Genomic DNA, 56,253 nt, shown 5'->3' on the forward strand with positions numbered 1-56,253 from the left:
TCGCCGCATCCACCTCGTCGCCGCCCACGATCCGCGCGTCCTTCTGCTGCCGGCTGCCGCTCCTGGCTGAGAGGAACGCGCGAGAGGCCGGAACCGTGCCGCGCCCGGCCGACGCGCGGTGTCGTCCCCCGTGTCGTCCCCCCGTCATCCCCCGTGTCATCCCGGTGTCATCTACTTGTCGTAACCGCCCGGCCATCGGGCGGCCGGCGCTGGGTCTCTTCGGAAGATCGGCCGCAGGGCTCTGCCGCGGGCACGGGCCCGCCGGCGGGGCAGCGCAGGCTCTAGCCCGACGGCAACGGAGATTCCTTTGAGACCCTTCGCTTACGCGCTCGCCGTCGGCCTCGCGACGGTTCAGCTGGCGTCCGCGGCGCTCGCCGCCGATATCACCGGCGCCGGCGCCACCTTCCCGTTCCCGGTCTACTCGAAGTGGGCCGAGGCCTATCGCAAGGAGACCGGCTCGGGCCTCAACTACCAGTCGATCGGCTCCGGCGGCGGCATCAAGCAGATCCAGGCCAAGACGGTCGATTTCGGCGCCACCGACGCGCCCCTGAAGCCCGAGCAGCTGGCCAAGGACGGCCTCGTCCAGTTCCCGACCGTGATGGGCGGCGTCGTGCCGGTGGTGAACATCCCCGGGATCGAGCCCGGCAAGCTGAAGCTCACCGGCGACGTGCTGGCCGACATCTACGCCGGCAAGATCGCGAAGTGGAGCGATCCGCGCATCGCCAAGCTCAATGACGGGCTGAAGCTGCCCGACGCCAACATCACCCCGGTCTACCGCTCCGACGCGTCGGGCACGACCAACATCTTCACCACCTACCTGTCCCAGGTCTCCGAGCCCTGGAAGAAGGAGTACGGCGCGGCCACGACGATCTCCTGGCCGGTCGGTCAGGGCGGCAAGGGCAACGAGGGCGTGACCGCCACCGTCAAGCAGGTTCCGAACGCCATCGGCTACGTCGAGTCGGCCTACGCCAAGCAGAACAAGCTCTCCTACGCCCTGCTGCAGAACAAGGCCGGCCAGTACCCGCAGCCCGACGACAAGGCGTTCCAGGCCGCGGCGGCGAGCGCCGACTGGAAGGCGACCCCGGGCTTCGGCATCTCGCTGACCAATCAGCCGGGCGAGGCGGCGTGGCCGATCACGGCGGCGACCTTCATCTTGGTCCACAAGGACGCCGCCGATCCGGCCAAGTCCGCCGCCGTGCTCAAGTTCTTCGACTGGGCCTACAAGAACGGCGACACGCTCGCCACCGACCTCGACTACGTCCCGCTGCCGGACAACGTCGTCGAACTGATCCACCAGGAGTGGAAGGACGTGAAGGGCAAGGACGGCAAGCCTGTCCTCAACATGTGAGCGTGGCGGGGAGGGGGTGAGAACCTCCTCCCTCGCTTCCGGGAACGCACCGCGCTACCACGCCCCCCTTCGCAGAGAACCGCGGATGCCCGCTTTGACCGAATCGATCGCCCTCGGCCGAACCCGTTCCGCGACCGCGCGGAAGGCGCCGAGCCGGAGCCTCGACACGCTGTTCCGGACCTGCTCGTACGGCGCGGCCCTGCTGGTGCTGCTCGTGCTCGCCGGCATCCTCGGCTCGATCCTGTACGGCGGCTGGCCCGCCTTCCGCGAGTTCGGCTTCGGCTTCCTGACCTCCAGCGCCTGGAACGTCGGGACCGAGCAGTACGGCGCCCTGGTCGCGGTGATCGGGACTGTCGCCTCCGCCTTCCTGGCCCTGCTGATCGGCGTGCCCGTCTCGCTGGGCATCGCGGTCTACCTCACCCAGCTCTGTCCGGGCTGGGCCCGCAAGCCGGTCGCCATGACGATCGAGCTGCTCGCGGCCGTGCCGAGCATCATCTACGGCATGTGGGGCCTGTTCGTGTTCGCGCCGCTCCTGGCGCGCTACGTCCAGATCCCGGTCTCGAACCTCGTGGAGGGCATGCCGATCGTCGGCACGCTGTTCTACGCCCGGGTGCCGTCGGGCGTCGGCGTCTTCACCGCCGGGATCATCCTGGCGATCATGATCGTGCCGTTCATCGCCTCGATCGCCCGCGACATGCTCGACCAGATCCCGACCGTGCTGCGCGAGAGCGCCTACGGGATCGGCTGCACCACCTGGGAGGTCGTGCGCCACGTGCTGGTGCCGCAGGCGGCCGTCTCGATCATCGGCGCGATCATGCTCGGCCTCGGCCGGGCGCTCGGCGAGACGATGGCGGTGACCTTCGTGGTCGGCAACGCCAACCGGCTCTCGGCCTCGATCTTCGACCCCAGCTCGACCATCGCGTCGCGCATCGCCAACGAGTTCAACGAGGCGGACGGCCTCCAGCTGAACGCGCTGATGGCTCTGGGCTGCATCCTGTTCGTGATCACCTTCGTGGTGCTCATCATCGCCCGGCTGCTGACGCGCCGCGTCCAGGCCGCCTGAGGAGCACGCGCGATGGTTTCCTCCAGCACGATCGCCGCCACCGCCCAGCGCCGCCCCGGCCGGGTCCGCCAGGGGCGCCGCGTCGCCGACCGGACCCTGCGCGTCGCCTGCACCGGCGCCACCGTGGTGGGTGCCCTGGTCCTCGGCTCGATCCTGGTGATGCTGATCGTCCAGGGCGTGCGCGGCTTCACGCCGACCCTGTTCACCAACCCGACCCCGGGCCCGGGCTCGGAGGGCGGCGGCATCGCCAACGCCATCCTGGGCAGCCTCGTTCTGACCGGGATCGGCATCCTGATCGCGACGCCGGTCGGCGTCATGGCCGGGACCTTCCTGGCCGAGTACGGGCGCGGCTCGAAGCTGGCCGCCCTGATCCGCTTCCTCAACGACGTCCTGCTCTCGGCGCCGTCGATCCTGATCGGCCTGTTCGTCTACACGCTGATGGTGCGGCCGATGGGCACCTACTCGGGCTGGGCCGGCGGCGTGGCGCTGGCGATCATCGCCGTGCCGGTGATCGTGCGCACCACCGAGGACATGCTGCGCCTCGTGCCCGGCACCCTGCGGGAGGCCGGCGCGGCGCTCGGCGCGCCGCCCTCGACGGTGATCATGAGCGTGACCTGGCGGGCGGCCTCGGCCGGAATCGTCACCGGCATCATCCTGGCTCTCGCCCGCATCGCCGGCGAGACCGCGCCGCTGCTGTTCACCGCGCTCAACAACAATTCCTGGTTCTCGGCCAACCTGATGGGCGGCGTCGCGAACCTGCCGGTGATGATCTACCAGTTCGCCCTCTCGCCCTACCCGAACTGGCAGGGCCTGGCCTGGGCGGGCGCGCTCCTGATCACCACCACCATCCTGGCGCTGTCGATCATCGCGCGCCTCGTGATCAAGCCGCAGGCCTCGCGCTGAGCCCCCTTTCGAGGACACGACGATGAACGCCGCCTCCGCGATCCCCACGGTCGAGCTGAACCGCAACCGCGCCGAAGAGGGCGGCCCCGTGCGGATCGCCGTCAAGGACCTGAACTTCTACTACGGCAGCTTCCACGGGCTGAAGGACGTCAACCTCAACTTCCACGACCGGCAGGTGACGGCGCTGATCGGCCCCTCCGGCTGCGGCAAGTCCACCCTGCTGCGCTGCTTCAACCGGATCTACAGCCTCTACCCGGAGCAGCGCGCGGAGGGCGAGATCCTGCTCGACGGCGAGAACATCCTCAGCCCCTCCGTCGACCTGAACGAGCTGCGCTCGCGCATCGGCATGGTGTTCCAGAAGCCGACGCCGTTCCCGATGTCGATCTACGACAACGTGGCCTTCGGCCTGCGCCTCTACGAGAAGCTGCCGAAATCCGAGCTCGACGGCCGGATCGAGGAATCCCTGCGCAAGGCCGCCCTCTGGGACGAGGTGAAGGACAAGCTCCGGCAGCCCGGGACCGGCCTGTCGGGCGGCCAGCAGCAGCGCCTGTGCATCGCCCGGACGGTGGCGCAGAAGCCGGAGGTGATCCTGTTCGACGAGCCGACCTCGGCGCTCGACCCGATCTCCACCGGCCGCATCGAGGAGCTGATCGAGCAGCTGCGCGACGAGTTCACCATCGTGATCGTCACCCACAACATGCAGCAGGCGGCGCGCATCTCGCAGTTCACCGCCTTCATGTATCTGGGGCAGCTCGTCGAGTTCGGTCCGACCAACCGGATGTTCATGAACCCGACGGAACGCCGCACGCAGGACTACATCACCGGCCGCTTCGGCTAGTCTGCCGGGCCGCTCCGGTCCCGGGACCGCCGCTCGCGTCTCCGGCGCGCCGGCGGGTCCCGCAAGCCTCCCGGAGGGCCGTCCCCGGGACCCCATCGAAGGATCCGCCATGCCCGGCCATATCGTCACCTCCTACGACACCGACCTGGAGAACCTGCGTCGCTCGATCTCGGAGATGGGCGGCGTCGCCGAGAAGATGACCGCGGAGGCGACCGACGCCCTCGTGCGCCGGGACGACACGCTCGCCCAGGCGGTGATCCTCGCCGACAAGCGCCTCGACGCGCTGCAGCGGGACATCGAGGAGCGCGCCGTGCTGCTGATCGCCCGGCGCCAGCCCCTGGCGATCGACCTGCGCGAGACCATCTCGGCGATCCGCGTCTCCGGCGATCTGGAGCGGATCGGCGACCTCGCCAAGAACGTCGCCAAGCGCGTGGTGGCGATCTCCGACCAGGCGCCGGCCCAGAAGATCGTGCTCGGCGTGCGCCACATGAGCGACCTCGCCGAGGGTCAGCTCAAGGACGTGCTCGACGCCTACGGGAGCCGCGACGTCCAGGCGGCCCACGACGTCTGGGAGCGCGACGGCGAGATCGACGCCCTGTACAATTCCCTGTTCCGCGAGCTCCTGACCTACATGATGGAGGATCCGCGCAACATCTCGTTCTGCACGCATCTCCTGTTCTGCGCGAAGAACGTCGAGCGCATCGGCGACCACACCACCAACATCGCCGAGACGATCCACTACCTCGCCACGGGCGAGACGCTGGCGGGTGACCGGCCGAAGAACGACGCGTCGAACTACGCGACCGTGGACGGCGTGCAGGCGCCGTGAGGCGCCGACCCCGGCGCCTTCCTGTGGGCGCGGCCGGGGTCACTCTCCGTGCGGGTTGAGGCGGGGCGGCGCCTCCTGCACCATCCGGGGACCGCCCGCAGAACGAGTCTTCGAACGTGAGCATGCAAGTCCTGATCGTCGAGGACGAGGAGGCCCTGAGCACGCTGCTCCGCTACAACCTGGAGGCCGAGGGCTTCCTGGTGGATTCGGCGGCGCGCGGCGACGACGCCGAGCTGCTCCTGGCGGAGCGGATCCCGGACCTCGTCCTGCTCGACTGGATGCTGCCCGGCCTCTCGGGGATCGAGCTGTGCCGCCGGATCCGGGCGCGCCGGGAGACCGAGCGCCTGCCGGTGATTATGCTCACCGCCCGGGGCGAGGAGGGCGACCGCGTCCGCGGTCTCGGCACGGGCGCCGACGACTACATCGTCAAGCCGTTCTCGGTCCCGGAGCTGCTCGCCCGGATCCGCGCGCTCCTGCGCCGGGCCAAGCCCGCCCACGTCTCGGACCGGCTAGCGGCCGGCGACCTGGAACTCGACCGCACCGGCCACCGCGTCCGCCGCGGCGGCGAGGAGCTGCATCTGGGCCCCACGGAGTTCCGGCTCCTGGAATTCCTGATGCTGGCGCCGGGCCGGGTCTTCTCCCGCGAGCAGCTCCTCGACGGGGTGTGGGGCCACGACGTCTACATCGACGAGCGTACCGTCGACGTCCATGTCGGGCGGCTGCGCAAGGCGCTGAACGGCCCGCGCCAGACCGACCCGATCCGTACGGTCCGGGGCTCGGGCTACGCCTTCGACGAGACCTTCTCGCTGGAGGCCTGAGGCGGCCTCACTGGCCGTCCGGATAGGACTTCGCTCCGGCGCACCGTCATCGCGAGCGCAGCGAAGCGACCCAGGGCGGCGGGACGCCGATGCGCGCGGCGCTGCTGGGTTGCTTCGCTCCGCTCGCAAAGACGGTGGGACGGGCCCGCGAAGATCCGCGCGTCCCGGTCTCCAGGGATTCAGCGCGCCAGCGCCGCGCTCCGGCCCGAGGCGGCCGGCACCGCCTCCAGCGCCGCCAGGACCGTCCCCTCGGTGAGGATCTGCGGCAGCACCTGGGGCTCTCCCGTCCCGGTATAGAGCAGGTAGAGCGGGACGCCGCTGCGCCCGTGCTTCTCCAGGAGGCGGGTAATCTCGGGGTTCTGGTTGGTCCAGTCGCCCTTCATGTAGGTCACGCCGCGCTCGGCCATCGCGGCCCGCACGGCCTTGGTGTTGAGCGAGGTCGCCTCGTTGACCGCGCAGGTGATGCACCACGCGGCGGTCATGTCCACGAAGACGGGGCGGTGCGCGTCGACCAGGGCGTCGAGGCGCGCCTGCGTGAACGGCTCGATCCCGTCGGCGGCGGCCTGCGCGGCCGGCGCGGCGCGGTCCCGGGGCAGGGTGACGGCGAGGGCCCCGACGGCGATCAGCGCCAGCGCGGCGGCGGCCTGCGCGACCCGGCCGGCCCGCGGCGGGGCGGCGCGGCCGTGCTCCCAGGCCCAGGCGGCGAAGCCCACGAGGACGAGGCCGATCAGCGCCGCCAGCAGCCCGCGCGGGTCGACCTGCTGCGCCAGCACCCAGATCAGCCACGCCACGGTGGCGTAGACCGGGAAGGCCAGCACCTGCTTGAGGGTCTCCATCCAGGCGCCCGGCCGCGGCAGCGCCCGCAGGGCCGGCGGCCAGAGGGTCAGGAGCAGGAAGGGCAGGGCGAGGCCGAGGCCGAGGCTCGCGAAGACGGCGAGCGCCACGCCGGCGCTCTGGGTCAGCGCGAAGCCCACCGCCGAGCCCATGAACGGCGCCGTGCAGGGCGTCGCCACCAGGGTCGCGAGCACGCCGGTGAAGAACGAGCCGCTCAGGCCGCCGCGCCGGGTGAGGCCGTCGCCGAGGCCGGCGAGCCGGCCTCCGACATGGACCGCGCCCGAGAGGCTCAGGCCCATCGCGAACAGCAGGTAGGCGAGCCCCGCCACGATGGCGGGCGACTGGAGCTGGAACCCCCAGCCGATCGCGGCCCCGCCGCTCTTCAGGCCGATCAGCGCGGCGGCGAGCGCCAGGAAGCTCGCCAGGACGCCGGCCGTGTAGGCGAGGCCGTGGAGCCGCAGCCGAGCCGGCCCCTCGCCCGCGTGCCGCACGAGGCCGAGCACCTTGATCGACAGGACCGGGAAGACGCAGGGCATCAGATTGAGGATCAGGCCGCCGAGGAAGGCGAAGGCCGCGGCGGTCGCCAGCGTCAGCGCGTCGAAGTCGGCGGCGGCCGGCGCGGTCGCGGGCGGCGCGGTCGCGGCCGGCGCCGCGGCGGCCGGGAGGACCGGCTCGTCGCCGTACGCGAAGGCGAGCCGGCGGGTCCCGGCGGCGTCGACCGCCTCGACCGTCAGGACGCCGGGCAGCGCGGCGGGCACCGGGTTGGTCGGGCTGCTCCGGGCGAGGGTCAGGTGCAGGCCGGTCCCGTCGACGCTCATCACCTGCGCGGCGGCGTTGTCGATCGCCGTCTCGGCGTAGGGGAAGTACGCGGCGTTCCGGACCGCCTCGGGCTTGAGGCCGGCCGCGACGAAATCGAGGCGCAGGGTGTCGCCCTGGCTCGACAGGCTCAGGGGCCAGAGCGCCGGCACGGGGAGCGCGGCGCGGGCGCGCGCGAACAGCGCGGCGTTGGCCGGGTCCGGCTCGGCCTTGCCGACCGGCAGGGTCAGGGCGAGATCGGCCGAGCCGGGCACGCACTCGGTCTCGCAGACGAGGTAAGTCAGCTTGGCCTGGATCCGCACCGGGTCGGCCGGGTCGAGGCTCGGCGGCGGCGTCACCGGGACGAGGAGCGTGACCTCACCCTCGTAGCCGTAGTTCATGAGAGTCGCGATCGGGATGCGCTCCGGCGCCGGCCAGCGGATCGCGCTCGCGTTGAAGCCGGCCGGCAGAGTCCAGGTCACCTCCGGGGGCAAGCCGGAATCGCCCGGGTTGCGCCAGTAGACGTGCCAGCCGGGCTTGACCTGCATCCGCACCGCCAGCGTGAAGGGCTGCGCGCCGGCGACGGCGGCGGGCTCGGCCACGAGGCTCGCGCGCACGAGGTCCGCGGGCGTGCGGAACCCCTGTGCCGCGGCGGCCGAGAGGCTCGCGGCGACGGCCAGGATCAGGAGGGCGAGGCGGCGGATCATGCTGTCCCTTCGCGCGCGGGGCGGTCGCGGTTTCACGCGCGGCGTGTCGGGCTCGGCGCGGGCGTTTCCATGGCGTCCGGTCTTACCATGGCGTCGGGTCTTACCACGGACCGCGTTCGGGATCCCCTGCGGCCGGCTCACTCCTCGAGCGGCGCCGTCGCCCGCTCGAGCCAGTCGCGCGTCGCGGTGTCGAGCCCGGGCGCCAGGGTCTCGCGGACCCTCGCATGATAGGCGTCGATCCAGGCCCGCTCCCCGGGTTCGAGCAGGTCCGGCCGGATCAGCCGGCGGTCGTAGGGAGCGAGCGTCAGCGTCTCGAAGCCGAGCATCGGGCGCTCCCCGCCCGCGATCGCGCGGGCCTCGACCAGGACGAGGTTCTCGATCCGGATGCCGTAGGCGCCGCGGGCGTAGTAGCCCGGCTCGTTCGACAGGATCATGCCGGGCTCGAGCGCCACCGTGCCGGTCTTGGCGATCCGCTGCGGCCCCTCGTGCACCGACAGGAAGGCGCCGACGCCGTGACCGGTGCCGTGGTCGAAGTCGAGGCCCGCCTGCCAGAGCGGTGCCCGCGCGAAGGCGTCGATCTGGGCGCCGGTCGTGCCGACCGGGAACACCGCCCGGGCGATGGCGACGTGCCCCTTCAGCACCCGCGTGAACCGGTCGCGCATCTCCGGGCTCGGCGCGCCGACCGCGACCGTCCGGGTGATGTCGGTAGTGCCGTCCGGGTACTGCGCTCCCGAATCGATCAGGAACAGCTCGCCCGACTGGACCGCCCGGTCCGTGGCGCGGCTCACCCGGTAGTGGACGATCGCGCCGTTCGGTCCGGAACCCGAGATCGTGGGGAACGAGACCTCGCGCAGGTCGCCGCCGGCGGCCCGGAAATCTTCTAGGGCCTCGACGGCGGCGATCTCGGTGAGGCCGCCGGCCACGGCCGCACCGTCGAGCCAGGCGAGGAAGCGCGCGACGCTCGCCCCGTCCCGGACATGGGCGGCGCGGGCGCCCGCGATCTCGGCGGCGTTCTTGACCGCCTTCATGCCGGTTATCGGGTCCTTGCCGACATCGGCCGTGCCGCCGGCGGCCTCGATCTTCTCCTTCAGGGCGACGGCGCCGGTCGCGGCGTCGAGGCGGACGCGCACGCCCGCCAGGGATGCCAGCCCGTCGTCCAGGTCCGCTCGCGGCAGGATCTCGGCGATCGGCGCGAGCTCCGCCCGCAGGGCCGGATCGATGTTCGGAGAGACGAGGTACAGCCGGGCCCGTCCCTCGCGCGGCAGGATGGCGTAACCCAGCGCCAGGGGCGTGTGGGCGACGTCGGACCCGCGCAGGTTGAAGGCCCAGGCCAGGTTGTGCGGGTCGGAGATCACCAGGGCATCGCAGCCGCCCTCGGCGAGCGCCGCCCGGATTCGGCCGAGCTTGTCGGCGGCCCCCTCGCCGCACAGCGCGTCGGGATGGACCACCACCGGACCGGCCGGCGACCGCGGCCGACCGGCCCAGACCGCGTCGACGAGGTTCGGCACCGCCCGCACGGTCCCGCCGGCGCGGGTCACGGCCCGCTCGAGGCGCGCCAGACCGTCCGGGGTGTGCAGCCAGGGATCGTAGCCGAGCACCTGATCCCGCCGCAGGTTGGCCCCGACCCAGGCCTCCGGCGTCGATTCGGCGAGCGGCACCACCGTGACGAGGCCGGTATCGACCTGCTCGGGCGCCTGCAGGGTGTAGCGCCCGTCGACGACCAGCGCCGCGGACTCCATCAGGATCACGGCCGTGCCGGCCGAGCCGGTAAAGCCCGTGAGCCAGGCCAGCCGCTCGGCGTCGGCGGGAACGTATTCCGACTGGTGCTCGTCGGCCCGCGGCACGACGAAGCCGTCGAGCCCGGTCTCGCGCAAGGCGGCCCGCAGCGCCTCGATCCGCTCGGCACCCTTCCGGTGGCTCGGGTCGTCGAAGCTCTGGAAGCGTTGACGCTGTCGGGACGGACGGGTCTCGGTCATGCGGCGAGCCTAGCGCCCGCCGCTCCCGCGTCGCAACACCCTGTTGTCATGAGAAAGAGGTTGGTCGGAGGTCGGTTGCGGTGCTTAAAGATCGTTAGCAATCTTATCACGCCGCGGATTCTCGCTTATTACTCAGACATGCCACGCCGCGTTTACTACCGGATCAGCGACAGACCCGACGGCCGCTTCGACGCCGTCGTGACGATCGAGCCCGACACGGTCGTCCGCCGCGACGGCTTCGATTCGCTCGCCGAACTCGAAGAGTGGATCGACGGCCTGCGCACGCTGATGGCGGCGCTCGGCGCGCCGGTGTCGCAGGCGGACGCACCGGGGTCGCCGGCCGAGACCGCGGGCGCGCCGGACCGGCTGCGCACCGCGCGCTGATCAGCCGTTCGTGATCGGCAGGTCCGGCGCCCGGTCCGCGGGTGCCCCATCGTAGCCCTCGAGCCAGGCCCGGCGCGCGGGCGAGTCGGCCGGATAGGGGCAGGCATCCTTGGGCCGCCCCTGCGCCCGGGCGCGGGCGCCCTCGGCGATGGGGTCCGCGGGCGGATCGTGGAGCGACGTCTGGCTCATGGCCGGACAACACGCCGGCGCGCGGGGAGTTCGGGGCGATGCCGCGCGGGTCAGCGCCGCGGACGCTGCGCCGCACCGCCGCGCGTCAGGACCAGGGCGACCCACCCCTCGATCACGCCGCGCCGCACGAGGGAGAAGCCCTGGAGACGGTAGGCGGAGAGCACGCCCGGCACGTCGCGCTCGATCAGGCCGGACAGGACCAACACACCCTCGGTGGCGACGACCCGCGCCAGGGTCGGCGCCAGGAGCCTGAGTGGCCGGGCCAGGATGTTGGCGAAGACGAGATCGAAGTGGCGCGGCCGGTCGGCGAGGCGGTGGCGGACCCCGGGCCCCTCGTAGAGCTTGAGGTAGGGGCCGAGCCCGTTGGCGCGGGCGTTCTCGCGGGCCGTGCGCACGGCCTCCGCGTCGAGGTCGCCGGCCACCACGGGCTGCCGCAGGGCCTTGGCGGCCGCGAAGGCGAGGATCCCGGTTCCCGTGCCGACATCGAGGACGTGGACCGGGCGCCGGCGCTTGAGTTCCGAGACCAGGGCGCGGAGGCAGCCCAGCGTCGTTCCGTGATGCCCGGTCCCGAAGGCGAGGGCGGCCTCGATCTCGATGGCCAGATCGTTGCCCCGGACGGAGGCGCGGTCGTGCGAGCCGTGGACGAGGAACCGGCCCGCCCGGACCGGCTTCAGGCCCTCCAGCGACGCGCGCACCCAGTCCTGCTGGTCGATCGTGCGGAACTCCGCCGCGTCGGCCGCGTCGCCGATGACTGGGCGGATCAACTCGCGGACGTAATCCTCGTCGGGGGCGTCCGCGAAGTAGGCCTCAAGCCGCCACGTGCGCCCGTCCTCGTCCTCGAAGGCCGCCACCGCGGTCTCCGTGGGATCGAACATCTCTCCGAGGAGGTCGGTCATCGCGCGGGCCGAGCGTTCGTCGGTCAGCAGACGCAGGACGTGGGACGGGCGATGGGGCGGCAGGCCTTCGAGCATGGTGCCCGGCTGTAACGCCGGGGCGCGCCGCAGCCCAGGGGCTGGCGAGAAAAAATCCGGGCCCGGCAAGGGTGGGGCCGCGGGGCAGGGCGGCGGAGCGGACCGGCGGCCCCGCCCGTTGTTGCCGGACGGTCACAAGCGCCAATACTTATCTTCTGCGCGACTTAAACCAGTGTCCACAGCCATCGCGTGTGCTTAAACAATCTCGGCTTACCCAAGGCCGGACCCTCAACTCGGGCGCGCCGCACTTCCCGGAGCGGCGCGCCTGTTTTGACAGACGATCGTGCTGCCATGACCGCGCCTCTCCTCATCAGCGTCGCCTTCGCGGCCGTGACCGCGGGCGCCGCCACGCTCTGGGCCTTGCTGGTCGCGAACGGCATGAACGGCATGCCGGAGGCGCGCCCGACCGAGCGGCACGACATCCGGACCTGGTGACGGCGCGACACCGATTCGCGCGAGCGGGCGCCCAGGAATGAGGCAGGTTGTTCGCGCGTTAACCAAATGATGTACGGCAGCTGCGGAACTGGCCGACTTGCGCGGCGTTTTTGCCGGCTTTTTACGTGAATCACGATTGAGCAGGGTGCGTACAGCGTGACCAAGTCCCGGCGTTCCGGCCCCCGCGGGCCCGTGGTCGTCAACGGTGCGGCCGTGCCTGCCCGACCACGCGAGCGGATCTTCGGCGGTCCCGCACCGGACGGGCCGCTCCCGGGCCATCTCCTCGTCCTGCTGAGCCGCCTCCACCGGGCCGAGGCCGAGCCCAAGGACCGGCCGGAGGCCAAGCTCGGCTGACGCGCGGTCACCCGGGTCGGCCGGGCCTTGGCCGACCGCCCGCGCGCGCCTATGATCCCCGTCGTTCCCCGCCGTATATAGCGGGTCGCGACCGGAGAGATCTGCGTGATGCCCCTGACTCGACGGATCCTGGTCGCCTGCGCGCTCGCGGCGCTGGTCCTCGCGCCGACCGACGGAGCCGCGCGGGCGGACGAGCCGGTCGTCGTGTTCGCGGCCGCGAGCCTCAAGAACGCCCTCGACGACGCCGCGGCAGCCTGGACGAAGGCGACCGGCAAGACCGCGCGGATCTCCTACGCCGGCTCGAACGCCCTCGCGAAGCAGATCGAGGCGGGGGCGCCGGCGGACCTGTTCATCTCGGCCGACCTCGCGTGGATGGATTACGTCGACCGGGCCGGGCTGCTGAAGGCCGGCTCGCGGATCGACCTCCTGCGCAATGCCCTGGTGCTGATCGCCCCGGGGCCGAAGGACAGCGCCGCGGATCCGCAGGTGGCCCTGGCGCCGAACCTCGGCACCACGCTGACGCGGATCCTCGGCGGCGGGCGGCTGGCGATGGCGACGATCGACGCCGTTCCCGCCGGCAAGTACGGCAAGGCCGCCCTGGAGAAGCTCGGCGCCTGGGACGCCGTGAAGGGGCAGGTCGCCCAGGCCGAGAACGTGCGCGCCGCCCTCCTGCTGGTCGCCCGGGGCGAGGCGCCGCTCGGCATCGTCTACGCCACCGACGCGGCCGCGGACCCGAGCGTCCACGTTGTGGCGACCTTCCCGGCCGACAGCCACCCGCCGATCGTCTATCCGGCGGCGGTGACCCGGGAGTCGCGCAACCCGGATGCCGGGACGCTGCTCGGCTACCTGCGCGGCCCGGAGGCCCGGGGCTCCTTCGAGCGCCAGGGCTTCACGGTGGTCGCGCAGCCCGGCGCCAGCCAGTAGCGGCGCGCCGCCCCCTTGCTCGGGCTCACGCCGGACGAGTGGACCGCCGTCGGCCTGAGCCTGCGGGTGGCGACGGTGGCGACGCTCGCGAGCCTCGTGCCCGGCCTCGCCGTGGCGTGGCTGCTGGCGCGGCGCCGGTTCCCCGGCCGCGCCCTGCTGGACGGGCTGGTCCACCTGCCGCTGATCCTGCCCCCGGTCGTGACCGGCTACCTGCTGCTGCTGGCCTTCGGCCGGCGCGGCCCGCTCGGCGCGCCCCTCGCCGAGATCGGCGTGGTCTTCTCCTTCCGCTGGACCGGGGCGGCGCTGGCCTGCGCGGTGATGGGCTTCCCGCTCATGGTGCGGGCGATGCGGCTGTCGATCGAGGCCGTGGACCGGCGCCTGGAGCAGGCGGCCGGGACGCTGGGCGCGAACCCCTTCGCGGTGTTCCTGACGATCACGCTGCCGCTCAGCCTGCCCGGGTGCCTCGCGGGCGCCGTGCTGGCCTTCGCCAAGGCGATGGGGGAGTTCGGCGCGACCATCACGTTCGTCTCGAACATCCCGGGCGAGACCCAGACCCTGCCGTCGGCGATCTACACGCTGACGCAGGTTCCGGGCGGGGAGGGGCCGGCCCTGCGCCTCACCCTGATCTCGATCGCGCTGTCGGTCGCGGCGCTGCTGGTGTCGGAATTCCTGGCGCGGCGGGCCGGTCGGCGCCTGGGGGCGGGCTGAATGGCGATCGATCCGGGGCGGGACGCCCGCTCAGGCATACGCGTAGGGCCCGCCCTGCTGCAGCGCCCTCTGGTAGGCCGGACGGGCGTGGATGCGCGCGAGCCAGTCCGCGACGCGCGGGCCCGCGCCCGTGCCGCGCGCCGCGAAGGCCTCCAGCGGGAAGCTCATCAGGATGTCGGCCGCGGTGAAATCGGCGCCGCAGAAATACGGGCGGCCGGCGAGTTCCGTCTCCCAGAAGGCCGCGTGCCGGCGCAGGTCCGGATCGACGAAGCCCCGCAGCACCGTGTCGGCGATCCGGCGGACAAGGGGCCGCAGCGGCCAGGGACTGCCCGGCGCCAGCCGCCCGAAGACCAGCTTCAGCAGCAGCGGCGGCATCGCCGAGCCCTCGGCGTAGTGCGACCAGTAGACGTAGCGCCGCCGCTCCTCCGTCCCGGGTACGGGCACCAGCCGCGCGCCGGCCAGATCCGTCAGGTAGGCGACGATCGCGCCGGTCTCGGCGACCACCGTCCCGCCGTCGGTGATCACCGGCGCCTTGCCCAGCGGGTGGACGGCCAGGAGTTCGGCGGGCGCGCGCAGGGTCCGCGGGTCGCGGGCGTGGCGGATCACGCGGTAGGGCAGCTCCAGTTCCTCCAGCAGCCAGAGCACGCGCTGCGAGCGGCTGTTCTCGAGGTGGTGGACCGTGATCATCGCGGGCAAGTCCGGGCCGGCGTCGGGACGCGCCGGGGCTCCTGTTACGCGAGTCTGTCCGCGTGAGCATCCAGGTCGACGTCCAGCTCCGGCGCGGCGCCTTCGCGCTCGCGGCCGCCTTCGAGGCCGGTCCGGGGCTGACCGCCCTGTTCGGGCGCTCGGGCTCGGGGAAGACCACGCTGATCGACCTGATCGCCGGCCTCGCGCGGCCGGACCGGGGCCGGATCGTCGTCGGCGGCACCCCGTGGGTCGACACCGCGTCCGGCCTGGTGCTGCCGTCGCACCGGCGCCACGTCGGCGTGGTGTTCCAGGACGCGCGGCTGTTCCCGCATCTCAGCGTCCGGACCAATCTCGGCTACGGCCGGGTCTTCGCGCGGCGCCGCGCCGACCCGGCGGCCTTCGCGGCCGTGACCGACATGCTCGGCATCGACCATCTCCTCGACCGGCGGCCCGCCGGTCTCTCGGGCGGCGAGCGCCAGCGGGTGGCGATCGGCCGAGCGTTGCTGGCGAGGCCGCGCCTCCTGCTGATGGACGAGCCCCTCGCGGCCCTGGACGAGGCCCGCAAGGCCGAGATCCTTCCCTACATCGAGCGCCTGCGCGACGAGGCCGGCGTGCCGATCCTCTACGTCAGCCACGCCGTCTCCGAGGTGGCCCGGCTCGCCAACACGGTGATCGTGCTGGAGGCCGGGCGGGTGGCCGCCGCCGGCCCCGCGGAGACGATCCTGCGCCGCGCCGATCTCGTGCCGATCCACGAGGCCGAGGCCGGCGCGCTCCTCGACATGGTCGTCGAGGCCCTCGACGCCGCCACCGGGCTCACGCGCCTGACGGGCGCCGCCGGGAGCCTGCTGGTGCCGGGCCTGTCGCGCCCGGCCGGGACGCGGCTGCGGGTGCGCATCCCCGCCCGCGACGTGCTCGTCGCCACCGAGCCTCCCCGCGGCCTCAGCGCCCGCAACGTGCTGGCCGGCCGGATCTGCGGCCTGACGGCCGCGGGCGCCGAGACGGCGGTGGAGATCGACTGCAACGGCGCCCGTCTCGTGGCGCGCGTGACCGGCGCGGCCGTCCGCGAACTCGGCCTCGCCCCGGGGCGCGAGGTCCACGCCATCGTCAAGAGCGCGTCCTTCGATCCGGCGGGGATCGGCCTGCTGCGGCCTCCGCGGGCGATCTGAGACCGCGACACGGCTCGGCGCGACGAGCCGGTCGAGCCCGGGAGGCGCACCCGGGACGCGAACCACTCGCTTTGGTTGTAAAATTGAGCATTAAAACAACCATTAGTTAGAACATCGCCGCCACGATGGATCGTGCAGTGGTCGTGCTGCGCGAGTCGCGGAGGGCGATGCGATGGGCATGCGGCGCTTGCGCCGGCGGAGCGCGCCGAACGGGTGGACCTGCCGGCGCGGCAGTTCCGCGGTGGAGTTCGCCCTCGTGGCACCCGTGCTGTTCCTGCTCTTCGCCGGGATCGCGGTGTTCGGGATCTGCCTCGGCGCCGCCCACAACCTCCGCCAGATCGCCGCCGAGGCGGCCCGCGCCTCCGTGGCCGGCGTCACGGATGCCGAGCGCGCGAATCTCGCCCAGTCCATGGTGAACCGGAGCCTGAGCGCCGGCGCGATGTTCCGGCCGGGCAGCATCGTCGTGCAGGTCGGGCCGGATCCCAGCGACGCGACGGTGTACACGGTCACCGTCACCCTCGACGCCAACACGCTCGGCATCAACGCCTTCGCGCGCCTGCTGCCGATGCTCCCGACCGTGCTGCGCAGCACCGTCAGCGTCCGGAAGGGCGGCCTGTGATCGGCCGGGGCGGGCGCCTGCGCCGCTTCGGGGCCGCGCGCGGCGGCAACGTCGCGATCCTGGTGGCGCTCGGCAGCGCGATGCTGATGGGGGCGGGCGCGGTCGGGATCGATCTCGGCCTGGTCTTCCAGGCGCGGCGCAAGGCGCAGGGGGCGGTGGACATCGCCGCCATGCTGGCGGCCGTCGATCCGAGCCAGGCCGACACGGTCGCCCGCCGCTCCCTCGGCGACAACGGCTACGGCGCGGCGACCGCCACGGTCGCGCCCGGCAGCTACGACGCGAGCACCAAGGGCGTCGCCCCGGGCGGCCGGTTCAGCGCCGGCGGCAGCCCGGCGAACGCGGTGCGGGTCGGCCTCGCGACCTCGGTCCCGGTGACCTTCGGCCGGGCGATCGGCCTGCCCGCCGCGGTGCCGCTGCGGGTGACCGGCACCGCCGCGAGCGCGCAATTCGCCGCCTTCACGATCGGGTCCGGCACGCTGAAGCTCGACGGCGGCATCGCCAACGCCCTGCTCGGCGCGCTGCTCGGCGCCAAGCTGTCGCTCAGCGTCAGCGACTACGATGCCCTGGCCAGCGCCCGCGTCGACGGGCTGCGCGTCCTCGACGCCCTCGGGGCGAGCCTCAACATGCAGGCCGCGAACTACACCGACATCGTTCAGGCGAATGCCAGCGTCGGTCAGATGCTGATGGCGCTCCGGGTCGCCGCGGCGGACAACGGCAGCGCGGTGTCGGCCCTGTCGGGGATCCTCAACGCCCTGCCGAATGCCGGAAACCTCGTCGCGATCGGCCAGGTGGACGGGCTCGGCGACGCCGCCGCGCTGGCGCCGCCGCGGGGCTTCGCCGGCCCCTCGCTCAACGTGCTGAACCTGCTGGGCGCGGCCGCCTCCCTGGCGAACGGCCAGAATCAGGTGGCGATCGATCTCGGAGCCACGGTGCCCGGCCTGCTCTCGACCCGCCTGACCCTGGCGATCGGAGAGCGCAAGCGCAGCTCCGGCTGGGTCCGGCCGGGCAGCCGGAACGCCACCGTGCAGACGGCGCAGACCCGGCTGCTGATCGAGACCACCGTCACGGCGCTCGGGCTCGGAACCATCACCCTGCCGGTCTACGCGGAGGTGGCACCGGCGCAGGCGACCCTGCGGTCGCTCAGCTGCGCCGGGTCCGGCGGACGCAAGGTCACCCTCGACGCGCAGACGGGACTGGCGACGCTGGCGATCGCGCAGGTGCCGCGCACCGCCATCAACGGGGGCAGCGCGAGCCCCGACCTGTCGCAGCCCGCGCCCCTGGTCACGGTGCTCGGGATCACCGTCTCCGGGCGCGCCCTGGCGACGCTCGGCAGCGGGTCGCAGACCCTCGTGTTCTCGGACGCGGACATCGCCAACCACACGGTTCGCACGGTCGCCTCGGGCAACCTGACCCAGTCGCTCACCGGCAGCCTGCTGCGCAATCTCGTGCTGAGCGTCGGCGACGTCGGCGTGCCGCCGCTGATCCAGTCGACCCTGACGACCGCCCTGGGCACCGTGACGCCGGGTGTCGACCTCGTGCTCGACACCGTCCTGCGCAGCCTCGGCCTGCGTCTGGGCTACGCCGACCTCGAGGTCGACGGCACCCTCTGCAACCAGGCCGTGCTGGTGCAGTGAGCCGGGCCGGACGGCCCGGCAGAGCCCCGACAGGACGCGGCAGCCCCGCTCAGTGGCCGCCGCGGCGCGCACCGGTCGTGGAGGCCTTGGCGATGCGCCGTCCGAGGTGCAGCAGCAGCATGTCGATCAGGAGTTGAAGCTCGGAATCCGCCACCCCCTCCAGGGCGTCGCGGCATTCGAGAGCGCGGTCGACCGCCTGGGTGAGCGCGTCCGCGGGCTCGGGCATCGCGCGTGTCGCCGACGGCTCGTCGGTCACGTCGATGATGACACCGTGCCCGAGGCGCCGGCTCGACGCGCCCGGCGGGATCCGGCCGCGATCGAGGATCCGGCGGACCTGCCCCGAGGGCGACAGCGTCCGGTACTCGGCCACGAATAGGCCGCCGCGCTCGCGCAGAGCCTTGAACTGCCGCACCACGGCCGGCCGATCCTCGGGATGGACGCAGGCCTTGGCGACCGAGAGCGGGAGGGGGCGCCCGGCGAGCCCGGCATCCCCGGCCAGCACCTCGGCGGCGCCGGCATCGAGGACGCACCGCTCGGCGCGCGGCGACCACGACCACGCGCCGATGATCCCGGAGGCGTCGAGGGCGGCCGAGAGGTCGACCGGCCGAGGGCGGGGGCCCTGGATTGCGTCGGCCATCATGGGCGAACTCCGGTTCCAGCGCGCACCGTGCCCGCCTTCGTCGGAGATATACAACCGCTGATGGAATTAATGAGCAGTTAACTCAACTCGATAGCCCGTGAAGCATCAACGGCATTCCCCTGCGCGGACGGCGGAATCCAGATCGTCGGGCCGCCGGGCCGCGCCGATCGGGGCCGGGATCGACCCGCTCAGGTTGCAATCGCGGTCGCGCCTCAGCCGAGCTGCGTGAGCAGCGTGAAGGCGCCGAAAATCAGGACCGCCCCCACCGAGGCGGCGAGCAGGATGAGCGCCGCGCGCGATTCCCGCATCTCCGGTGACATGGCGCCCTCCCTTCGCGGCCCGCGTTGGCTCGCGGGCGAGTTCCGTCAGGATTCGCACCGGCCGGCCGCGCTGTCGACGGCCGGACGGGCTCGCGCGGCGACATCGCCCGCCATCCGGAAAGTCCCGGAGGGCGGGGACGGCGCCCGGCGTCAGGCCGCGGTGCGGCGCTCGACCATCCGCGCCAGGAAGGCGCTGCCGATCGGGATGATCGAGTCGTCGAAGTTGTAGCCGGCATTGTGCAGGCCGGGCCCCGGATTGGCGCCGAGCCAGACATAGGCGCCGGGGACCGCCATGGTCATGTCGGCGAAGTCCTCGCTGCCCATCTTGGGCACGACGTTCGACTCGACCTTGTCGGCGCCCAGGAGCTCGGTGGCGACCTCCGTGGCGGCGGCCGCCTGCGCGGGGGCGTTCTCCAGGACGGAGAACACGTCCTGCAGGTCGACCGTGACCTCGGCGCCGTAGGCGGCGCCGAAGCCGGCCGCCAGCTCGCGCATGCGGGTTCCGGCGAGCGCCCGGATCTCCTTGTCGAAGGTGCGGATCGTGCCGGCGAGATGGGCCGTCTCGGGGATCACGTTGTAGGCGGAGCCCGCCTCGATCCGGGTGATCGACAGGACGATGGACTTCAGCGGGTCGGCGTTGCGCGACACGATCGACTGGAGCGCCTGGGCGAGGCCGGTGGCGATGATGATCGGGTCGACGCCCCGGTGCGGCTGGGCGGCGTGGATGCCCTTGCCGCGGATGTGGATGTCGAAGAAGTCCGCCGCCGCCATGATCGGCCCCGGCCGCAGCTTGATCATGCCGTGGCCGCCGCCGGGCTGGTTGTGCAGGCCGTAGATCTCGTCGCAGGGGAAGCGCTCGAACAGGCCGTCCTTCAGCATGGCCCGGGCGCCGCCACGGCCCTCCTCGGCCGGCTGGAACACGAACACCGCGGTGCCTTCGAAATCGCGGGTCTCGGCGAGGTAGCGCGCCGCCCCCAGCAGCATCGTGGTGTGCCCGTCATGGCCGCAGGCGTGCATCTTGCCCGCGTAGGTCGAGCGATAGGGGAGGTTGGTCTCCTCCTCGATGGGCAGGGCGTCCATGTCGGCGCGCAGGCCGATGCGCTTTCCGTTGTCGGTGCGGCCCTTGAGCAGCCCGACCACGCCGGTGCCGCCGACGCCGCGATGGACCTCGCAGCCGAGCTTCTCCAGCATGTCGGCCACGATGCCGGCGGTGCGCACCTCCTCGAAGCCGAGCTCCGGATGGGCGTGCAGGTCGCGGCGCAGGGCCGTCAGCTCGTCGGCGTAGGTCTTGATGCGGTCGATCGGGCTCATGACTCGGAACTCTCGGGGGGGGAGGTGTTGGGGGACGAGGCGTCGGGGGGCGTCGCGCAGGCGTCGCCCGCGTCCGCGCGCCGGAACGGCGTCAGCGTGTCGAGAACGTCGACCGCCTCGGCGACGTGGGCGCGCTCCCGCTGCAAGTAATCGGCCACCGCGCGGCGCAGCGCCGGGTCGGCGATGTCGTGGGCCGAGTGCATCAGGACCGGCCGGTAGCCGCGGGCGAGCTTGTGCTCGCCCTGGGCACCCGCCTCGACCCGCTTCAGGCCCCGGGCAATCGCGAAGTCGATCGCCTGATAGTAGCAGATCTCGAAATGCAGGAAGGGGTGGTCCTCGATGCAGCCCCAGTTGCGCCCGTAGAGCGCGGTATCGCCGATGAGGTTGATCGCCCCCGCGATGTAGGCGTCCCCGCGCTTCGCCATCACGAGGAGCACCCGGTCGGCCATGCGCTCGGACAGGAGCGAGAAGAACCGGCGGTTGAGGTAGGGCCGCCCCCACTTCCGCGAGCCCGTGTCCATGTAGAAGGCGTAGAACGCGTCCCAGTGGGCCTCGGTGATGGCCGCGCCGGTCAGGTGCTCCACGGTGATGCCCGGCGCCAGGGCGTCGCGGCGCTCCTTGCGGATGGTCTTGCGCTTGCGCGAGGCGAGGGCGGACAGGAAGTCGTCGAAGGTCGCGTAGCCGTCGTTCTGCCAGTGGAACTGCTGGTCGGTGCGCTGCAGGAAGCCGGCCGCGCCGGCCCGCTCCCACTCCGGCTCGCGCATGAAGGTGACGTGGATCGAGGAGGCCTTGGTCTCGCCCCGCAGGGCCCGCAGGCCCGCGACGAGGCCGGCCGTGGCCTCGTCGGGATCGGCCCCCGGCGCGATCAGGAAGCGCGGCCCGGTCACCGGCGTGAACGGCACGCTGACCTGGAGCTTGGGGTAGTAGGCGCCGCCGGCCCGCTCGTAGGCGTCGGCCCAGCCGTGGTCGAAGACGTACTCGCCCTGGCTGTGCGATTTCAGGTAGCAGGGCGCGACGCCGAGGCGGACGCCGTCGCGCTCGACCGAGACGTGGAGCGGCAGCCAGCCGGTCCTGCGCGAGACGCAGCCCGAATCCTCCAGCGCCGACAGGAAAGCGTGCGAGAGGAAGGGGTTGTGGGTCTCGTCGCCCGCCGCCAGGGTCTCGGGCGAGAAGGCGCAGGCATCCCATTCCGCCGCGCCGATCTCCTTCAATCCGGGAAGCGCCCGCACGGTCAGTGCGGCGGTCTCCGGCGTCGGCCCGGGTGCTTGCTTCATGGGCCGGACTCTAGCTCCTGACCGGCCGGGGGCAAGCGGGCGGATGCGCGCGGCGACCATGGCAGCGTTGTCAGACGGCCGCCGACGTCACCCGCCCCGCGCTTTCGCGCGGCCTCCAGGACGGCGCGCGGCGACGCGCGCGCGCTCCGAACCGGACGGCGCCGTCGCGGCCCGCGCTCACTCGCCGAGGCGGCCGACGCACGACACGTCGTCCGCCTTGCAGTCGAGGTATCCCTTCAGGACCTTGATCCGCGCGTCGGTCAGCCCCTTCAGGCAGCCGTTGTACTCCATCGCGTAGGCCGAGCCCCCGTCGAGGCCCATGGTCTCGAGGAAGCAGGTCGCGTCCCGGTACGACAGCCAGGCCTTCTGGGCGCCCCGCAGGGCGTCCTTCGTCTTCGGGCCGATCTTCTTCATCAGCTGCCCGTAGACGGCGTTCAGCGCCGTGTCGGCGGCCCGGTAATCGGCAGCCGCGCAAGCGTTGAGATCCGCCTGGGTCGTGCCCGCGCACGGGTCGGCCGCCGAAGCGGGCGCCGGGGAGAGCAGGGTCGCGGCGAGGGCGAGGCCCCCGCAGAGCCGCGCGAATCGGGCGCGCGCGTCACTCGAAGCGGTCATGGCGATCTTGGTCGGACAGAATCGGACAGGGCGTAGGAAAATTCACGGGACGAAGCCCTCGAACACCATCTGGTCCGCGTGCGCGGCCGCGCGGGCGCGCTGCTCCGCATTCCGGACCGTCCAGGTCATGACGGGGATCTGACCGAGCAGTCGGCAGAGGTAGGTCGGGGCGCAGGGCAGGTCGTCCACCCGCCAGGACAGGAAGTCGGGCCGCGTCTCGGCGAGGTGCAGCAGGTCGGAGAGGGACCGGCGGAGCGAGGGCGTCAGGGCCGCGTAGACCGGGTCGTCCTGCGTCGTCTCCGCCACGATGCCCCGCGGGATCGCGGCGGGGCAGAGGTCGCGCAGGGCCGCGACCACCTGCGGGTCGAAGGATTTCAGCGCCACCGGCCCGTCATAGGCGGCGGCCACTTCGGCGGTGCGGGTCGCGAGCCGCAGGTCGCCGTCGTAGCGGGACTTCACCTCGATCACCACCGGCACCGCCCCGGCCACCGCCGCCAGGAAGGCCGGCAGCGTCGGGATCGTCTCCGCGGACCCGGCGACGGCGAGCGTCCCGAGTTCGGCGGCCGACCGGTCGGCCAGAGCCGCACTCGCCCCGGTCAGGCGCCCGAGCGCGGCGTCGTGGAAGACCATCGCCTCGCCGTCGGCGCTGAGCTGGACGTCGCACTCGATGGCGAAGCCGCCCGCGACGGCCGCCCGGGCCGCCGCCAGCGTGTTCTCCGGCCGGCCCGCCGCGCGGTCGTGCAGGCCGCGATGGGCGATCGGCCGCGCGGTGAGCCAGTCGGGGGCGGCCACCGTCAGCGGACCTCGAACATCGCCTCGACCTCGACGGCGGCGTCGAGGGGCAGCTCGGCCACGCCGACGGTGGAGCGCGCGTGGCGCCCGCGGTCGGCGAGGAGCTCGACCATCAGGTCGGAGGCGCCGTTCATCACCCCGGCCACGGCCGAGAAGCCCGGCGCCGCGTTGATGAAGCCGCCGAGCCGCACGCACTGGACCACCGCGCGGTCGAGGTCGCCCACCGCGGCCTCGAGCTGGGCGAGCACGTTGAGGGCGCAGAGGCGCGCGGCCGCCTTGCCGGCCTCGGCCGAGACGTTGCCGCCGACCTTGCCCTTGTGCTCGGCCGCGATGGCGCCGTCCGCGCCGAAGCAGACCTGGCCGGAGATCACCACGAGGTTGCCGGCGCGCACGAACGGCACGTAGTTGGCGACCGGCGCCGCCGCCTTCGGCAGCGTCAGGCCCAGCGCCGCCAGGCGTTCCTTGATCGAGCTCATCGGGTTCTCCCTGGTTCCTGCGAATCCGCGGGAGCAGGAGCACGGCCGCCCCCCGCGGCGCAAGGGCCGCCGCCGCGAAGGCCGGGATCGCGGCCCCGCGATTCTCCGGTGATCCGGGACGGGCCCGCCGCAGATTCGCCGTCAGGATCGGCTCTATCGGTGCCGCGCGCAGGGCTGCCCGTCGGGCCCGCCGGGCACTGAAACGTTGACAGGCGCCGGCTCTTTCATAGTAATCGCGCGCGTGCCGCCCAGGACTGAGGCGGCACTTTCATTTGGAGCCGGCTCAACGCTCGCTCCGGGATCCTGCGTGAAACGGAGATGGGACCCGTGACGTCAGCCCTTCTGCCGACCTACGTCCGCGCGCCGCTCGCTTTCGAGCGCGGCGAGGGCGCCTGGCTCGTGACGGAGGGTGGGGAGCGATATCTCGACTTCGGCGCCGGCATCGCGGTGAACGGCCTCGGCCACGCGCACCCGCACCTCGTCGGCGCGCTGACCGAGCAGGCGGGTAAGATCTGGCACACCTCGAACCTGTTCCAGATCCCGGGCGGCGAGCGCCTCGGGCAGCGCCTCGTCGACGCGACCTTCGCGGACGTGGTGTTCTTCTGCAACTCGGGCGCGGAGGCGAACGAGGCGGCGATCAAGATCGCCCGCAAGTACCACGCGGCCGGCGGGCAGCCGGAGCGCTACCGGATCGTCACCTTCGCGGGCGCCTTCCACGGGCGGACGCTGGCGACGCTCGCGGCCGGCGGCCAGCAGAAGTACATCGAGGGTTTCGGTCCGAAGGTCGAGGGCTTCGACCAGGTCCCGGCCGGCGACTGGGCCGCGCTGGAGGCGGTGATCGGGCCGGAGACGGCGGCGCTGATGATCGAGCCGATCCAGGGCGAAGGCGGCGTGCGGGAGATCCCCCACGCGGACCTGCGCCGGCTGCGCGAGATCTGCGACGCCAACGGCCTCCTGCTGATCATGGACGAGGTCCAGACCGGCGTCGGCCGCACCGGGCGGCTGTTCGCGCACGAATGGTCCGGCATCACCCCGGACATCATGAGCGTCGCCAAGGGCATCGGCGGCGGCTTCCCGCTGGGCGCCTGCCTCGCGACCCGCGAGGCCGCGCGCGGCATGACCGCCGGCACGCACGGCACCACCTTCGGCGGCAACCCGCTCGCCATGGCGGTGGGCAACGCCGTGCTGGACGTCGTGCTGGAGGAGGGCTTCCTCGCGCGCGTCGCCCGCTCCGGCCTGCTGCTCAAGCAGAAGCTCGCGGCCCTGCGCGACCGCCACCCGCACGTCATCCAGGAGATCCGCGGCGAGGGGCTGATGCTCGGCCTCAAGCTCGGCGTGCCGAACACCGACTTCGCCGCCGCCGCGCGGGACGCGCATCTGCTGGTGATCCCGGCGGGCGACAACATCGTCCGCCTGCTGCCGCCGCTGACCATCGGCGAGGCCGAGATCGACGAGGCGGTCCGCCGCCTGGACGCGGCGGCGTCCGGCTTCGAGGCCGTGCGCGGCGCGGCCGAGTAGGATCGATCCGCGCGATTGAGAACACCGCCCCCCGGACCCCGGAGGGCGGCCCGAAGCATTTCCGGGCGCGGTCGATCCCGCCGCGCGTGACGGAGATGCCCCTGCCAGGAGGTAGAGTGCGGTTCATGATCAGGTGATCGGTGAGCAGACTCTAGTGATTGTGACGCGATGAAAGCCCAGATTGACGGCCGGGCACAGGCCCCGGCCAGGCACCTGAACGGTGCCGGCCCTCGTCATTTCCTCGACCTCAAGGATTTCTCCGGTGCGGAGCTGCGCCGGGTCCTCGATGCCAGCGCCGCCATCAAGGCGCGCCGCCGCAAGGGCGAGCTGGCGGCCGAGCGCCCGCTCACCGGCAAGACCCTCGCTATGGTGTTCGACCGGCCCTCGACCCGCACCCGTGTCTCCTTCGACGTGGCGATGCGCGAACTCGGCGGCGAGACCCTGATGCTCACCGGCTCCGAGATGCAGCTCGGCCGCGGCGAGACCATCGGCGACACCGCGCAGGTGCTCTCGCGCTTCGTCGACGCGATCATGATCCGTATCCTCGACCACGGTCAGATGCTGGAGCTGGCCGAGTACGCCACCGTCCCGGTGATCAACGCCCTGACCAAGGTCTCCCACCCGTGCCAGATCATGGCCGACGTGCTGACCTTCGAGGAGCATCGCGGGCCGATCCGCGGCCGCAAGGTCGCGTGGTCGGGCGATTCGAACAACGTGCTGGCGAGCTGGGTCCACGCCGCCGCCCGGTTCGACTTCACGCTCAACGTCGCGAGCCCGCCGGAGCTCGCGCCGCCGCCGGCGCTCCTCGCCTGGGCGCAGCAGGAGGGCGCCGACGTCCACGTCACCACCGACGCCTTCGCGGCCGTCGACGGCGTCGATGCCGTGGTCACCGATTGCTGGGTGTCCATGGGCGACGACGACGAGGCGCACCGCCACAACCTGCTCAGCCCCTATCAGGTCAACGACAAGCTGATGGCGGCGGCGAATCCGGGCGCGATCTTCATGCACTGCCTCCCGGCTCATCGCGGCGAGGAGGTGACGGCCGAGGTGATGGACGGCCCGCGCTCCGTGGTGTTCGACGAGGCCGAGAACCGCCTGCACGCGCAGAAGGGCATCCTGGCCTGGTGCCTCGGCGCCAGCGGGCTCTGATCCCGCACTCATACTGTCCGGCCTCGCGCTCGCGGGGTCGGCGCACCATATAGGCGTGAGCGGGCGGCCCGTGCTGCCCGTCTCCCCATCACGGCCGCCGGAAGGCGGCATCCCGGCGACGAACGGAGCGCGCTGCGCCGCCGCTCCCGCTCCGGGCTGGACGGGGTGAGGGATCCGATCGCTCCGCCAAGGTCATCGCCTCACGCCGCCCGGCCCCCGGGAGGACGGATCCCCGCTTTGCCGGCACGCGCCGCCGGACGCATCGATCGGAGAGGGCATGACCTCAGGAACGCAGTCGCACCCCCAGTCGCCATCCCAGCCGCAGGCCCCGAATGCCGGCAACGGCCATGCCGGCGCCGACGACGCCGTGCTGCCCTTCGCCGTCGAGGCGCTGGACGTGCGCGGCCGCGTCGTCCGCCTCGGCCCGGCCGTCGACACAATCCTGCGCCGCCACGGCTACCCGGACCCGGTGGCGCGCCTGCTCGGCGAGGCCGCGGCGCTGACGGTGCTGCTCGGCTCCTCCCTCAAGTTCGAGGGCCGGTTCCAGCTCCAGACCAAGACGGACGGTCCGGTCGCGATGATCGTGGTCGATTTCGAGGCCCCGGACCGGCTGCGCGCCACCGCGCGGTTCGAGCCGGAGCGGGTCGCGGCCCTCGGGACCGGCCCGCTCAAGGATGCCGAGCTGATCGGCACCGGGCATCTCGCCATGACCATCGACCAGGGCACCGCCGCGAGCCGCTACCAGGGCGTCGTCGCCCTCGAGGGCCAGAGCCTGGAGGAGGCCGCGCACCAGTATTTCCGCCAGTCGGAGCAGATCCCGACGCAGGTGCGCCTCGCCGTGGCCGAGGCCGTGGAGGAGGGGGCCGGGCGCTGGCGGGCCGGAGGGCTGCTCGTGCAGTTCCTGCCCCAGTCGGTGGATCGGGCGCGCCTCGCCGACCTGCCCCCGGGCGATATCCCGGAGGGGCACGCGCACCTCTCGGGGGAGGCGCCGGAGGACGATGCCTGGGTCGAGGCCCGCTCGCTGGTCGCGACCATCGAGGATCACGAGCTGGTCGACCCGAACGTGTCGAGCGAGCGGCTGCTCTACCGGCTGTTCCACGAGAGCGGGGTGCGGGTGTTCGACCGCCAGCCGGTTCAGGAGACCTGCCGCTGCTCGCGGGAGCGCGTGATGGGCATGATCCGCTCGTTCACGCCGCAGGAGCGGCACGAGATGGTGGCGGATGACGGGCGCATCGTCATCACCTGCGAGTTCTGCTCCCGGCGCTACGACCTCGATCCCCAGGAGGTCGAGGCCGAGATCGCCGGACAGCCCGGCCAGTAGAGCGCAGGACAGCGGGCCTGCGGACCAGCATGCCCGCGTCTACGGCCAAGCTTTTCCGCGCGAAACGCACGAAGATCGGTATTCGTTGCGTAAATTTTTGATCCCTCCAGGCTGAACCGTTTCGCGACCTTTGACGTTGCGTCGCAGATTCAACATTGGAGGGTACGCCATGCGGAAATTATCGATCGGATTGGCCGCGCTGCTGATCAGCACCTCGGCCTACGCCCAGCAGGGTGGCGCCGATCGCGGCGCCGGGATGGGCGGTCGCGGCGGTCAGGGTAACGCCGAGTCCGGCATGAAGGCCGGCGGCGGCGAGCGCGGCGGCATGCAGGGCGGCGCCCAGGGTGGCATGCAGGGTGACATGAAGGGCGGCCGCCAGGCGGCGTCCGAGCGCTCCGGTGCCGAGGCAGGCCGGTCCGCGCAGGGCCGCGAGGCCGGCGGCGAGGGCCGCACGGGTCAGGATCGCATGGCTCAGGACAAGGACCGGGCCGGCACCGAGCGGGGCGACCGCCGCGGTGATCGCGCCGACCGCGACGAGCGCGGGGATCGCGACGGCGCGCGTGCCGATCGCGGTGACCGTCGCGGTGACCGCCGCGCCGACCGCGCCGATTTCCGGGGCCGGACCGACGTGAGCCGGACGGATGTCCGGTCCGAGCGGGTCGAGGGCGGCTTCCGCCGCGAGGGCCGCTACGTGTTCATCGGCGGCCGCCGGGTCGTGTACGGCTCGCCGGAGTATCGCCGCCTGATCGTCACCGAGAATCGCGGCCCGCGCGCGCGTTACGTCGTGATCCGCGGCCAGCGCGTGCTCTACGGTTCGCCCGAGTACCGCCGCTTGGTCAGCGTCCGCGAGACCGGCCCGCGCGAGCGCTACGTCGTCATCCGCGGCCAGCGCGTGGTGTACGGCTCCCCCGAGTACCGCCGCCTCGTCTCCGTCCAGGAGGACCGCTTCGTGACGATCCGCGGCCAGCGGGTGCGCTACGGCTCCGCCGAGTACCGGCGCCTGAGCGGCGGCGGTGCGGTCAGCGCGAGCTTCCGCTCCGAGCAGCGCGCCGGCGCGCGCTTCGACAACCGCGGCGAGCGCGACGGCATCCGCAACGCGTCGCGGAACGAGGGCCGCAACGAAGGCCGGATGGACCGGAACGACCGCGGCCAGGATCGGGGGATGGACAAGGCCTCCCGTCAGCAGGAAGGCAAGAACGACGGTATGCGCAACAGCGACATGCGCGGCGGTCAGCAGGACGGCATCCGCAACGCGTCCGATCGCGGCGGCCAGCAGGGCGGAATGAAGTCCGGCGCCGAGGGCGGCCGGACGGGCGGCGCGGAGCGCGGCGGCATGAGCGGCGGCAGCGCGGGCGGCAACGGCGCCATGGGCGGCGCCCAAGGTGCCGGCCGGGCCGGCGGCCAGACGGGCGGTGCCGGCCGCAACTGAGCGGCGTGAGCGCGGGGGCGGGGCCGACGGGCTCCGCCCCCGCGTCGTTTCAAGCTCGTCCGTCGCCCGTCGGCGGCGGACGAGACCCGGTTCAGACCTTCAGGACGGGCTCGGCGATGTCGCCGCCTCCGCCGCGGGCCCTCAGGTAGTCCGGCTGGAACAGGCACATCCGCACGGCGTCGCGGTAGCGCCCGTTCACGAAGAACTCGTCCTTCAGCACGCCCTCGGGGTGGAAGCCGCAGCGCTCGTAGATCCGCACGGCCCGGGCGTTGTCCCGGTCGACGTGCAGGTAGAGCTTGTGGATGTTGAGCACGCTGAACGCGTAATCCATGGCGATCCGGGTGGCCTGCCACGCGTAGCCGCGGCCCTGGAAGCTCGGGTGGATCGCGATCTGGAACTCGCAGCGCCGGTGCAGGTGGTTGATCTCGACGAGCTCGATCAGCCCGGCCGGCTCCCCGCTCGGATCGGCCACGATGAAGCGCCGCTCGGTCTGGTTGTGGATGTTGCGCTCGTAGAGCTGCTGCAGTTCGGCGAAGGACTCGTAGGCCTCCTCGAACCAGTAGCGCATGATGCTGTCGTTGTTGTTGAGCTGGTGGACGAAGCGCAGGTCCTCCCGCTCCAGCGGACGCAGCTTGATGGTGATACCGGTCGCCGCATTCATGACGCACTGGCCTCGATCAGCTCGCGCAGGAAGTGCTCACCCTGGCCCAGGGCATCCAGGGTGATGAACTCGTCGGGCTGGTGCGCCTGGGCGATGTCGCCGGGGCCGCAGACCACCGTCGGGAGACCGGCCGCCTGGAAGCGCCCGGCCTCGGTGGCGTAGGGGACCGCGACGGTGTGGTTGCGTCCGGCGAGGCGCAGGCAGAGGCGCTCGGCCGCCGAGCCCGGCTCCGGGGCGAGGCCGGGGATGTCGACCTCCTCCAGCGTCTCGATCCGCCCGAACGCGCCGTAGCGGTTGAGGCGCTCGCGGGTGACCCGCTCGACCTCGGCCGCGAAGAGCCGCGGGATCTCGGCCGGGTCGAGATCCGGCAGGCCGCGATACTCCCAGAGGAAGCGGCACTCCTTGGCGAGGATGTTGCGGGCGGTGCCGCCCTGGATCGTCCCGACATGGACCGTGGTCGAGGCCGGGTCGAACCGCCCGGACGGGTCGCCGCGCTCGATCATCAGGTCGGCGATCCGGTTGAGGCCGGCGACGAGGTCGCAGGCGGCCGATACGGCGTTCGCGCCGAGGGCGGGGCGGGCGGAATGGGCCTCGTGGCCGTGGACCGTGGTGAGGCAGGTGACGATGCTCTTGTGGGCGTCCGCCACCTCCATGCCGGTGGGCTCGCCGACGATCACCGCGGCCGGTCGGGGCAGGCCGTCGCCGAACCGCGCGATCCCATCCATCGAGCCGAGGCAGGTCGTCTCCTCGTCGTAGGAGAGCAGGATGTGGATCGGCCGCTTCAGACCGGCGGCGAGCATGTCGGGCACGAGCGCCAGGGCCAGCGCGTCGAAGCCCTTCATGTCGACCGCGCCCCGTCCGTAGGCCCGGCCGTCGGCGACGCGCAGGGTGAACGGGTCGCCGGTCCAGGCTTGGCCCGCCACCGGCACCACGTCGGTGTGGCCGGACAGGATGGTGCCGCCGTCGACCATCGGGCCGACCGTGGCGAGGATGGCGGCCTTGTCGCCCGCCGCGTTCGGGAGGCGCAGGTACGGGACGTCCCAGCCGTCGAGATAGGCGCAGACGGCGTCGATCAGGGCGAGGTTGGACTTGTCGCTCTCCGTGTCGAAGGACACGAGGCGGGCGAGCATGTCGAGCGGGCTCAGCCGCTCGCCGGTCGCGGACATGGATTCCTCCGGGGCGAGGCCCCGGGCCGGGACCTCAGTGCAGGCTGCGGCGGACGTGCGGGCTGTCGAGGGAGAAGGCGGGGATCTCGGCCTCGAAGCTCTCGCCGGCCACCGTCGCCATGGTGTAGCTGCCGGCCATCAACCCGTCGGGCGTGTTGAGCGGACAGCCGCTGGTGTAGCAGAAGGACTCGCCCGGCTCCAGCACCGGCTGCTTGCCGACCACACCGGTGCCGCGCACTTCCTGGCAGGCCCCGTGGCCGTCGATGATCCGCCAGTGGCGCGAGCGCAGCTGGACCTGCTCGCTGCCGTTGTTCACGATCTCGACCGTGTAGGCGAAGAAGTACCGGCTCTCGGTCGGCGAGGACTCCTCCTCGACGAAACGAGACTGGACCGTCACACTTATTCCCCGCGTCTCGGCCTTGTACATCGCCCTATTTGGCCCTTCTTCGGACGGTACGACTCGCGGAAGCCGAATGGAACGCGCTTCCCGGCCGGTGGTAGTGGGCGGCGGAATCGCCGTCAATTGCGGCGGACTACCTCGCGCGGCGCGGCGGGCCGCCGGTCGCGGCGCCGGCCTCACGAGGCCTCCGGACGCGGTTAAGCCCGCGTTAGCGGGTCCCGGCGGACAACGCTGCTCGGCGTGACGCGGACCGGCCGGGGCGCGCGAGGGAGTCAGGGGCGCGATGAACGCGGGCGCAGCCACGGGAGCCGCCGAGACGAGCGCGGACGGCCGATCCGGCATCCTGCCGGCCCAGGCGATCGCCGCCCTCGCGCGGGCGGGCGGCATCCGGAATGCGAGCCCCTTCGCGGCCGATCAGATCCAGCCCGCGAGCCTCGACCTGCGCCTGGGCGCCAGGGCCTACCGGGTGCGGACGAGCTTCCTGCCCGGCTCGGGACGGACGGTCCAGGCCTGCGTCGACCGGCTGTCGCTGCACGCCGTCGACCTGCGCCCGGGCGCCGTCCTGGAGACGGGCTGCGTCTACATCGCGGAGCTTCAGGAGAGCCTCGCCCTGCCGGCCGATCTCGCGGCGGCCGCGAACCCGAAGAGCTCGACCGGGCGCATCGACGTCTTCACCCGCGTCATCACCGACCGGGGCGAGGCCTTCGACCAGGTCGAGCCCGGCTACGACGGGCCGCTCTACGCGGAGATCTCGCCGCGCACCTTCCCGGTCCTCGTGCGCAGCGGCTCGCGGCTGTCGCAGATCCGCTTCCGCCGCGGGGCGCCGCGGCTGACCGAGGCCGAGCTCGGCCTGCTGCACGCCCGCTCGGCCCTGGTCGACGCCGGCAGCCCGTCCTTCCAGGGCGGCGTGGCGGTCTCGGTCGACCTCGCCGGCTTCGACGGCCTCGTCGGCTACCGGGCGAAGCGCCACACCGGCCTCGTCGACGTCGACGCCCCCGGTCGCCACCGGGCGGCGGATTTCTGGGAACCCCTCGCCGCCGACGGATCGGGCAGCCTGATCCTCGATCCCGGCCAGTTCTACATCCTGGCCTCCAAGGAGGCGGTGCAGGTCCCGCCGGACCACGCCGCCGAGATGGTGCCGTTCGATCCCCTCGTGGGCGAGTTCCGCGTCCACTACGCGGGCTTCTTCGACCCGGGCTTCGGCTATGCCGGGGCCGGCGGGGCGGGCGCGCGGGCCGTGCTGGAGGTCCGCTCCCGCGACGTGCCCTTCCTTCTGGAGGACGGGCAGATCGTCGGCCGCCTCGTCTACGAGCGGATGCTCGACCTGCCGGAGACGCTCTACGGGGCGGGGGCCGGCTCGAACTACCAGGCCCAGGGGCTCAAGCTCTCGAAGCACTTCGCCCTGTAGTCCGGCCCGGACGCGCCGACGGGAGCATCGATCGCATGGACGCCGTGGACCGGAAGATCCTCGATCTCCTCCAGCAGGACGCGACGCTCCCGGTGGCCGAACTCGCCGAGCAGGTCGGCATCAGCGCGGCGCCGTGCTGGCGGCGGGTGAAGAAGCTGGAGGCGTCCGGGGTGATCCGCCGCCGGGTCGCCCTGGTGGACCGCCGCAAGGTCAACGTCCCCACCACGGTGTTCGTGGCCGTGAAGGCACCGCGCCACGCCGCAGACTGGTCGGACGCGTTCCGGCGGGTGGTCGCCGGCTTCCCGGAGATCGTCGAGGCGTGGCGCCTGACCGGCGAGATCGACTACCTGCTGCGGATCGTGGTGCCCGATATCGAGGCCTACGACGCGGTCTACCAGCGCCTCATCGCCAAGCTCGACTTCTCGAACCTGTCCTCCTCCATCGCCATGGAGGAGATGAAGTACACGACTGCCGTCCCGACGATCTACGTGGCGTGACGCGGCCGCGCCGCGGCGGGGCTCAGCCCGCCGCCACCGCGTAGGTCCGGTGGATCGACGAGTCCTGCGCCCGGTGGTCGTAGCCGTAGACGTGGATCGAGACGGCCGCCTCCGGCCCGTCATTGGCGATCCGGTGCAGGTTCGGCCCCGTTGGCATCATGCAGGCGACGAAGCCGGGCATGCGGACGGCGTCCATGGTCGCCACCGCGTGGGTCTCGCTGATCGGACGGTACCACGTCTCCCGCAGGCTGCCGCGCAGCAGGCCGAAGCAGCACGAGCAGTGGTGGTCGTGGACCGGCGTGACCGTGCCGGGCGCCCAGACCATCGCCCAGACGCTGATCGCCTCGGTGCCGAACAGGAGGTTCCGGCTCAGGCCGGGCCCCCGGCCGACCAGCCGCGACGGGTCGAGCAGATCCGGCTGGGCCAGCAGGCGCACCAGGGTCGCCCGGGCCGAGGCCAGATAGGCCTCCGGCGAGCGGCTCGCGGAGCGCGCGAGGTTCGCCAGCATCGCCTCGACGTCGGTCGGGGTGGTGGTCTGCGGCATCGGCAGGTCTCCTTCGGTGCCCTTTCACGAGGCTGCACGAAGGATACCCAGAGGCTGGCGATGACGGGTTGCGTTCTCGAACGTCATCACGTGCGACGTGGCAATGCCATTGCCCGGTGACGCCCGAGTAGGAAATGGTGTTGCGCGCGCCCGATCATTCCCGCGCGGCTGACGCCGGCGCGGCGGGTTCAGCCGGCCGCGGCCTCGTCGAGCAGCCACGCCACGGCGCCCGCGCTGGTTACGCGGCCGGCCGGCAGGGTCTCGCCGGCGGCCAGCCGGGCCAGCGGGACCCGCTTGCCGGCCCCGGTGACGAGGAACAGCACGTGCCGGGAGGACGCGAGCGCCGGCAGCGTCAGGCTGATCCGCGGAACGAACGGCTCCAGGCCGGCCTCGGGCACGGCGACGACGAGCCGCCGGGTCTCGTCGACGGCGGGCTTGCCGGGAAACAGCGAGGCGGTGTGCCCGTCCTCACCGAGGCCGAGGAGCACGAGGTCGAACAGCGGGCGGGCCGGATCGAGGCGCTCGGCCCCGTAGAAGTCGAGGAGCGTCCGCTCGTAGGCGCGGGCGCCCGCCTCCGGACCCTCGTCCGAGGGGATGAAGTGGAGATGCGTCGGCGGGATCTGGGAACCGTGCCCGAAGGCCTCCCGAACCATCCGGACATTGCTGCGCGGATCGTCCCACGGCACGGCGCGGTCATCGCCGAAGAACCAGTGGATCCGCTCCCACGGCACCCGGGCCGCGTAGTCCGGCCCGGCGAGCAGGCCGTACAGCACCTTGGGCGTCGAGCCGCCCGAGAGGCAGAGCGCGATCCGGTCGGACCGGCTCTCGCCGCAGGCCACGATGATCCGCTCGGCCGCCTCGCGGGCAACCGCCTCCGGATCCTTCAGGACGTGGGTTCCGACGGGAAGGCTCATGGGTTCGGGCCCTGCGGCTTCGGGGGTCGGACAGGTCGGCCTGCGGGCGTCCCGCTCAGCCCTTCGGCTCCTGGTGGCCGCCGAAGCCCTTGCGCATCGCCGAGAGCAGCTTGTCGGCGTAGCTCGCGTGCTCGCGGGAGCGGAAGCGGCGGTAGAGCGCGGCGGAGAGCACCGTCGCCGGGACGCCCTCCTCGACGGCGGCGTTGATGGTCCAGCGGCCCTCGCCCGAATCCTCGACGTAGCCGGAGAAGTCGGTGAGCTGCTCGTCGCCCGCGAGTGCCTGGGCGGTCAGGTCGAGCAGCCAGGACGAGACGACGCTGCCGCGGCGCCAGACCTCGGCGATGTCGCCCATGTTGAGATCGAAGCGGCGCTCGGCCGGCAGGTCGGACGCGTTGGCGTGGCGGAGGATGTCGAAGCCCTCCGCGTAGGCCTGCATCAGGCCGTACTCGATGCCGTTATGGACCATCTTGACGAAGTGGCCGGCGCCGGTCGGGCCCGCGTGAATGTAGCCCTGCTCGGCGCGGGGGTCGCGCCCCTCGCGGTTCGGCGTCTTCGGGATGTCGCCGATGCCGGGCGCCAGGGTCTTGAAGATCGGGTCGAGGCGGTCGACGGCTTCCTTGTCCCCGCCGATCATCATGCAGTAGCCGCGCTCCAGGCCCCAGACGCCGCCCGAAGTGCCGACATCCACGTAGTGCAGGCCCTTCTCCTTCAGGGCGGCCCCGCGGCGGACATCGTCGCCGTAGAAGGAGTTGCCGCCGTCGATGATGCAGTCGTCCGCCTGCATCAGCCCCGAGAGCGCCTGGACGGTCTGCTCGGTGATCGCCCCGGCCGGCAGCATCACCCAGGCCGCGCGCGGCACCTCGAGCTTCGAGACCAGGTCCTCCAGGCTCGACGCGCCGACCGCACCGGCCTCGACCAGGGCGGCGACGGCCGCCGGATTCTGGTCGAACACCACGGCTGTGTGCCCGTCGCGCAGGAGACGCCGGACGATGTTGCCGCCCATCCGGCCGAGGCCGATCATGCCGAGTTGCATTGCTGCCCTTCCTTACCGATTGCCCCCGCGCGGCGAGGGTCAGGCCCCTACGGCTTCACCGACGTCACAGGCGATCCGCCGCGGCGGACCGGCGGCGGGCCGGGAAGCCCCCCGCCGGCGGTCCGGGACGGCTAGACGACAGCCATCTTCAGCGCCGCCGCGACCCGCACGAGGCCGGCCTTCGTGTCGCCGCCCTTGAGGTGGACGCGCAGCGCCCGCCGGCCGCGCTCGGCGAGGACGGCGAAGTCGCCCCGCGCCTGCGCCGCGACGACGGTGCTGAACCCGAGCTTCCGGCCCGGGATCGGCAGGTCCTCGGCAGCGTCCGCAGTGATCTGCAGGAACACGCCGGTGTCCGGGCCGCCCTTGTAGGCCTGGCCGGTCGAGTGGAGGAACCGCGGCCCGAACTCCAGGCAGGTCGCGACTTTGCGGGCGTCGCGCACGGCGATCCGCGGCTCCTGCAGGATCGCGGCGGCCTCGGCGTCGCGCGGGACGTAGGCCAGGAGCCCCAGGTAATCGCCGTCCTTCAGGCGGCCGATCTGCGCCTTCATCGCGGCCTCGAGCCCCTCGGCGGCCGGCTTGAGGGCGTCGGCGTTCCGCGGATCGGCGTAGAGCGCGACCCAGTCGTCCTCGTAGAGCGGCGTCTCGGCGGGGAGGGCGCCCTTCGCCTCGGCCTCGGCGAACAGCTTCTTCGTCTCGACCTTGCTGGCCTCGACGTCGGGCTGGTCGAACGGGTTGATCCCGATCACTGCACCGGCCACCGCGGTCGCCATCTCCAGGCGGTAGAATTCCTGCGGCAGCTGCTCGATCGAGTCGAGGGTGATGCGGGCGATCGGGTGGCCGTCCCGCTCCAGGGCGCGCAGGGCCTCGTCCTGCGCGGCCTCGGCGTTGCCGTCGAGGCGCAGGTAGACGAAGAACCGGTCGTGGCCGTAGACGGCCGGGACGCCGACCGGCTCGCCGTCCACCGGCACGAGGCCCTTGCCCTGCTTGCCGGTCGATTCCGCGATCAGCTGCTCGGCCCAGGCGCCGAAGCTCGCGATCGCCGGGGAGGCGACGATCGTCACCTTGTCGCGCCCGGCGAGCGCCGCGGCGCCGATGGCCGTGCCGAGCAGGACGCCCGGGTTCACGGCCGGCGGCACGGCCGGGCCGCAGGAGCGGACCATGATGCGGGCGGTCTCGAGGAGCGCCTTCACGTCGAGGCCCATGGCGGCGGCCGGCACGAGGCCGAAGGCCGAGAGCACCGAGTAGCGCCCGCCGATCTGCTTCACGCCGTAGAAGATCTTTTTGAACCCATCCGCCTTCGCGGCGCGCTCCATGTCGGAGCCCGGATCGGTCACGGCCACGAAGTGGTCGCCGGCCTTCTCGCCGAGCACGTCCTTGGCGCGGGCCAGGAAGTAGTCGCGGAAGACGTTCGGCTCCAGGGTCGAGCCGGACTTGGACGCGACGATGAACAGCGTCTTGGCCAGGTCGATGCTCGCCTCCAGGGCGCGCACCTGATCCGGGTGGGTCGAGTCGAGGATCTGGAGCTTCGGGAACCCCTCGCGCTGGCCGTAGGTCAGGCTCAGGACCTCCGGGCCGAGGCTCGACCCGCCCATGCCGAGCACGACCGCGTCGGTGAAGCCCTGCGCCTTCACCCAGTCGGAGAAGGCGGCGTAGTCGGCGGCCTTCTCGAGCTCTTCCTCGACGATGTGCAGCCAGCCGAGCCAGTTCGCCTCGTCGTGGCCGGACCAGACCGAGGCGTCGCCCGCCCAGAGCCGGCGGATCGACCCGCTGGCGCGCCAGGATTCGACGGCCTTCTTGGCCTCGGCCGCCAGGGTGTCGTCCATGGCGAGGCTCTGCCCGTCCAGACGGTGCCCCAGCAGCGCGACGCGCTTGCCGGCGACGGCGCCCAGCAGGTTGTCGGCGGCGTCGATGAAGAGCTGCACGCCCTCCTTCACCAGCTGCTCGGCCACCGCCTCGATGTCGATCCCGGCCCGGGCGAGGCGGTTCATCACCGCCTCGGCGCCGGGCACGTCCTCCTCGATCGTGGCCCGCACCACGCCGTGGTCGCGGAACGCGTCCATGGTGGCCGGCGGCATCGTGTTGACGGTGTTCGGTCCGATCAGCTCCTCGACGTAGAGGACGTCGGAATAGGCCTTGTTCTTCACGCCCGTGGAGGCCCAGAGCAGCCGCTGCGCCTTGGCGCCCTTCTCGGCCAGGGCGGTCCACTTGGATTCGGCGAAGATCGTCTTGTAGCGCTGGTAGGCGAGCTTGGCGTTGGCGATCGCCACCTTGCCCTTCAGCTGCTCGAGGGCGAACTTCTCGTCCGGATCGTTGGCCTGCGCGATCTTCTCGTCGAGGAGCTTGTCGACCAGGACGTCGATGCGGCTGATGAAGAAGCTCGCCACGCTGGCGATCCGCGAGACGTCGTGGCCGGCCTTCGCGCGCGCGTCGAGACCGTCGATGAAGGCGCGCGCCACGGCCTCGTAGGCCTCCTGCGAGAACAGCAGGGTGACGTTGATCGAGATGCCCTCGCTCGTCAGCTGCCGGATCGCCGGGATCCCCTCCGGGGTGGCCGGCACCTTGACCATCAGGTTGTCGCGGGAGACCGCCTTGTGCAGGCGGCGCGCCTCGGCCAGCGTCGCCTCGGTGTCGAGGGCGAGGTAGGGCGAGACCTCCAGGCTGACGTAGCCGTCGGCGCCGTCGCTCGCCTCGTAGACCGGGCGGAGCACGTCGGCGGCCGCCTGGATGTCGGCGATGGCGAGCCCCTCGTAGAGGTCGATGACGCGGCTGTCGCCGGTCGCCTGCACGGCCTTCAGGCTGTCGTCGTACTCGTCCGAGTGGCCGATCGCCTTCTCGAAGATCGACGGGTTGGAGGTGACGCCCCGCAGGCCGTCGCGCTCCACGAGCTGCTTCAGCTCGCCCTTCTCGATGAATCCGCGGGCCACGAAGTCGAGCCAGACCGCTTGATCCTGTTCGTCGTGCAGGGCCTTGAGCGCGTTCATGTCGGTTCCTCGCCTCGCGTACCGCGTACTCTCGCCCGAACGCACCCTCCCGCCCGGACCGGGCGGGAGAGCAGGCCCCCGGGCTACTTCTTGTGCTTGGCCACCTGCGCCTTCGCGGCGTCCAGGACCTTCTCGGGGGTAAAACCGAACTTGGTCTGGAGATCCTTGATCGGCGCCGAGGCGCCGAAGGTGTGCATGCCGATGATCGCGCCCTCGGAACCGGCGTAGCGGTCCCAGCCGATGACGCTGCCCTGCTCGACGGCCACCCGGGCCTTGACGGCGGGGGGCAGCACCGAGTCGCGGTAGGCCTCGTCCTGGCGCTCGAACAGGTCCCAGGACGGCATCGACACGACCCGGGCCTTCACCCCCTCGGCCTTCAGGGCCTCGTAGGCACCGACGCAGAGCTGCACCTCGGAGCCCGAGGCGAGCAGGATCACGTCGGGCGTGCCCTCGCTGTCGGCCAGCACGTAGCCGCCCTTGGCGGTGCCGGAGGCGGCCCCGTACTTCGCGCGGTCGAGGGTCGGCAGCGGCTGGCGCGAGAGGGCGAGAACCGCCGGCTGGTTCTTCAGCGTGAAGATCACCCGGTAGGCCTCGGCGACCTCGTTGGCGTCGGCCGGGCGCAGGGTCACGAGGCCCGGGATGCAGCGCAGCGACAGGAGCTGCTCCACCGGCTGGTGGGTCGGCCCGTCCTCGCCCACGCCGATCGAGTCGTGGGTGAAGATGTGGAAGACCGGCAGCTCCATGAGCGAGGCGAGCCGGATCGGCGGGCGCATGTAGTCGGCGAAGACCAGGAAGGTCGCGCCGTAGGCCCGCAGCCCGGAGAGGCCGAGCCCGTTCACGATCGAGCCCATGGCGTGCTCGCGGACGCCGAAATGCAGGTTGCGGCCGCCCGGCGAGAACGGGCCGAACGAGCCCGCGCCCTCGAAGGTCAGGTTCGACTTGTTGGACGGCGCCAGATCGGCCGAGCCGCCGAGCAGGAACGGCACGTGCTGGGCGATGGCGTTCAGCACCTTGCCGGAGGATTCGCGGGTGGCGAGGCCCTTGGCGTCCGGCTCGAAGACGGGGATGTCCTTGTCCCAGCCCTCCGGCAGGCGGCCTTCCAGGAAGGCGTTCAGGTCCTCGGCGTGGGCGGCGTCCGCCTCCTTCGCCTTGGCGAGCAGGCCCTGCCACGAATCGTAGAGGCCGGCGCCGCGCTTGCCGATGCCGTTGCGGAAGTTCTCCTGCACGCCGTCCGGCACGAGGAACTGCGCGTCCTCCGGCCATCCGTAGGCGCGCTTGGCGCCCTTCACCTCGTCCTCGCCGAGCGCGTCCGAGTGGGCCTTGGAGGTGCCCTGCTTCTTCGGGGCGCCGTAGCCGATCACCGACTTGACGATGATGAGCGTCGGGCGGTCGTTGGTGGCCAGGAAGGTCTCGATCGAGCCCGCCAGCGCGTGCACGTCGTTGGCGTCGGCGACGCGCAGCACCTGCCAGCCGTAGGCCAGGAAGCGGGTCGCGACCTCCTCGCCGAAGGCCAGCTCCGTGTGGCCCTCGATGGTGACGGTGTTGTCGTCGTAGATCCAGCAGAGGTTGGCGAGCCGCAGGTGGCCGGCGAGCGAGGCGGCCTCGGAGGCGACGCCCTCCATCAGGTCGCCGTCCGAGCAGACGGCGTAGACGTTGTAGTCGAACAGCGGCAGGTTCGGCCGGTTCAGGTGCTGGCCGAGGAAGCGGCTGCCCATGGCCATGCCGACCGAGTTGGCGACGCCCTGGCCGAGCGGGCCCGTGGTGGTCTCGACGCCGGTGGTGAAGTGGTATTCCGGGTGGCCCGGGGTCCGGCTGTCGAGCTGCCGGAACTTCTTGATGTCCTCCAGCGACACCGCCGGGGCATTGCCGCCGTCGCTCTCGGCGACGCCCGCGAGGTGCAGCAGCCCGTAGAGCAGCATCGAGGCGTGGCCGCAGGACAGCACGAACCGGTCGCGGTTCGGCCAGTGCGGGTGCGCCGGGTCGTAGCGCAGGTAGCGGTTCCACAGCGTGTAGGCGACCGGCGCCAGCGCCATGGGCGCGCCGGCATGGCCCGAATTGGCCTTCTGCACCGCGTCGATCGCGAGCGTCCGGATCGTGTTGATGCTGAGCGTATCGATCTCAGCGAGGGCCGCCTTGGCGGGAGTGTCAGCACCGCTCATGATGTCGCGTCTTCCAGTTCGCCTCGCGCGGTCCGCTTCGCGGCTTCGCGCTGCCGTAGGACGGCGGGAGGAGCTCCGTTGGCCTTACCACCCTGCCGATCCGCCGGCCCTTCGCCGCGCGTATAGCTGAGGAGCGTGTTGACGAGGGCGACGTGGGTGAACGCCTGAGGGAAGTTACCCACAAGACGCTTGGCTTGCACGTCGTATTCCTCGCTGACGAGGCCGAGATCGGTGCAGATGCCGATCAGGCGCTCGATCAGTGCCCCGGCCTCGTCGCGCCGCCCCAGGCCGATGAGGTTGTCCACGTACCAGAAGGTGCAGGGCAGGAAAGCCCCCTCGGAGCCGGTCAGCCCGTCGGTGGTCTGGCCCTCGGTCTCGTAGCGGAGGATGAAGCCGTCCCGCATCAGCCCCTTGCCGATCGCCTCCACGGTGCCGACCACCCGGGGATCGTCCTGCGGGAGGAAGCCCGTATGGGCGATGAGCAGGAGGCTCGCGTCCAGGGCCTTCGCGCCGTAGGACTGGACGAAGCTGTTGAGAGCGGGATCGAAGCCCTTCTCGCAGACTTCGGCGTGGATCTCGTCCTTGACGGCGCGCCAGCGCTCGGCCTGCTCCTGCGTGGCGCCGTTCTCGTGCATCTCGTGCATGCGCAGCGCCCGGTCGAACGCCACCCAGGCCATGACCTTCGAGTGCGTGAAGTGGCGACGCCCGCCGCGCACCTCCCAGATCCCCTCGTCGGGCTCGCGCCACGCGGTCTCCAGGTGGTTCAGGATCGCGAGGCCGACCCGCAGGCCGTCCTTGCTCACCGGCAGGCCGCGGGCATGGGCCTGGTAGAGCGCGTCGAACAGCTCGCCGTAGACGTCGAGCTGGAACTGGCTGGCGGCGGCGTTGCCGATGCGGACGGGCCGCGAGTTCTCGTAGCCCGGCAGCCAGTCCAGCTCGATCTCGGGCAGCAGCCGCTCGCCGGCGATGCCGTAGAGGATGTGCGCCTGCTCGGGATTGCCCGCCACGGCCCGCAGCAGCCAGCCCAGCCAGTCGCGCGCCTCGTCGATGTAGCCGCCGTCCATCAGGGCGATCAGCGTCAGGGTCGAGTCGCGCAGCCAGCAGAACCGGTAATCCCAGTTCCGGATCCCGCCGAGCCCCTCCGGCAGGGAGGCCGTGGGCGCCGCCACGATGCCGCCGGTGGGCTCGTAGATCAGCGCCTTGAGGGTCAGGAGGGAGCGCTGGAGCATCCGGTCCCAGCCCGTGCCGCCGGCGCAGCGCGACGACCATTCGCGCCAGTGCTGGTCGGTGGCCTCGAGGACCTTGCGCGGCTCGATCGGGGGCGGGTCCTCCTCGTGGGAGGGACCGTAGCTCAGGACGAACCGGTGCTTGTCACCGGCATGGACGGTGAACTCGGACACCGTCGTCTGCGCGTCCGATCCCTTGAGATGGACGTCGGTGCGCAGCACGACCTTGTGAGGGCCCGAGACGGCGCGCAGGTCGCCCAGCTCCGAGCGGGAGACCCAGGGCACGGCCGAGCCGTAATCGAACCGGACCGCCATCTCCATCCGCATGGCGACGCGCCCGTGCACGCCCTCGACGAGCCGCACCAGATGGGACCCGTCGCCGACCGGCATGAAATCCGTGACCAGGACCTCGCCCTGCCGCGTGGTGTGGCGGGTTTCCAGCACGAGGCTGCCCGGCCGGTAGGACCAGCGCGTCTCGACGTGCTCGGCCTCGGGGAAGATCTTCCAGAAGCCGTGCGCCTCGGTTCCCAGGAGGCTGGTGAACAGGGCGGCCGCGTCGAAGCGCGGCCAGCACAACCAGTCGACGCTGCCCTGACGGCTGATCAGCGCCGCGCTCCGGCAATCCCCGACGAGCGCGTAATCCTCGATGCGTGCAGCCATCCGGCCCCGGCCCCGGTCCGCGGCCGGCAGTCCGGGCCGTCCGCTGCGACGCACCTAGGACGTCCGGTCACGAGATCCAGAGGTCGGGGTGCCCGCTGCCCGACGCGGTCAGCGCAGGCAGTCGGCCACCGCCAGGGCCACCGTGCCCTGGACCGCCCTCGCGCTGCTGCGCACGAGATTCGCCGCGTCGCCGACGGCCCGCGCGGCCGGAACCAGGGTCTCCACCACCGAGGCCGCGAAGGGCATGGCCTGCGACGGGAGCAGGGCGTCCTCGGCCTCATCGGCCGCCCCGCGGGCGGGCGCCATGGGATCGGTGTTGCTGCGGGGCGTCTCGGGGCAGCGCCGGCCGGGGCAGGCGCGCCGGCCCGCGGCCGCGACGTGGGCGTTCGCCCGTGCGGCCACGGCCGGACGGGCGGGCAGGGACCCCGTCCGCGCGATCACGGCGTCGAGCGGGTACTGCTCGGCGAACGCGATCACGGCGGGCGGGCGGCCCGGCGCCGCGACGGCGGCGATCGGCGCGAAATCCGTGGGTCCGGGAGCGGCGGACACGCCCGCTTCGACCCGGGCGCCGGGCTGTCCGGGCTTCGAGGTCGGGCAGTAGAGCGAGGCCACGCCCAGGATTGCCACGACGGCCAGCGTCGGCAGGAAGGGCATGGACACGCGGCCGTGGGCGGCGGCCGTCAGGGCGGGCTGATCTGGCCTGCGCATCCGAATCACCGATCTCCTTGACCGCCGCGAGGCCTGTACAGTGCGGCCAGCATTGCGGCGGAAGCTGGACCGTTTCTTTGCGCAGCGGTTACTGGTGCCGCAAGGTGGGATTCCGCGGAAACGGGCGCCGCGGGCCCAGCACGGGCACGGGCCTTGCTTAGCTCGCGGCGGCCCGCGCCGGGCCGGCCTCGAGAAGAAGACCCGCCCCGTACCGGGCCACGATGACTGAAACCAATCTCACCGTCGCCGTGATCGACCCGAGCCGCGCCCGCGCGGCCATCCTGGAAGAGGGCCTGCGCGCCGCCGGGATCGGGCGCGTGGTCGTGATTCCCGACACCGCCGACCTCATGGAGCGCGTCGCCGCGCTCAAGCCCGACGTGGTGGTGATCCATCTGGAGAGCCCGAGCCGGGACATCCTGGAGCAGATGTCGGGTGTCTCCCGGCAGGTCGAGCGGCCCGTGGCGATGTTCGTCGACCGCTCGGACTCGACCATGATGCAGGCCGCCGTCGATGCCGGGATCTCCGCCTACGTGGTGGACGGGCTGCGGGCGGAACGGATCAAGTCGATCCTCGACATCGCGATCCTGCGCTTCAACGCCTTCGCGCGCCTCCAGCGCGAGCTGACGGAGGCGCGGGGCGAACTCGCCGACCGCAAGCTGATCGAGCGGGCGAAGGGCATCCTGATGACCATGAAGGGCCTCTCCGAGGACGAGGCGTACAAGCAGCTGCGCCGCAAGGCCATGAACGAGAAGCGCAAGATCGCCGACATCGCCCGGGCGATCGTCACCACCGCGGACCTGCTCGGATGAGGCTCCAGCTCGGCTACGTTCCGCTCTGCGACGCGGCGCCCCTGATCGCGGCCCACGAACTCGGCTTCGCCCGGGCCGAGGGGCTCGACCTCGACCTCACCGCCGAGCCCTCGTGGGCGACGCTGCGCGACCGGCTGGCGCTGGGCCATCTCGACGGCGCGCACATGCTGGCGCCGCTGGCGCTGGCGAGCCGGCTCGCCCTGTCGGGGCCGCCCTCAGACCTGATCGTGCCGCTCCAGCTCAGCACCGACGGCAACGCCGTCACGCTGTCCAACACCCTCTGGGCCGCGATGGACCCGGCCAGCGAGGCCCTGGCGGATGTCGCCCGCGCCTTCGCGGGCGTGGCGGAGGCCCGGCACCGCGCCGGCAGCCCGCTGACCCTCGGCACGGTGCATCCCTTCTCGTGCCACAGCTACCAAGTGCGGCTGTTCGCCGAGGCCGGCGGCCTCGACGCGGCGGCGTTCCGCACCGTCGTGGTCCCGCCGCAGCACTGCGTGGAGGCGCTGGCGCGCGGCCTGGTCGACGGGTTCTGCGCGGGCGCGCCCTGGAACGACGTGGCGGTCGCGGCCGGCCACGGGCGTGTGGCGGTCCACGGCAGCGCCCTCGCGCCGAACGCGCCCGAGAAGGTGCTGGCCGTCTCCGCGCGGCTCGACGGCGCGATCCTGCCGCTGGTGCGGGCGGTCGCCCGGGCCGGACGCTGGTGCGCGGATCCGGAGAACCGGACCGAACTGATCCATCGCCTCGCCCGCCGGACCTATCTCGATCTCGATCCCGCCCTGGTCGGCCGGGCCTTCGGCGATCCGGACCTGTCCGCCGAGCCCGGCACGCGCATCCGCTTCGGCGCGTCGGTCGAGGAGCCGCGCGCCGCGCAGGCCCGGTGGCTGCTGGAGCAGATGCGGGCGTCGCAGCAGGTGCCCGCGCAGTTCGACATCGCGGCGGCGATCGCGACCGTCTACAGGGCGGATCTGTACCGGGCGGCGATGGCGGATCTCTGACGACGGCGACACTTCGCGCGGTTCGTCATCGGCGCGCGGAATCGCGGCGAACAGCGGCGGAACGCGGGGCACGCTCGCCCGTTGTGCTTGAGCCATGCCCGGATGCCGCAAACTCGAAACTGGATCGTTGATCTCGCATCCGCGCGGGCGGGTCGAGCTTCGACGCTACGTCACGCGGGGCGGCCGCGTGCCCCGCGCCTGCAACGACAACCGTCGGGCGGGATCGCACCACGCCTGGTACTGGGTCCTGGCCGCCGGCGCGATGCCGACGCTGGGGCTCCTGGCGATGCTGTCGACACTCCTGTAACGGACCGCGACGTCGATGCGGGCGCGTTCCAGGCGCCGGCATTGCGCGCCTGCGATTCTACAACTCGAGAATCGGTCCGACTCGCGGCGTTATAGTCGCGAGAACTGACGTAATACGTTCATCATAATCCGAAGCTGCGCGTTGCCGGTCAGCCCATCGGGGCCGACGCGGCGATCGCGTGCGCGCGGTAGCCCCCCGTCGACGCGCCTCCGGAAATTTCCCGACCTTCCTGTCGCTGCCGGAAAGCCCGGTCCGCCCGTGATCGCTTTTGCGACGGGTCGCACAGTTTTTGTGCAGTGCCGAAGCCGCCGCCTCGACGGCCGAAACGTCCCGGCCGCCCCACCGATCCTGCGGGTCCGCGCGGCGCTCGCGGACCGCGCGGCGTCTGGCACGGAACCTGCAAACCTCCCCCCGTCCGTCAACGGCGACGGACAGCGCCGTCAGCGAGGCCGCTGATCCGGTTCTCCCTGGGGCTGAAGCCTGCCGGGAGACGACCGGCAGCGGCTTTTTCGTGGGCGGTCCGCCAACGACCCTGCACTCGAGGTTCCAGACGCGATCGAGCGATGGCGACATCCCCCATGGACACACGCGGACACGACGCGGGCGCCGGGAACGGCCCGCCGCGCGAGAGGCTGGTCGTCGTCGGCAACGGCATGGCCTCGCTGCGCTTCCTGGAGCGGCTGACCGAGGCCGCGCCCGGCCGCTACGACATCACCTGCATCGGGGCCGAGCCCACGGCCGCCTACAACCGGGTCCTGCTCTCCTCGCTGCTCGGCGGCGAGGTCGACGAGGCGGCCTGCGCCTTCCGGGGCCTCGACTGGTACGCGGATCACGGCATCCGCCTGATCACCGGCGCGCCGGCGACGCGGATCGACCGGGAGAACGGGCTCGTCATCGTGGGCGAGACCCACGTCCTGCCCTTCGACAGGCTGGTCCTCGCGGTCGGCTCCCTGCCGATCCGCCTGCCGAAGCCCGGCATGGACCTTCCGGGCGTCATCACCTTCCGCGACCTCGCCGACGTGGCGGCGATCCGCCGTGCCGCCGTGCAGCACGCGAAGGCGATCGTCATCGGCGGCGGCCTCCTGGGCCTCGAGGCGGCGGTCGGGCTCGCGCGCCTCGGCGTCGAGACCACGCTGCTCCACGTCATGGACCGGCTGATGGAGCGCCAGCTCGATCACCACGCCGCCGGGCTGGTGAAGCGCGCCATGGAGGCGCGGGGCGTGCGCGTCATCCTCAAGGCCGACACCGCCCGGATCGAGGGCGCGTCCCGGGTCGAGCGCCTCGTGCTGGCGGACGGCACCGCGCTCCCGGCCGACCTCGTGGTGATGTCGGTGGGCGTGCGCCCCTCGGTGGCGCTGGCGCAGGAAGCGGGGCTGGCGATCGGCCGGGGCATCACGGTCGACGACCGGATGACCACTTCGGACCCGCGGATCTTCGCGCTGGGCGAGTGCGCCGAGCACCGCGGCCAGATCTACGGTTTGGTCGAGCCCGCCTACGAGCACGCCGACACGCTCGCCCGCCACCTCTCGGGCGAGCCGGCCGAGTACCGGGGCACGGCCCTGTCCACGAGCCTGAAGGTTTCGGGCCTGCCGGTCTTCTCGGCCGGGATCGTGGACACGCCCGACGACGCGGAGGCGATCGTGCTCTCCGATCCCGGCGCCGGCCTCTACCGCAAGCTGCTGGTGCGCGGCGGCCGGCTGATCGGCGCGGTGTTCGTCGGCGACATCGCCGAGCAGGGCGCCTGCAAGGGGCTGATCCGCTCCGGCGACCCGATCGAGAACGTGGACGACTTGATGTTCGGGCGCCCCGCGCCCGAGCCCCTGGCTGCTTGAGGAGGCGCGGATGTCCGAGACCACCACCCAGACCGCCGCGGGCGCGTTCGAGGCCGAGCAGAAGCGCTACCTCGAGGGTTTCGCCTCCGGCATCGCCGCCGTCCGCCTGACCGGCGGCCTCGCCGCGGGCGGGGCGGGGGCGGCCGCGCCGCCGGCCGAGCCGACGGGCCCGGACGCGATCCACATCAAGGCGCAGGACCGGACCGTCAAGGACGGCGGCAAGCTCTGCGACCAGGAGAAATGGAAGCGCGCCGAGAACCCGTTCGACGGCCACAACCGCCTCATCCAGGAGGCCGCCGCCGGCAAGCAGCCGAAGCCCGAGGACAATTTCCGCTGGCGCTACCACGGGATGTTCTGGGTGGCGCCGAACCAGGTCTCGTACATGTGCCGGCTGCGGATCCCGAACGGGATCCTGCACCACTGGCAGTTCGCGGGCGTCGCCGACCTCGCCGACCAGCACGGTGGCGGCTACGTCCACGTGACCACCCGGGCGAACCTGCAGGTGCGGGAGATCGATCCCGAGCACGCCCAGCCCTTCCTCGACGGGCTCACCGATATCGGCCTCACGGCCCGGGGGGCGGGCGCCGACAACATCCGCAACGTCACCGGCTCCTCGACCGCCGGCATCGACGCCCAGGAGCTTCTGGACACGCGCCCGCTCGCCAAGTCCTGGCACAACTGGATCCTGAACGACCGCTCGCTCTACGGCCTGCCGCGCAAGTTCAACGTCGCCTTCGACGGCAGCGGCGTGATGCCGACGCTCGAGGAGACCAACGACATCGGCTTCCAGGCCGTGGAAGTGCTGGACGGCGCCGCCGTGCCGCCCGGCATCTACATGCGCCTCGTGCTCGGCGGCATCTCGGGCCACCGGGACCTCGCCCGCGACACCGGCATCGTGCTGAAGCCGGAGGACTGCAACGCCGTCGCCGACGCGATCATCCGGGTGTTCATCGAGAACGGCGACCGGACGAACCGCAACAAGAGCCGGATGAAGTACGTCCTCGACGCTTGGGGCTTCGACAAGTACCTCGCGGCCGTCGAGGACAAGCTCGGCCGCAAGCTCGACCGGGTCGCGCCGGAGCAGGTCGCGCCGCGGAAGGCCACCGACCGGTTCGCCCATGTCGGCGTCCACGCCCAGAAGCAGCCCGGCCTCAACTGGATCGGCGTGGTCCTGCCGGTCGGCAAGATGACCAGCGATCAGGTCCGGGCGCTCGCCAAGATCGCCGCCGAGTGCGGCGACGGCCAGATCCGCCTCACCGTCTGGCAGAACTTCATCTTCTCCGGGGTTCCGGACGCGAAGGTCGCCGAGGTTGAGCAGCGGGTGCTCGATCTCGGCCTCACCACCAAGGCGGCGGGCATCCGCTCCGGTCTCGTGGCCTGCACGGGGGCGAAGGGCTGCAAGTTCGCGGCCTCCGACACCAAGGGCCACGCGCTGATCATCGCCGACCACGTCGAGACCGCCCTGCCGAACCTCGACGTGCCGGTGAACGTCCACCTCACCGGCTGCCACCACAGCTGCGCCCAGCACTACATCGGCGATATCGGGCTGATCGGCGCCAAGGTCGTCGTCTCGGAGGAGGGCGACACCGTCGAGGGCTACGACGTCGTGGTCGGCGGCGGTTTCGCCGAGAACCCGAAGATCGGCACCGAGATCTGGAAGGCCGTGAAGGCCGAGGATGCGCCCGCCCGCGTCGAGGCGCTGCTGCGCGCCTACCTCGCCCTACGCCAGGGCCCCGAGGAGAGCTTCCAGGCCTTCACCAGCCGCACCGGCGCGGAGGCGCTCCGCGACGCCGCCGAGGACCAGCCCGCCCTGAAGGCCGCCGCATGACCCAGCACGTCTCGCCCCCCCTCGTCCTGATCCCCGAGACCGCGCCCTTCAACGAGGACCAGCGCGCCTGGCTCTCGGGCTACTTCGCGGCCCTGCTCGGCCCCGCCGTCGCGGGCGCGACGGCGCTCGCGCCCGGCGAGGGCCCCGCCACGGGCCCCAAACTCGCCGACAACGACGACGCCCCCTGGCACGACCCGTCCGTGCCGATCGCCGACCGGATGGCGATGGCCAAGGACCGGCCCGAACCGCAGAAGCTGATGGCCGCCATGGCCCAGCAGGATTGCGGCCAGTGCGGCTACAACTGCGCCGACTACGCCAACGCCATCTTCCTCAAGAACGAGGCGCGCCTGAACCTTTGCCAGCCCGGCGGCAAAGAGACCCTGCGCATGCTCAAGAAGCTGGACGAGGAGTTCGGCGCCGCCGGGGGCGTCCCCGCGGCGCCGAAGGCGGAGGACGACGTCCCGAAGGCGGCGGCCGATCTCGGCCCGCTCGGCTACTGCCGCGAGAACCCGGTCGAGGCGCTGTTCCTGTCCCGTCGACGCCTCAACGATCCGGGCGGCGAGAAGGAGACGTGGCACATCGAGATCGGGCTCGACGGCACGCCGATCCAGTACGAGGTCGGCGACTCGCTGGGCCTGTTCCCCGCCAACGCCCCCGCACTGGTGGATGCCGTGATCGCGGAACTCGGCGCCCGGCCCGAGCGGGTGATCGGGGAAAGGACCCTGCGCGAGCACCTGCTGATCAACTACGCGCTCGGCGCGGCGCCCGACAATCTGTACCAGCTGCTGTCGCTGCTCACCTCCGGGGCGGCGCGCAAGAAGGCGCAGGCGCTCGCCTCCGGCGAGGATCCGGACGGCGACGCCGCCTATCTCGACGTGCTCGGCGCGCTCCACAAGTTCCCGGGCGCGCGGCCCGACGCCGAGGTCTTCCTGGAGGCCTTGGACGAGCTGCAGCCGCGGCTCTACTCGATCTCGTCCTCGCCCAAGATGGATGTCGGCCGCGTGTCGCTGACCGTGGACGCGGTGCGCTACAACCACCGCTCGCGGCTGCGGCTGGGCGTGGCCTCGACGCACCTGGGCGAGCGCCTGCCCGAGCAGACCAGGGTGAAGGTCTACCTCCAGAAGGCGCACGGGTTCGGACTGCCGGCCGACCTGTCGAAGGACGTGATCATGTGCGGCCCCGGCACCGGCATCGCGCCGTTCCGGGCCTTCCTGCGCGAGCGCGCCGCCACGCGGGCGCCGGGCCGCAACTGGCTGTTCTACGGCCACCAGCGGCAGGCCTCGGACTTCTTCTACAAGGACGAGCTGAACAGCCTGAAGGACGACAAGGTGCTCACCCGCCTGTCCCTGGCCTGGTCGCGGGACGGGACGGAGAAGACCTACGTCCAGGACCGGATGCGCGAGAACGGCGCCGAGCTGTGGAAGTGGCTGGAGGGCGGCGCGCATTTCTACGTCTGCGGCGACGCCAAGCGCATGGCCAAGGACGTCGAGCGGGCGATCATCGACGTGGCGGCGCAGTTCGGCGGCAAGAGCCCCGAGGACGCGGTGGCCTATCTCGCGGCGCTCAAGAAGGCCGGGCGGTATCAGGCCGACGTGTACTGAACCGCAACTTGCTCTCCTCCCCTGGCGACCCCGGGCTTGCCCGGGATCGCTCGAGCTTGTGGGGAGGAGCCAGAGGTGGGGGTGGCGCAGGATGGGGCTCGGGCGGTGCCTTCTGCACCACCCCCACCCCTAACCCCTCCCCACAGCGGGGAGGGGAACGGCGGCGCGAAGCTTGCTCCCGCCCAGGACGACCCTGCGAGGATTCAGCCATGACCCAGCCAGTGGCGGCGCCGACGGTGCGGACCACCTGCCCCTATTGCGGGGTCGGGTGCGGCGTGCTCGCGACCCCGGACGGGCAGGGCGGCGCCACCATCGCGGGCGATTCCGAGCACCCGGCCAATTTCGGCCGCCTGTGCTCGAAAGGCTCGGCGCTGGGCGAGACCCTGTCGCTCGAGAACCGCCTGCTCCACCCGCAGGTCGACGGCGCCCAGGTCTCGTGGGATGCCGCGCTCGACACGGTCGCGGGCAAGCTCCGCGCGGTGGCGGACGAGCACGGGCCGGACGCGATCGCCTTCTACCTCTCGGGCCAGCTCCTCACCGAGGATTACTACGTCGCCAACAAGCTCGCGAAGGGCTTCATCGGCACGCCGCACGTGGACACCAACTCGCGGCTCTGCATGTCGAGCGCGGTCGCGGCCCACCGCCGGGCCTTCGGCTCCGACACGGTCCCGGGCTGCTACGAGGATCTCGACGAGGCCGACCTGATCGTGCTGGTCGGCTCCAACACCGCGTGGTGCCACCCGGTCCTGTTCCGCCGCATGGCCGACGCCAAGGAGCGCCGCGGCACCAAGTTCGTGGTCATCGACCCGCGCCGGACCCAGACCGCGCAGGAATGCGACCTGTTCCTCGGCATCCGGCCGGGCACCGACACCGCCCTGTTCTCGGGCCTGCTGGTCTACCTGTCGGACAACGGTTTCCGCGACCGCGCCTTCATCGATTCCCACACGGCCGGCCTCGACGGCGCCCTCGACCGCGCCCGCCAGATCGCGCCGGACCTCGCGGCTGTCGCCGCCGTCACCGGCGTGACCGAGGCCGACATCGCGGCCTTCTACGCCCTGTTCGCCGGCACCCGCCGGGTGGTCACGGCCTTCTCGCAGGGGGTGAACCAGTCGGCGCAGGGGACCGACAAGGGCAACAGCATCATCAACTGCCACCTCGTCACCGGCCGGATCGGCGAGACCGGGATGGGGCCGTTCTCGCTGACCGGCCAGCCGAACGCCATGGGCGGGCGCGAGGTCGGGGGGCTCGCCAACATGCTGGCCGCCCACATGCACTTCACCCCCGAGGAGGTGGACCGGGTGCGCCGCTACTGGGGCGCCCCGCGGATCATCACCGGCGAGGGCATGAAGGCGGTGGCCCTGTTCGAGGCGATCGGCCGGGGCAAGATCAAGGCGCTGTGGGTGATGGGCACCAACCCGCTGGTCTCGATGCCGCGGGCCGACGCGATCCGGGACTCGCTCGCCGGCCTCGACCTCTACGTGGTGTCCGAGGCGGTGGCGGATTCCGACACCGCGCGGGGGCGGGCCAAGACCACCGTGCTTCTCCCCGCCCAGGCCTGGGGCGAGAAGGACGGCACGGTCACCAATTCCGAGCGCCGGATCTCGCGCCAGCGCCGCTTCCTCGCGAGCCCCGGCGAGGCCAGGCCGGACTGGGCGGCGCTGGCGGATGTCGGGCGCCGCCTCGGCCACGGCCGGGCCTTCGCGTTCGATTCCGCCGCCGCGATCTTCCGCGAGCATGCCGGGCTCTCGGCCTACGAGAACAACGGCACCCGCGATTTCGACCTCGGCGCGCTCGCGGACATCGGCGACGCCGCCTACGAGGCGGCCCTGCCGGTGCAGTGGCCGATCCCGAAGCGCTCCGGCTTCCGGGGCGCCCAACAGGGGAAGGCGAGGCTGTTCGGCGACGGCCGGTTCTACACCTTCGACCGGCGCGCCCGCTTCGTCGCGGTGCAGCCGCCGGCCCTCGCGCTCGCGGCCTCGGCGGCGTTCCCGCTCATGCTCAACACCGGCCGGGTCCGCGACCACTGGCACACGATGACCCGCACCGGGAAGAGCCAGCGGCTCTCCGCGCACCGCGCCGTGCCGTTCGTCGAGGTCCATCCGGACGACGCGGCGGCCCACGGCCTCGCGGAGGGCGACATCGCCCGGCTCACGACCGCGCACGGCGCGGCCGAGCTGGAGGTGACGGTCACCGACACGGTGGTGCCAGGCAGCCTGTTCATGCCGATGCACTGGGGCGGCGCCTTCGCGTCGCGGGCCCGGGTCGGCGCGCTGGTGCGGGGCATGACCGACCCGGTCTCGGGTCAGCCCGAGCTCAAGGCGACCCCCGCGGCGGTCGAGTCCGTCGGCTACCGCGCCCGCGGCTTCCTGCTGACGCGCCGACAGGTGGCGCTGCCCGAGGGCTGGTGGTGGGCACGCGCCGCGATCACCGGCGGCTGGGGCGCGCAGTTCGCCACCGCCGACAGCTCCCGCGCCGTGGCGCTGATGGTGCGCGGGCTGATCCAGAGCGAGGCGCTGCCGGGCGGCGAGCTGGCGGAATATGCCGACCACGCCCGCGATCGCTACCGCTGCGCGGTCTACGACGGCGACCGCCTCGTCGCCTGCCTCGCCTACGCCCCCGCCGCCGAGCGGCCGGACTGGGAGGCCGCCAAGGTCCTGTTCGCCGCCGAGGCGCCCGACGCCGCCGAGCGGCGGGCGCTGCTCTCGGGCCGCGCGGCGACCGCCTCGGCGGGTCCGGTGGTCTGCGCCTGTCACGGCGTCGGCGCGGACATTATCGCCGCGACCATCGCCGGAGGCGCCGGCTCCGCGGAGGCGGTGGGCGCCGCCTGCAAGGCCGGGACGAATTGCGGCTCGTGCATACCGGAGATCCGCAAGATGCTGGCCGGGCAGACCGCATGCGCCGCGTGATTTTCTGATACACTCGCCGGCGAGGATGGATCGGCTTCTCCTGTCAGATCACCTCATCCTGAGGTGCCCGCGTCAGCGGTCCTCGAAGAAGAGCTCCAGGGATCGCGGCCGACTGGAGCCTCCTTCGAGGCCTCCGCTCCGGTACCCGAGGATGAGGGGGCAGTCGGGACCGGCCGGATCAGGACGATTCAGGACAGGCCCGTGACCGAGACCCCCCTGCGCGCAGCCCGCGCCCCCCGCGAGACCAAGGCTGCCGGCCTGGAGCCGCTGGCGGTGCTGCCCGTCTTCGTCCCCCTGCGCGGCAAGCGGGTGGTGCTCGCCGGCTCGTCCGGCGGCGCTCCCTGGAAGGTGAAGGTGCTGGCCGCCGCCGGCGCCCATGTCGACGTCTACGCGCCCGAGCCCGGCGAGGAGCTGCGCGCCGTGCCGGGCGAGATCGTCGACGGGCAGGTGGTCCTGCACGAACGCCCCTGGAGCCCGGACGATCTCTGGGGCGCGGCCTTCTGCATCGGCGCGATGGAGGACGAGGCCGAGTGCGTCGCCTTCGTGGCGGCCGCCCGCGGCGCCGGCGCCATCGTCAACGCGGTGGACCGGCCACACCTCTGCGACGTGAAGTTCGGCGCCATCGTCAACCGCTCGCCGCTCGTGGTCGGCATCTCGACCGAGGGCGCGGCCCCGGTCTTCGGGCAGACCGTGCGCGCCCGGATCGAGGCGATGCTGCCCCGCGGGTTCAGTCGCTGGGTCGCGGCCGCCCGCGACTGGCGCGACGGCGTCACGGCCCGCTTCCACGGCTTCGCCGACCGGCGGTTCTTCTGGGAGCGCTTCACCGACCGGGCCTTCGCGGAGCCCGACCGGGCGCCGTCGGACCGGGATCTCGCCGAGCTGCTCGGCGAGACCGAGACCGCTCCGAAGGGCGGCGCCGTGACGCTGGTCGGGGCCGGCCCCGGCGACGCGGAGCTGCTCACGCTCAAGGCGCTGCGGGCGCTGCGCAACGCCGACGTCATCCTCTACGACGACCTCGTCGCACCCGAGATCCTGGACTACGCCCGCCGCGAGGCCCGCACCATGCTGGTGGGCAAGACCGGCCACGGCCCGTCCTGCCGCCAGGACGACATCAACGCGCTGATGGTGCAGCTCGCCCGCTCCGGCAAGCAGGTGGTGCGGTTGAAATCCGGCGACCCGCTGGTCTTCGGCCGGGCCGGCGAGGAGATCGAGGCCTGCCGGGCCGCCGGCATCCCGGTGACCGTGGTGCCGGGCGTCTCGGCCGCGCAGGGTGCGGCGGCGTCCCTCGGCCTGTCCCTGACCCATCGCGACGCCGCGCGCCGGCTCCAGTTCGTCACCGGCCACGACCGCCGCGGGGCGCTGCCGGACGACCTGAACTGGGGCGCTCTCGCCGATCCGAGCGTCACCACGATCGTCTACATGCCGAAGCGGACCCTGCGGGCCTTGCTGGCGCGCGCCGTGGAGGAGGGGCTGGCGCCCACGACGCCGGCGCTGCTGGTGTTCAACGCCACCCGCCCGAACCAGCAGGCCCTGCGCGGCACGGCCGCCGACCTCGCCGACCGGGTCGAGGCGGCGGGCCTCGACGGGCCGGCGCTGCTGATGGTGGGCGAGGCCTTCTCGGAGATGCGTGGCGCGCTGCCGGCCCAGGCGGAGCAGGCCCGCGTCGCGGTCTGAGGCCGATGACGCGGGCGCGGCGGGGGAGCTGCAGATCAGCGGCTCCGGCGCGTCCGGCTGATCCGGATCAGGTCTCGCCGGCCACGAAGGCGCGCATCAGGTAGTTGGCAATCGCCATGGGCGGCGGCGCCAGGATCCCCTCGGGATGCGTTCCCGCCAGCATGGCCGCGACGTCGGCCCGGCTGAACCAGCGCGCATCCTCCAGCTCGCTGGGATCGGTCACGATAACCTCGTCGAGCGCCTCGGCGGCGCAGCCCATCATCAGCGACGACGGAAACGGCCAGGGCTGCGACGTCCGGTAGGTGACGGCGCCGACGCGGATCTGCGTCTCCTCGAACACCTCGCGGCGCACCGCGTCCTCGATCGTCTCGCCGGGCTCCAGGAAGCCCGCGAGGCAGGAATACATGTGCGGGCGGAAATGCGGACCCCGGCCGAGCAGGCAGGTGTCGCCCCGGCGCACCAGCATGATCACCACCGGATCGACCCGGGGGAAATGGTGGGCGCTGCAACTCGGGCATTCCCGGCGGAAGCCGCCGGCCTTCGAGACGGTGGCGGTGCCGCAATTGGCGCAGAAACCGTGGCGGGCGTGCCAGTCGAGCATGGACTTGGCCACGGCGAGCAGGCCGAGCTCCTCGGCCTCCACGGCGGAGTCGGTGGCGATCGACCTCAGGTCGAGGGTACGGGTCGGCCCCTCGGAGAAGCGCTCCGCGGCCTCGGCCGGCGCGGCGGCGGCGAAGACGGGCTGCCCGTCCCGGTGCCCGAGGAAGATGCGCGTCCCGCCCGCGAGGTCCGCCGCCTCCGCGACCGCGGTCAGCGCGGTCTCCCCGCGTAGCACGATCCGGTCGCCGCAGATCAGCACGAGGCGGGCCTCGGGCGTGTCGAAGGCGGGCACCGCCTCCTCGGGCTGCTCGGCCGAGTGC

The 56,253-nt window shown here is 72.3% G+C and carries 51 protein-coding genes (2 of these 51 only partly in view); 28 read left to right on the forward strand and 23 right to left on the reverse strand.

What is annotated here, in order from left to right; all coding sequences use genetic code 11:
* Positions 1–28, reverse strand: partial view of a hypothetical protein gene (locus tag LXM90_RS11585; protein WP_020094137.1) — the 5' portion only. The gene continues 218 nt to the left of window position 1, outside the view; the window shows 28 of its 246 coding nt (coding positions 1–28); its start codon is at positions 26–28; its stop codon lies beyond the left edge, outside the window.
* A gap of 279 nt (positions 29–307) precedes the next feature.
* On the opposite strand from LXM90_RS11585, the gene pstS reads away from it, so the two are divergent.
* From pstS to phoB, 6 genes are all read left to right on the forward strand, one after another.
* On the forward strand, positions 308–1,348 hold the full coding sequence (gene pstS / locus LXM90_RS11590) for a phosphate ABC transporter substrate-binding protein PstS (RefSeq protein WP_020094138.1): 1,041 nt from the start codon (positions 308–310) through the stop codon (positions 1,346–1,348).
* Between the two features lie 85 nt (positions 1,349–1,433).
* Positions 1,434–2,411, forward strand: a complete 978-nt coding sequence (pstC, locus tag LXM90_RS11595; RefSeq protein ID WP_026605081.1) for a phosphate ABC transporter permease subunit PstC — start codon at positions 1,434–1,436, stop codon at positions 2,409–2,411.
* Positions 2,412–2,423: 12 nt separating this feature from the next.
* The gene (gene pstA / locus LXM90_RS11600) at positions 2,424–3,314 is read left to right on the forward strand and encodes a phosphate ABC transporter permease PstA (protein WP_020094140.1); all 891 of its coding nucleotides are present in this window, start codon (positions 2,424–2,426) and stop codon (positions 3,312–3,314) included.
* A gap of 22 nt (positions 3,315–3,336) precedes the next feature.
* A complete protein-coding gene (gene pstB / locus LXM90_RS11605) occupies positions 3,337–4,152 on the forward strand; it encodes a phosphate ABC transporter ATP-binding protein PstB (protein ID WP_020094141.1) in 816 nt (271 codons plus the stop codon).
* Positions 4,153–4,261: 109 nt separating this feature from the next.
* Positions 4,262–4,981 carry a phosphate signaling complex protein PhoU gene (gene phoU, locus LXM90_RS11610; protein ID WP_020094142.1) on the forward strand — a complete coding sequence of 240 codons (720 nt, stop codon included), beginning with the start codon at positions 4,262–4,264 and terminating at the stop codon, positions 4,979–4,981.
* Between the two features lie 122 nt (positions 4,982–5,103).
* Positions 5,104–5,799, forward strand: a complete 696-nt coding sequence (phoB, locus tag LXM90_RS11615; RefSeq protein ID WP_042671704.1) for a phosphate regulon transcriptional regulator PhoB — start codon at positions 5,104–5,106, stop codon at positions 5,797–5,799.
* Positions 5,800–5,978: 179 nt separating this feature from the next.
* Here the strand turns inward: phoB and LXM90_RS11620 are convergent, their stop codons facing one another.
* Both LXM90_RS11620 and LXM90_RS11625 read right to left on the reverse strand, forming a co-directional pair.
* Positions 5,979–8,135, reverse strand: coding sequence for a protein-disulfide reductase DsbD family protein (locus tag LXM90_RS11620; protein ID WP_234082794.1), 2,157 nt, complete (start codon positions 8,133–8,135; stop codon positions 5,979–5,981).
* Positions 8,136–8,272: 137 nt separating this feature from the next.
* The gene (locus tag LXM90_RS11625; protein WP_020094145.1) at positions 8,273–10,111 is read right to left on the reverse strand and encodes an aminopeptidase P family protein; all 1,839 of its coding nucleotides are present in this window, start codon (positions 10,109–10,111) and stop codon (positions 8,273–8,275) included.
* A gap of 138 nt (positions 10,112–10,249) precedes the next feature.
* Between LXM90_RS11625 and LXM90_RS11630 the strand changes: the two genes are divergently transcribed.
* The gene (locus LXM90_RS11630; RefSeq protein WP_020094146.1) at positions 10,250–10,495 is read left to right on the forward strand and encodes a hypothetical protein; all 246 of its coding nucleotides are present in this window, start codon (positions 10,250–10,252) and stop codon (positions 10,493–10,495) included.
* On the opposite strand, the gene rmf is transcribed toward LXM90_RS11630, so the two are convergent.
* Together rmf and LXM90_RS11640 are read right to left on the reverse strand one after the other, a co-directional pair.
* Entirely contained in the window at positions 10,496–10,684 is a 189-nt protein-coding gene (rmf, locus tag LXM90_RS11635; RefSeq protein WP_020094147.1) for a ribosome modulation factor, read from the reverse strand.
* Positions 10,685–10,734: 50 nt separating this feature from the next.
* Entirely contained in the window at positions 10,735–11,655 is a 921-nt protein-coding gene (locus LXM90_RS11640) for a 50S ribosomal protein L11 methyltransferase (protein ID WP_020094148.1), read from the reverse strand.
* A gap of 291 nt (positions 11,656–11,946) precedes the next feature.
* On the opposite strand from LXM90_RS11640, the gene LXM90_RS11645 reads away from it, so the two are divergent.
* The 4 genes from LXM90_RS11645 (at position 11,947) to modB (ending at position 14,076) form a co-directional block, all read left to right on the forward strand.
* The gene (locus LXM90_RS11645) at positions 11,947–12,090 is read left to right on the forward strand and encodes a hypothetical protein (protein ID WP_020094149.1); all 144 of its coding nucleotides are present in this window, start codon (positions 11,947–11,949) and stop codon (positions 12,088–12,090) included.
* 213 nt (positions 12,091–12,303) lie between these two features.
* The gene (locus LXM90_RS11650) at positions 12,304–12,444 is read left to right on the forward strand and encodes a hypothetical protein (protein WP_234082796.1); all 141 of its coding nucleotides are present in this window, start codon (positions 12,304–12,306) and stop codon (positions 12,442–12,444) included.
* A 108-nt stretch (positions 12,445–12,552) separates the two neighbouring features.
* A complete protein-coding gene (gene modA / locus LXM90_RS11655; protein WP_234082797.1) occupies positions 12,553–13,368 on the forward strand; it encodes a molybdate ABC transporter substrate-binding protein in 816 nt (271 codons plus the stop codon).
* A 15-nt stretch (positions 13,369–13,383) separates the two neighbouring features.
* On the forward strand, positions 13,384–14,076 hold the full coding sequence (gene modB, locus LXM90_RS11660; protein WP_020094152.1) for a molybdate ABC transporter permease subunit: 693 nt from the start codon (positions 13,384–13,386) through the stop codon (positions 14,074–14,076).
* A 30-nt stretch (positions 14,077–14,106) separates the two neighbouring features.
* On the opposite strand, the gene LXM90_RS11665 is transcribed toward modB, so the two are convergent.
* The gene (locus LXM90_RS11665) at positions 14,107–14,763 is read right to left on the reverse strand and encodes a glutathione S-transferase (RefSeq protein ID WP_020094153.1); all 657 of its coding nucleotides are present in this window, start codon (positions 14,761–14,763) and stop codon (positions 14,107–14,109) included.
* A 62-nt stretch (positions 14,764–14,825) separates the two neighbouring features.
* Between LXM90_RS11665 and modC the strand changes: the two genes are divergently transcribed.
* From modC to LXM90_RS11680, 3 genes are all read left to right on the forward strand, one after another.
* Positions 14,826–15,929: a molybdenum ABC transporter ATP-binding protein gene (modC, locus tag LXM90_RS11670; protein ID WP_020094154.1), complete on the forward strand. Its 1,104-nt coding sequence runs from the start codon at positions 14,826–14,828 to the stop codon at positions 15,927–15,929.
* Positions 15,930–16,107: 178 nt separating this feature from the next.
* On the forward strand, positions 16,108–16,548 hold the full coding sequence (locus tag LXM90_RS11675; protein ID WP_234082799.1) for a TadE family protein: 441 nt from the start codon (positions 16,108–16,110) through the stop codon (positions 16,546–16,548).
* A complete protein-coding gene (locus LXM90_RS11680; protein WP_020094156.1) occupies positions 16,545–18,182 on the forward strand; it encodes a TadG family pilus assembly protein in 1,638 nt (545 codons plus the stop codon). Before LXM90_RS11675 ends, LXM90_RS11680 begins: the two co-directional genes overlap by 4 nt.
* A gap of 49 nt (positions 18,183–18,231) precedes the next feature.
* Here the strand turns inward: LXM90_RS11680 and LXM90_RS11685 are convergent, their stop codons facing one another.
* From LXM90_RS11685 to LXM90_RS11710, 6 genes are all read right to left on the reverse strand, one after another.
* On the reverse strand, positions 18,232–18,822 hold the full coding sequence (locus LXM90_RS11685; protein WP_020094157.1) for a PAS domain-containing protein: 591 nt from the start codon (positions 18,820–18,822) through the stop codon (positions 18,232–18,234).
* A gap of 470 nt (positions 18,823–19,292) precedes the next feature.
* Positions 19,293–20,453, reverse strand: a complete 1,161-nt coding sequence (locus tag LXM90_RS11690) for a M20 aminoacylase family protein (protein WP_020094158.1) — start codon at positions 20,451–20,453, stop codon at positions 19,293–19,295.
* Entirely contained in the window at positions 20,450–21,727 is a 1,278-nt protein-coding gene (locus LXM90_RS11695) for a GNAT family N-acetyltransferase (protein WP_020094159.1), read from the reverse strand. Before LXM90_RS11695 ends, LXM90_RS11690 begins: the two co-directional genes overlap by 4 nt.
* Positions 21,728–21,904: 177 nt before the next feature.
* Entirely contained in the window at positions 21,905–22,339 is a 435-nt protein-coding gene (locus LXM90_RS11700) for a lysozyme inhibitor LprI family protein (protein WP_020094160.1), read from the reverse strand.
* A 42-nt stretch (positions 22,340–22,381) separates the two neighbouring features.
* Positions 22,382–23,131 carry a glycerophosphodiester phosphodiesterase family protein gene (locus tag LXM90_RS11705; protein WP_020094161.1) on the reverse strand — a complete coding sequence of 250 codons (750 nt, stop codon included), beginning with the start codon at positions 23,129–23,131 and terminating at the stop codon, positions 22,382–22,384.
* A gap of 2 nt (positions 23,132–23,133) precedes the next feature.
* Positions 23,134–23,607 (reverse strand): RidA family protein, encoded by a 474-nt coding sequence (locus LXM90_RS11710; RefSeq protein WP_020094162.1) that lies wholly within the window; start codon positions 23,605–23,607, stop codon positions 23,134–23,136.
* Between the two features lie 327 nt (positions 23,608–23,934).
* On the opposite strand from LXM90_RS11710, the gene LXM90_RS11715 reads away from it, so the two are divergent.
* From LXM90_RS11715 to LXM90_RS11730, 4 genes are all read left to right on the forward strand, one after another.
* The gene (locus LXM90_RS11715; protein WP_026605084.1) at positions 23,935–25,125 is read left to right on the forward strand and encodes an aspartate aminotransferase family protein; all 1,191 of its coding nucleotides are present in this window, start codon (positions 23,935–23,937) and stop codon (positions 25,123–25,125) included.
* A 168-nt stretch (positions 25,126–25,293) separates the two neighbouring features.
* The gene (argF, locus tag LXM90_RS11720) at positions 25,294–26,274 is read left to right on the forward strand and encodes an ornithine carbamoyltransferase (protein WP_020094164.1); all 981 of its coding nucleotides are present in this window, start codon (positions 25,294–25,296) and stop codon (positions 26,272–26,274) included.
* Between the two features lie 277 nt (positions 26,275–26,551).
* The gene (locus LXM90_RS11725; RefSeq protein ID WP_020094165.1) at positions 26,552–27,595 is read left to right on the forward strand and encodes an Hsp33 family molecular chaperone; all 1,044 of its coding nucleotides are present in this window, start codon (positions 26,552–26,554) and stop codon (positions 27,593–27,595) included.
* 169 nt (positions 27,596–27,764) lie between these two features.
* Positions 27,765–29,024: a hypothetical protein gene (locus tag LXM90_RS11730; protein WP_103985603.1), complete on the forward strand. Its 1,260-nt coding sequence runs from the start codon at positions 27,765–27,767 to the stop codon at positions 29,022–29,024.
* A gap of 91 nt (positions 29,025–29,115) precedes the next feature.
* On the opposite strand, the gene speG is transcribed toward LXM90_RS11730, so the two are convergent.
* Genes speG through apaG form a run of 3 tightly spaced genes read right to left on the reverse strand, consistent with a single transcriptional unit; the run spans position 29,116 to position 31,278 of the window.
* Positions 29,116–29,667: a spermidine N1-acetyltransferase gene (gene speG / locus LXM90_RS11735; protein ID WP_026605087.1), complete on the reverse strand. Its 552-nt coding sequence runs from the start codon at positions 29,665–29,667 to the stop codon at positions 29,116–29,118.
* A 14-nt stretch (positions 29,668–29,681) separates the two neighbouring features.
* On the reverse strand, positions 29,682–30,851 hold the full coding sequence (gene argE, locus LXM90_RS11740; RefSeq protein ID WP_020094168.1) for an acetylornithine deacetylase: 1,170 nt from the start codon (positions 30,849–30,851) through the stop codon (positions 29,682–29,684).
* A 34-nt stretch (positions 30,852–30,885) separates the two neighbouring features.
* Positions 30,886–31,278: a Co2+/Mg2+ efflux protein ApaG gene (gene apaG / locus LXM90_RS11745; RefSeq protein ID WP_012319280.1), complete on the reverse strand. Its 393-nt coding sequence runs from the start codon at positions 31,276–31,278 to the stop codon at positions 30,886–30,888.
* Positions 31,279–31,534: 256 nt separating this feature from the next.
* On the opposite strand from apaG, the gene LXM90_RS11750 reads away from it, so the two are divergent.
* Together LXM90_RS11750 and LXM90_RS11755 are read left to right on the forward strand one after the other, a co-directional pair.
* Positions 31,535–32,659, forward strand: a complete 1,125-nt coding sequence (locus LXM90_RS11750) for a 2'-deoxycytidine 5'-triphosphate deaminase (RefSeq protein WP_020094170.1) — start codon at positions 31,535–31,537, stop codon at positions 32,657–32,659.
* Positions 32,660–32,694: 35 nt separating this feature from the next.
* Positions 32,695–33,156, forward strand: a complete 462-nt coding sequence (locus LXM90_RS11755) for an Lrp/AsnC family transcriptional regulator (protein WP_012319278.1) — start codon at positions 32,695–32,697, stop codon at positions 33,154–33,156.
* A gap of 22 nt (positions 33,157–33,178) precedes the next feature.
* Here the strand turns inward: LXM90_RS11755 and LXM90_RS11760 are convergent, their stop codons facing one another.
* From LXM90_RS11760 to LXM90_RS11790, 7 genes are all read right to left on the reverse strand, one after another.
* Positions 33,179–33,700, reverse strand: coding sequence for a cysteine dioxygenase (locus tag LXM90_RS11760; RefSeq protein WP_020094171.1), 522 nt, complete (start codon positions 33,698–33,700; stop codon positions 33,179–33,181).
* A 188-nt stretch (positions 33,701–33,888) separates the two neighbouring features.
* Positions 33,889–34,614: a 6-phosphogluconolactonase gene (pgl, locus tag LXM90_RS11765; protein WP_020094172.1), complete on the reverse strand. Its 726-nt coding sequence runs from the start codon at positions 34,612–34,614 to the stop codon at positions 33,889–33,891.
* A 55-nt stretch (positions 34,615–34,669) separates the two neighbouring features.
* Positions 34,670–35,647, reverse strand: coding sequence for a phosphogluconate dehydrogenase (NAD(+)-dependent, decarboxylating) (gnd, locus tag LXM90_RS11770; protein WP_020094173.1), 978 nt, complete (start codon positions 35,645–35,647; stop codon positions 34,670–34,672).
* Positions 35,648–35,778: 131 nt separating this feature from the next.
* Positions 35,779–38,628, reverse strand: coding sequence for a bifunctional transaldolase/phosoglucose isomerase (locus LXM90_RS11775; RefSeq protein WP_020094174.1), 2,850 nt, complete (start codon positions 38,626–38,628; stop codon positions 35,779–35,781).
* 83 nt (positions 38,629–38,711) lie between these two features.
* A complete protein-coding gene (tkt, locus tag LXM90_RS11780) occupies positions 38,712–40,787 on the reverse strand; it encodes a transketolase (protein ID WP_020094175.1) in 2,076 nt (691 codons plus the stop codon).
* Entirely contained in the window at positions 40,784–42,673 is a 1,890-nt protein-coding gene (locus LXM90_RS11785; protein ID WP_020094176.1) for a glycoside hydrolase family 15 protein, read from the reverse strand. Before LXM90_RS11785 ends, tkt begins: the two co-directional genes overlap by 4 nt.
* A 108-nt stretch (positions 42,674–42,781) precedes the next feature.
* Positions 42,782–43,381, reverse strand: a complete 600-nt coding sequence (locus LXM90_RS11790; RefSeq protein WP_020094177.1) for a hypothetical protein — start codon at positions 43,379–43,381, stop codon at positions 42,782–42,784.
* A gap of 221 nt (positions 43,382–43,602) precedes the next feature.
* Between LXM90_RS11790 and LXM90_RS11795 the strand changes: the two genes are divergently transcribed.
* The 8 genes from LXM90_RS11795 to cysG all read left to right on the forward strand — a co-directional run bounded on the left by LXM90_RS11795 (position 43,603) and on the right by cysG (position 55,333).
* On the forward strand, positions 43,603–44,190 hold the full coding sequence (locus LXM90_RS11795) for an ANTAR domain-containing response regulator (RefSeq protein WP_026605088.1): 588 nt from the start codon (positions 43,603–43,605) through the stop codon (positions 44,188–44,190).
* Positions 44,187–45,185: a CmpA/NrtA family ABC transporter substrate-binding protein gene (locus LXM90_RS11800; protein ID WP_020094180.1), complete on the forward strand. Its 999-nt coding sequence runs from the start codon at positions 44,187–44,189 to the stop codon at positions 45,183–45,185. Before LXM90_RS11795 ends, LXM90_RS11800 begins: the two co-directional genes overlap by 4 nt.
* 127 nt (positions 45,186–45,312) lie before the next feature.
* Positions 45,313–45,492, forward strand: coding sequence for a hypothetical protein (locus LXM90_RS11805; RefSeq protein ID WP_020094181.1), 180 nt, complete (start codon positions 45,313–45,315; stop codon positions 45,490–45,492).
* A gap of 578 nt (positions 45,493–46,070) precedes the next feature.
* Positions 46,071–47,324: an NAD(P)/FAD-dependent oxidoreductase gene (locus LXM90_RS11810; protein WP_020094182.1), complete on the forward strand. Its 1,254-nt coding sequence runs from the start codon at positions 46,071–46,073 to the stop codon at positions 47,322–47,324.
* Positions 47,325–47,334: 10 nt separating this feature from the next.
* On the forward strand, positions 47,335–49,152 hold the full coding sequence (locus tag LXM90_RS11815; RefSeq protein WP_020094183.1) for a NirA family protein: 1,818 nt from the start codon (positions 47,335–47,337) through the stop codon (positions 49,150–49,152).
* A complete protein-coding gene (locus tag LXM90_RS11820; RefSeq protein ID WP_020094184.1) occupies positions 49,149–50,753 on the forward strand; it encodes a sulfite reductase subunit alpha in 1,605 nt (534 codons plus the stop codon). Before LXM90_RS11815 ends, LXM90_RS11820 begins: the two co-directional genes overlap by 4 nt.
* A gap of 209 nt (positions 50,754–50,962) precedes the next feature.
* Positions 50,963–53,659, forward strand: coding sequence for a nitrate reductase (locus LXM90_RS11825; RefSeq protein ID WP_020094185.1), 2,697 nt, complete (start codon positions 50,963–50,965; stop codon positions 53,657–53,659).
* A 201-nt stretch (positions 53,660–53,860) separates the two neighbouring features.
* On the forward strand, positions 53,861–55,333 hold the full coding sequence (gene cysG / locus LXM90_RS11830) for a siroheme synthase CysG (RefSeq protein WP_020094186.1): 1,473 nt from the start codon (positions 53,861–53,863) through the stop codon (positions 55,331–55,333).
* Positions 55,334–55,400: 67 nt separating this feature from the next.
* Here cysG and nudC read toward each other — a convergent pair whose 3' ends face one another.
* Positions 55,401–56,253, reverse strand: the 3' portion of a protein-coding gene (gene nudC / locus LXM90_RS11835; protein WP_234082800.1) for an NAD(+) diphosphatase. 50 nt of this gene lie beyond the right edge of the window; only the last 853 of its 903 coding nucleotides appear in the window; its start codon lies off the right edge, out of view — the gene reads right to left on this strand; the stop codon is at positions 55,401–55,403.

The sequence above is a fragment of the Methylobacterium oryzae genome (assembly GCF_021398735.1).
GTDB lineage: Bacteria > Pseudomonadota > Alphaproteobacteria > Rhizobiales > Beijerinckiaceae > Methylobacterium.

Excerpts from the sequence above, each read along its gene's own strand:
- pstC (WP_026605081.1), top strand. The coding sequence starts at position 1,434 with ATGCCCGCTTTGACCGAATCGATCGCCCTCGGCCGAACCCGTTCCGCG.
- pstA (WP_020094140.1), top strand. The coding sequence starts at position 2,424 with ATGGTTTCCTCCAGCACGATCGCCGCCACCGCCCAGCGCCGCCCCGGC.
- pstB (WP_020094141.1), top strand. The coding sequence starts at position 3,337 with ATGAACGCCGCCTCCGCGATCCCCACGGTCGAGCTGAACCGCAACCGC.
- phoU (WP_020094142.1), top strand. The coding sequence starts at position 4,262 with ATGCCCGGCCATATCGTCACCTCCTACGACACCGACCTGGAGAACCTG.
- phoB (WP_042671704.1), top strand. The coding sequence starts at position 5,104 with ATGCAAGTCCTGATCGTCGAGGACGAGGAGGCCCTGAGCACGCTGCTC.
- LXM90_RS11620 (WP_234082794.1), bottom strand. The coding sequence starts at position 8,135 with ATGATCCGCCGCCTCGCCCTCCTGATCCTGGCCGTCGCCGCGAGCCTC.
- LXM90_RS11625 (WP_020094145.1), bottom strand. The coding sequence starts at position 10,111 with ATGACCGAGACCCGTCCGTCCCGACAGCGTCAACGCTTCCAGAGCTTC.
- LXM90_RS11630 (WP_020094146.1), top strand. The coding sequence starts at position 10,250 with ATGCCACGCCGCGTTTACTACCGGATCAGCGACAGACCCGACGGCCGC.
- rmf (WP_020094147.1), bottom strand. The coding sequence starts at position 10,684 with ATGAGCCAGACGTCGCTCCACGATCCGCCCGCGGACCCCATCGCCGAG.
- LXM90_RS11640 (WP_020094148.1), bottom strand. The coding sequence starts at position 11,655 with ATGCTCGAAGGCCTGCCGCCCCATCGCCCGTCCCACGTCCTGCGTCTG.
- LXM90_RS11645 (WP_020094149.1), top strand. The coding sequence starts at position 11,947 with ATGACCGCGCCTCTCCTCATCAGCGTCGCCTTCGCGGCCGTGACCGCG.
- modA (WP_234082797.1), top strand. The coding sequence starts at position 12,553 with ATGCCCCTGACTCGACGGATCCTGGTCGCCTGCGCGCTCGCGGCGCTG.
- LXM90_RS11665 (WP_020094153.1), bottom strand. The coding sequence starts at position 14,763 with ATGATCACGGTCCACCACCTCGAGAACAGCCGCTCGCAGCGCGTGCTC.
- LXM90_RS11675 (WP_234082799.1), top strand. The coding sequence starts at position 16,108 with ATGCGGCGCTTGCGCCGGCGGAGCGCGCCGAACGGGTGGACCTGCCGG.
- LXM90_RS11685 (WP_020094157.1), bottom strand. The coding sequence starts at position 18,822 with ATGATGGCCGACGCAATCCAGGGCCCCCGCCCTCGGCCGGTCGACCTC.
- LXM90_RS11690 (WP_020094158.1), bottom strand. The coding sequence starts at position 20,453 with ATGAGCCCGATCGACCGCATCAAGACCTACGCCGACGAGCTGACGGCC.
- LXM90_RS11695 (WP_020094159.1), bottom strand. The coding sequence starts at position 21,727 with ATGAAGCAAGCACCCGGGCCGACGCCGGAGACCGCCGCACTGACCGTG.
- LXM90_RS11700 (WP_020094160.1), bottom strand. The coding sequence starts at position 22,339 with ATGACCGCTTCGAGTGACGCGCGCGCCCGATTCGCGCGGCTCTGCGGG.
- LXM90_RS11710 (WP_020094162.1), bottom strand. The coding sequence starts at position 23,607 with ATGAGCTCGATCAAGGAACGCCTGGCGGCGCTGGGCCTGACGCTGCCG.
- argF (WP_020094164.1), top strand. The coding sequence starts at position 25,294 with ATGAAAGCCCAGATTGACGGCCGGGCACAGGCCCCGGCCAGGCACCTG.
- LXM90_RS11725 (WP_020094165.1), top strand. The coding sequence starts at position 26,552 with ATGACCTCAGGAACGCAGTCGCACCCCCAGTCGCCATCCCAGCCGCAG.
- LXM90_RS11730 (WP_103985603.1), top strand. The coding sequence starts at position 27,765 with ATGCGGAAATTATCGATCGGATTGGCCGCGCTGCTGATCAGCACCTCG.
- argE (WP_020094168.1), bottom strand. The coding sequence starts at position 30,851 with ATGTCCGCGACCGGCGAGCGGCTGAGCCCGCTCGACATGCTCGCCCGC.
- apaG (WP_012319280.1), bottom strand. The coding sequence starts at position 31,278 with ATGTACAAGGCCGAGACGCGGGGAATAAGTGTGACGGTCCAGTCTCGT.
- LXM90_RS11750 (WP_020094170.1), top strand. The coding sequence starts at position 31,535 with ATGAACGCGGGCGCAGCCACGGGAGCCGCCGAGACGAGCGCGGACGGC.
- LXM90_RS11755 (WP_012319278.1), top strand. The coding sequence starts at position 32,695 with ATGGACGCCGTGGACCGGAAGATCCTCGATCTCCTCCAGCAGGACGCG.
- LXM90_RS11760 (WP_020094171.1), bottom strand. The coding sequence starts at position 33,700 with ATGCCGCAGACCACCACCCCGACCGACGTCGAGGCGATGCTGGCGAAC.
- pgl (WP_020094172.1), bottom strand. The coding sequence starts at position 34,614 with ATGAGCCTTCCCGTCGGAACCCACGTCCTGAAGGATCCGGAGGCGGTT.
- gnd (WP_020094173.1), bottom strand. The coding sequence starts at position 35,647 with ATGCAACTCGGCATGATCGGCCTCGGCCGGATGGGCGGCAACATCGTC.
- LXM90_RS11775 (WP_020094174.1), bottom strand. The coding sequence starts at position 38,628 with ATGAACGCGCTCAAGGCCCTGCACGACGAACAGGATCAAGCGGTCTGG.
- tkt (WP_020094175.1), bottom strand. The coding sequence starts at position 40,787 with ATGAGCGGTGCTGACACTCCCGCCAAGGCGGCCCTCGCTGAGATCGAT.
- LXM90_RS11785 (WP_020094176.1), bottom strand. The coding sequence starts at position 42,673 with ATGGCTGCACGCATCGAGGATTACGCGCTCGTCGGGGATTGCCGGAGC.
- LXM90_RS11790 (WP_020094177.1), bottom strand. The coding sequence starts at position 43,381 with ATGCGCAGGCCAGATCAGCCCGCCCTGACGGCCGCCGCCCACGGCCGC.
- LXM90_RS11795 (WP_026605088.1), top strand. The coding sequence starts at position 43,603 with ATGACTGAAACCAATCTCACCGTCGCCGTGATCGACCCGAGCCGCGCC.
- LXM90_RS11800 (WP_020094180.1), top strand. The coding sequence starts at position 44,187 with ATGAGGCTCCAGCTCGGCTACGTTCCGCTCTGCGACGCGGCGCCCCTG.
- LXM90_RS11810 (WP_020094182.1), top strand. The coding sequence starts at position 46,071 with ATGGACACACGCGGACACGACGCGGGCGCCGGGAACGGCCCGCCGCGC.
- LXM90_RS11815 (WP_020094183.1), top strand. The coding sequence starts at position 47,335 with ATGTCCGAGACCACCACCCAGACCGCCGCGGGCGCGTTCGAGGCCGAG.
- LXM90_RS11820 (WP_020094184.1), top strand. The coding sequence starts at position 49,149 with ATGACCCAGCACGTCTCGCCCCCCCTCGTCCTGATCCCCGAGACCGCG.
- LXM90_RS11825 (WP_020094185.1), top strand. The coding sequence starts at position 50,963 with ATGACCCAGCCAGTGGCGGCGCCGACGGTGCGGACCACCTGCCCCTAT.